General features: G+C 71.3%; 44 protein-coding genes (1 of these 44 running past the window's edge). 21 read left to right on the forward strand and 23 right to left on the reverse strand.

Annotated elements, in window-relative coordinates:
- A protein-coding gene (locus tag ACH4XV_RS10345) for a PrsW family intramembrane metalloprotease (protein ID WP_395788268.1) crosses the window boundary here: on the forward strand, window positions 1–342 show its final stretch. Its footprint begins 831 nt before the window's first position; only the last 342 of its 1,173 coding nucleotides appear in the window; its start codon lies beyond the left edge, outside the window; it ends in the stop codon at window positions 340–342.
- A 246-nt stretch (window positions 343–588) separates the two neighbouring features.
- On the opposite strand, the gene trxA is transcribed toward ACH4XV_RS10345, so the two are convergent.
- Window positions 589–957 (reverse strand): thioredoxin, encoded by a 369-nt coding sequence (gene trxA, locus ACH4XV_RS10350; protein ID WP_268812471.1) that lies wholly within the window; start codon window positions 955–957, stop codon window positions 589–591.
- 310 nt (window positions 958–1,267) lie between these two features.
- On the opposite strand from trxA, the gene ACH4XV_RS10355 reads away from it, so the two are divergent.
- Complete coding sequence (locus ACH4XV_RS10355; RefSeq protein WP_078975104.1) at window positions 1,268–1,528, forward strand: hypothetical protein; 261 nt, start codon at window positions 1,268–1,270, stop codon at window positions 1,526–1,528.
- A gap of 94 nt (window positions 1,529–1,622) precedes the next feature.
- Here ACH4XV_RS10355 and ACH4XV_RS10360 read toward each other — a convergent pair whose 3' ends face one another.
- The 3 genes from ACH4XV_RS10360 to ACH4XV_RS10370 form a co-directional block, all read right to left on the reverse strand.
- Window positions 1,623–2,462 carry a DMT family transporter gene (locus ACH4XV_RS10360; RefSeq protein WP_395788271.1) on the reverse strand — a complete coding sequence of 280 codons (840 nt, stop codon included), beginning with the start codon at window positions 2,460–2,462 and terminating at the stop codon, window positions 1,623–1,625.
- A gap of 69 nt (window positions 2,463–2,531) precedes the next feature.
- Complete coding sequence (locus ACH4XV_RS10365; protein WP_395788273.1) at window positions 2,532–3,344, reverse strand: serine hydrolase domain-containing protein; 813 nt, start codon at window positions 3,342–3,344, stop codon at window positions 2,532–2,534.
- Window positions 3,345–3,459: 115 nt separating this feature from the next.
- Window positions 3,460–3,765: a GNAT family N-acetyltransferase gene (locus tag ACH4XV_RS10370; protein WP_380041563.1), complete on the reverse strand. Its 306-nt coding sequence runs from the start codon at window positions 3,763–3,765 to the stop codon at window positions 3,460–3,462.
- A 221-nt stretch (window positions 3,766–3,986) separates the two neighbouring features.
- On the opposite strand from ACH4XV_RS10370, the gene ACH4XV_RS10375 reads away from it, so the two are divergent.
- Window positions 3,987–4,808, forward strand: a complete 822-nt coding sequence (locus ACH4XV_RS10375; RefSeq protein WP_395788275.1) for an SDR family NAD(P)-dependent oxidoreductase — start codon at window positions 3,987–3,989, stop codon at window positions 4,806–4,808.
- A 274-nt stretch (window positions 4,809–5,082) separates the two neighbouring features.
- The gene (locus ACH4XV_RS10380) at window positions 5,083–5,718 is read left to right on the forward strand and encodes a restriction endonuclease (protein ID WP_395788277.1); all 636 of its coding nucleotides are present in this window, start codon (window positions 5,083–5,085) and stop codon (window positions 5,716–5,718) included.
- Window positions 5,719–5,899: 181 nt separating this feature from the next.
- Here the strand turns inward: ACH4XV_RS10380 and ACH4XV_RS10385 are convergent, their stop codons facing one another.
- Window positions 5,900–6,115, reverse strand: a complete 216-nt coding sequence (locus ACH4XV_RS10385; RefSeq protein ID WP_395788279.1) for a zinc ribbon domain-containing protein — start codon at window positions 6,113–6,115, stop codon at window positions 5,900–5,902.
- A gap of 188 nt (window positions 6,116–6,303) precedes the next feature.
- Between ACH4XV_RS10385 and ACH4XV_RS10390 the strand changes: the two genes are divergently transcribed.
- Window positions 6,304–6,441, forward strand: a complete 138-nt coding sequence (locus ACH4XV_RS10390; protein ID WP_395788281.1) for a hypothetical protein — start codon at window positions 6,304–6,306, stop codon at window positions 6,439–6,441.
- A gap of 15 nt (window positions 6,442–6,456) precedes the next feature.
- Here ACH4XV_RS10390 and ACH4XV_RS10395 read toward each other — a convergent pair whose 3' ends face one another.
- Both ACH4XV_RS10395 and ACH4XV_RS10400 read right to left on the reverse strand, forming a co-directional pair.
- Window positions 6,457–6,780, reverse strand: coding sequence for an antibiotic biosynthesis monooxygenase family protein (locus ACH4XV_RS10395; RefSeq protein WP_395788283.1), 324 nt, complete (start codon window positions 6,778–6,780; stop codon window positions 6,457–6,459).
- A 257-nt stretch (window positions 6,781–7,037) separates the two neighbouring features.
- Window positions 7,038–9,233 (reverse strand): collagenase, encoded by a 2,196-nt coding sequence (locus ACH4XV_RS10400; protein ID WP_395788285.1) that lies wholly within the window; start codon window positions 9,231–9,233, stop codon window positions 7,038–7,040.
- Window positions 9,234–9,711: 478 nt separating this feature from the next.
- Between ACH4XV_RS10400 and ACH4XV_RS10405 the strand changes: the two genes are divergently transcribed.
- Both ACH4XV_RS10405 and ACH4XV_RS10410 read left to right on the forward strand, forming a co-directional pair.
- Window positions 9,712–11,229 carry an aldehyde dehydrogenase family protein gene (locus ACH4XV_RS10405; protein WP_395788287.1) on the forward strand — a complete coding sequence of 506 codons (1,518 nt, stop codon included), beginning with the start codon at window positions 9,712–9,714 and terminating at the stop codon, window positions 11,227–11,229.
- A 44-nt stretch (window positions 11,230–11,273) separates the two neighbouring features.
- A complete protein-coding gene (locus ACH4XV_RS10410) occupies window positions 11,274–11,678 on the forward strand; it encodes a DUF779 domain-containing protein (protein ID WP_395788289.1) in 405 nt (134 codons plus the stop codon).
- A gap of 747 nt (window positions 11,679–12,425) precedes the next feature.
- On the opposite strand, the gene ACH4XV_RS10415 is transcribed toward ACH4XV_RS10410, so the two are convergent.
- Together ACH4XV_RS10415 and ACH4XV_RS10420 are read right to left on the reverse strand one after the other, a co-directional pair.
- Complete coding sequence (locus ACH4XV_RS10415) at window positions 12,426–13,679, reverse strand: prenyltransferase/squalene oxidase repeat-containing protein (protein ID WP_395788291.1); 1,254 nt, start codon at window positions 13,677–13,679, stop codon at window positions 12,426–12,428.
- 165 nt (window positions 13,680–13,844) lie between these two features.
- The gene (locus ACH4XV_RS10420; RefSeq protein WP_395788293.1) at window positions 13,845–14,954 is read right to left on the reverse strand and encodes an MBL fold metallo-hydrolase; all 1,110 of its coding nucleotides are present in this window, start codon (window positions 14,952–14,954) and stop codon (window positions 13,845–13,847) included.
- A 318-nt stretch (window positions 14,955–15,272) separates the two neighbouring features.
- Here ACH4XV_RS10420 and ACH4XV_RS10425 point away from each other — a divergent pair, with 318 nt between their 5' ends.
- Complete coding sequence (locus tag ACH4XV_RS10425) at window positions 15,273–16,736, forward strand: aldehyde dehydrogenase (RefSeq protein ID WP_379995797.1); 1,464 nt, start codon at window positions 15,273–15,275, stop codon at window positions 16,734–16,736.
- Window positions 16,737–16,796: 60 nt separating this feature from the next.
- Window positions 16,797–17,027 (forward strand): ferredoxin, encoded by a 231-nt coding sequence (locus ACH4XV_RS10430; protein WP_395788295.1) that lies wholly within the window; start codon window positions 16,797–16,799, stop codon window positions 17,025–17,027.
- A gap of 72 nt (window positions 17,028–17,099) precedes the next feature.
- Here the strand turns inward: ACH4XV_RS10430 and ACH4XV_RS10435 are convergent, their stop codons facing one another.
- The gene (locus ACH4XV_RS10435; RefSeq protein ID WP_379995801.1) at window positions 17,100–17,705 is read right to left on the reverse strand and encodes a TetR family transcriptional regulator; all 606 of its coding nucleotides are present in this window, start codon (window positions 17,703–17,705) and stop codon (window positions 17,100–17,102) included.
- A 173-nt stretch (window positions 17,706–17,878) separates the two neighbouring features.
- On the opposite strand from ACH4XV_RS10435, the gene ACH4XV_RS10440 reads away from it, so the two are divergent.
- From ACH4XV_RS10440 to ACH4XV_RS10455, 4 genes are all read left to right on the forward strand, one after another.
- The gene (locus ACH4XV_RS10440) at window positions 17,879–19,312 is read left to right on the forward strand and encodes a glycosyltransferase family 4 protein (RefSeq protein ID WP_395788298.1); all 1,434 of its coding nucleotides are present in this window, start codon (window positions 17,879–17,881) and stop codon (window positions 19,310–19,312) included.
- 65 nt (window positions 19,313–19,377) lie between these two features.
- On the forward strand, window positions 19,378–20,178 hold the full coding sequence (locus ACH4XV_RS10445; RefSeq protein WP_395788300.1) for a class I SAM-dependent methyltransferase: 801 nt from the start codon (window positions 19,378–19,380) through the stop codon (window positions 20,176–20,178).
- Window positions 20,175–21,299, forward strand: a complete 1,125-nt coding sequence (locus ACH4XV_RS10450; protein ID WP_395788302.1) for a prenyltransferase — start codon at window positions 20,175–20,177, stop codon at window positions 21,297–21,299. The genes ACH4XV_RS10445 and ACH4XV_RS10450 overlap by 4 nt, the downstream gene beginning before the upstream one ends.
- Window positions 21,300–21,576: 277 nt before the next feature.
- A complete protein-coding gene (locus ACH4XV_RS10455; protein WP_395788304.1) occupies window positions 21,577–23,418 on the forward strand; it encodes a serine/threonine-protein kinase in 1,842 nt (613 codons plus the stop codon).
- 34 nt (window positions 23,419–23,452) lie between these two features.
- On the opposite strand, the gene ACH4XV_RS10460 is transcribed toward ACH4XV_RS10455, so the two are convergent.
- From ACH4XV_RS10460 to ACH4XV_RS10490, 7 genes are all read right to left on the reverse strand, one after another.
- Entirely contained in the window at window positions 23,453–24,466 is a 1,014-nt protein-coding gene (locus ACH4XV_RS10460; protein WP_395788306.1) for an LLM class F420-dependent oxidoreductase, read from the reverse strand.
- Window positions 24,467–24,721: 255 nt separating this feature from the next.
- A complete protein-coding gene (locus ACH4XV_RS10465) occupies window positions 24,722–25,606 on the reverse strand; it encodes a hypothetical protein (protein WP_395788308.1) in 885 nt (294 codons plus the stop codon).
- A gap of 180 nt (window positions 25,607–25,786) precedes the next feature.
- Complete coding sequence (locus ACH4XV_RS10470; RefSeq protein ID WP_395788310.1) at window positions 25,787–26,839, reverse strand: hypothetical protein; 1,053 nt, start codon at window positions 26,837–26,839, stop codon at window positions 25,787–25,789.
- 126 nt (window positions 26,840–26,965) lie between these two features.
- A complete protein-coding gene (locus ACH4XV_RS10475; protein ID WP_395788312.1) occupies window positions 26,966–28,075 on the reverse strand; it encodes a hypothetical protein in 1,110 nt (369 codons plus the stop codon).
- A 242-nt stretch (window positions 28,076–28,317) separates the two neighbouring features.
- Window positions 28,318–29,313: an N-acetylmuramoyl-L-alanine amidase gene (locus tag ACH4XV_RS10480; protein ID WP_395788680.1), complete on the reverse strand. Its 996-nt coding sequence runs from the start codon at window positions 29,311–29,313 to the stop codon at window positions 28,318–28,320.
- Between the two features lie 103 nt (window positions 29,314–29,416).
- A complete protein-coding gene (locus ACH4XV_RS10485; RefSeq protein ID WP_395788314.1) occupies window positions 29,417–30,754 on the reverse strand; it encodes a hypothetical protein in 1,338 nt (445 codons plus the stop codon).
- Between the two features lie 203 nt (window positions 30,755–30,957).
- The gene (locus ACH4XV_RS10490) at window positions 30,958–31,596 is read right to left on the reverse strand and encodes a class I SAM-dependent methyltransferase (RefSeq protein WP_395788316.1); all 639 of its coding nucleotides are present in this window, start codon (window positions 31,594–31,596) and stop codon (window positions 30,958–30,960) included.
- Between the two features lie 195 nt (window positions 31,597–31,791).
- Here ACH4XV_RS10490 and ACH4XV_RS10495 point away from each other — a divergent pair, with 195 nt between their 5' ends.
- A complete protein-coding gene (locus ACH4XV_RS10495) occupies window positions 31,792–33,996 on the forward strand; it encodes an acyl-CoA dehydrogenase (protein ID WP_395788318.1) in 2,205 nt (734 codons plus the stop codon).
- A gap of 156 nt (window positions 33,997–34,152) precedes the next feature.
- Window positions 34,153–35,355 (forward strand): lipid-transfer protein, encoded by a 1,203-nt coding sequence (locus ACH4XV_RS10500; protein ID WP_078975061.1) that lies wholly within the window; start codon window positions 34,153–34,155, stop codon window positions 35,353–35,355.
- Window positions 35,356–35,428: 73 nt separating this feature from the next.
- Here the strand turns inward: ACH4XV_RS10500 and ACH4XV_RS10505 are convergent, their stop codons facing one another.
- Window positions 35,429–36,850, reverse strand: a complete 1,422-nt coding sequence (locus tag ACH4XV_RS10505; protein WP_395788320.1) for an NYN domain-containing protein — start codon at window positions 36,848–36,850, stop codon at window positions 35,429–35,431.
- A gap of 205 nt (window positions 36,851–37,055) precedes the next feature.
- On the opposite strand from ACH4XV_RS10505, the gene ACH4XV_RS10510 reads away from it, so the two are divergent.
- Together ACH4XV_RS10510 and ACH4XV_RS10515 are read left to right on the forward strand one after the other, a co-directional pair.
- Entirely contained in the window at window positions 37,056–38,747 is a 1,692-nt protein-coding gene (locus ACH4XV_RS10510; RefSeq protein WP_395788322.1) for a long-chain-fatty-acid--CoA ligase, read from the forward strand.
- A gap of 2,888 nt (window positions 38,748–41,635) precedes the next feature.
- Window positions 41,636–42,292: a LysE family translocator gene (locus ACH4XV_RS10515; RefSeq protein ID WP_395788324.1), complete on the forward strand. Its 657-nt coding sequence runs from the start codon at window positions 41,636–41,638 to the stop codon at window positions 42,290–42,292.
- An 87-nt stretch (window positions 42,293–42,379) separates the two neighbouring features.
- On the opposite strand, the gene merB is transcribed toward ACH4XV_RS10515, so the two are convergent.
- From merB to ACH4XV_RS10535, 4 genes are all read right to left on the reverse strand, one after another.
- Window positions 42,380–43,030, reverse strand: coding sequence for an organomercurial lyase (gene merB, locus ACH4XV_RS10520; protein ID WP_379995833.1), 651 nt, complete (start codon window positions 43,028–43,030; stop codon window positions 42,380–42,382).
- Window positions 43,027–44,007 (reverse strand): EamA family transporter RarD, encoded by a 981-nt coding sequence (gene rarD / locus ACH4XV_RS10525; RefSeq protein WP_395788326.1) that lies wholly within the window; start codon window positions 44,005–44,007, stop codon window positions 43,027–43,029. The genes merB and rarD overlap by 4 nt, the downstream gene beginning before the upstream one ends.
- A 93-nt stretch (window positions 44,008–44,100) precedes the next feature.
- Window positions 44,101–45,057 (reverse strand): SDR family NAD(P)-dependent oxidoreductase, encoded by a 957-nt coding sequence (locus ACH4XV_RS10530; RefSeq protein WP_395788328.1) that lies wholly within the window; start codon window positions 45,055–45,057, stop codon window positions 44,101–44,103.
- A gap of 5 nt (window positions 45,058–45,062) precedes the next feature.
- Window positions 45,063–45,317, reverse strand: a complete 255-nt coding sequence (locus ACH4XV_RS10535; RefSeq protein WP_395788330.1) for a hypothetical protein — start codon at window positions 45,315–45,317, stop codon at window positions 45,063–45,065.
- Between the two features lie 188 nt (window positions 45,318–45,505).
- Between ACH4XV_RS10535 and ACH4XV_RS10540 the strand changes: the two genes are divergently transcribed.
- The 3 genes from ACH4XV_RS10540 to ACH4XV_RS10550 all read left to right on the forward strand — a co-directional run bounded on the left by ACH4XV_RS10540 (window position 45,506) and on the right by ACH4XV_RS10550 (window position 47,395).
- The gene (locus ACH4XV_RS10540; RefSeq protein WP_380031725.1) at window positions 45,506–46,150 is read left to right on the forward strand and encodes a TetR/AcrR family transcriptional regulator; all 645 of its coding nucleotides are present in this window, start codon (window positions 45,506–45,508) and stop codon (window positions 46,148–46,150) included.
- Between the two features lie 127 nt (window positions 46,151–46,277).
- The gene (locus ACH4XV_RS10545; RefSeq protein ID WP_380031723.1) at window positions 46,278–47,291 is read left to right on the forward strand and encodes a DUF5753 domain-containing protein; all 1,014 of its coding nucleotides are present in this window, start codon (window positions 46,278–46,280) and stop codon (window positions 47,289–47,291) included.
- Window positions 47,270–47,395 carry a DUF397 domain-containing protein gene (locus ACH4XV_RS10550; protein WP_380031765.1) on the forward strand — a complete coding sequence of 42 codons (126 nt, stop codon included), beginning with the start codon at window positions 47,270–47,272 and terminating at the stop codon, window positions 47,393–47,395. Before ACH4XV_RS10545 ends, ACH4XV_RS10550 begins: the two co-directional genes overlap by 22 nt.
- Here ACH4XV_RS10550 and ACH4XV_RS10555 read toward each other — a convergent pair.
- Window positions 47,385–47,621, reverse strand: coding sequence for a hypothetical protein (locus ACH4XV_RS10555; protein WP_395788332.1), 237 nt, complete (start codon window positions 47,619–47,621; stop codon window positions 47,385–47,387). The genes ACH4XV_RS10550 and ACH4XV_RS10555 overlap by 11 nt on opposite strands.
- A gap of 1,059 nt (window positions 47,622–48,680) precedes the next feature.
- Between ACH4XV_RS10555 and ACH4XV_RS10560 the strand changes: the two genes are divergently transcribed.
- Window positions 48,681–50,246: an ABC transporter substrate-binding protein gene (locus ACH4XV_RS10560; protein ID WP_395788334.1), complete on the forward strand. Its 1,566-nt coding sequence runs from the start codon at window positions 48,681–48,683 to the stop codon at window positions 50,244–50,246.
- Window positions 50,247–50,441: the final 195 nt, after the last annotated feature.

Consider the following 50,441-nt stretch of genomic DNA (forward strand, 5'->3'; position numbering starts at 1 on the left):
CGGCACTATCTGGCCAGATTTCGCGAGGTGGCCGCCGAGGAGGCCGCGACCGGCGCGATCCGGCCCGTGGAGGCTGAGTTGTTGCCGCGGCGGTACAGCCGTCGGCAGGTGCGGGGCGGACCTCGGCCCCGGCCGGTCCGGGTGCTGATCGGCGAGATCGAGGAGGCCCAACTGGCACTGGTGGCGGGGCGGATCCCGCGCGCGGATCCGAGCGAGCCGGTCCGCTCCGCGCGGCTGCGGGAGGAGATCGCGACGCTGCGGGCGCACCTGCGGGCGCGGCCGGCGGTGGGGCCCGAGTGGCCGACGGCGGCGGAGGGTGGGCCGGCGGCGCCTGGGGCGTGAACGCGCGAAAGCCCGTCGGTGTGATCCGACGGGCTTCCGTGTCGCCTGCTCCAGGTAACCGGAGTTACCGAACCGAGAGGGGCCCATCCACTTCTCGCGGATCCTGATTGCGCGGTGCGCGGCCCTACTTCGACCGCTTCTCCGCGTCTATCCGTGCGGGCCCCTCTCGTTCCTTCAAGTAGACCTCTGCCGCGTCGAAGGTGCAAACGGCATGGATCGGGATGAATGGCCCGATCTCGCGGTCGGTCAGCCCGCGGCGATCTTGCGCTTGACCTCGTCCATGTCCAACCCCTGCGCCTGCTTGATCAGATCGACCAGAGCGGCCTCGGGCAGCGCGCCCGGCTGCGAGAAGACCACGACGCCGTCGCGGACGAGCATCACGGTCGGGATCGACTGGATCGAGAACGCCTGCGCGAGATCGGTCTCCGCCTCGGTGTCCACCTTCGCGAAGACGACGTCGGGTGTGGCCTCCGAGACCTTCTCGAAGGTCGGCGCGAACGACCGGCAGGGCCCGCACCAGGCCGCCCAGAAATCCAGGACGGTCAGGCCGTCGCCGGATACGACCTCTTCGAAGTTCTCCTTGGTCAGTGCGACCGTGGCCATGCGTCCTCCCAAACGTTCGTGCCCCGTGCTGCGTGTACGTGCCTGTCAACAGGCGCGGGGTCGCGGGCATTCCTGGGCTCGCCCCGGGGACCCGACCACTCGCGGGCGCACGGCATCCACCGGGCGTGTTCGGGCGGTACCTACCCCGGTCGACCGGGCGCACACGCCCGGGCCGGCGGGGTGCACGACCGAGAGCGGCGGGCCGTACGACTCCGGGTCTTCGCACTGCATACGCCCCGTGACCCCAGCAGTCACACCGGCACCATAGGCTTGTTCGAACCGGCGCAGACCGCCGGTTCACGTGCAGCCGAGGAGTCCCGCCATGCGCTACACCCGCCGCAGCGTCGTCAATCTCGCCCCGGCCGAACCCGGGTGGGACGTCGAGGTGACCAGGTCCGGTGAAGAGCCCGTCCTGTGCCCCGTCATCGGCTGGGCCATCGTCGTGCAAGACACCAGCGCCGAGGGGCTTACCGAGACCGCGATCGAGCCCGCGTTCGTCTACGACGGCGCGGTGTACACCCCCGCCGAACTGGCGCACTCGATCGGTGAGCTGGACTACCAGATCATCGAACCGGAGGAGTGAGCGGACCGGTCGGGGCGTCCCGGTGGGTGACGTTCGGATCATGTGCTCTCGGGGAGTCGGCTCCCGTCGCGACGGCGACGGGGGCCGACCGCGTTTACCCGGGCCGGTCGGGTTCCCCCTCGGCGAAGCGGGAGAGGGCGATCGCGCCCGCGACGGCGAACACGAAACCGGTCAGCGCGAGCGGGCCGTAGGGGCCCGGGCGGCTGTGGTCGCCGAGGAAGACGATGCCCACGCCCGCCGGGAGTACGGTCTCGCCGACCACGAGCGCGGCGGCGACCGAGGTGACCGCGCCGCCCTGCAACGCGATCGTGTACAGCAGAAAGGTCAGCGCGGCGCCGATCACCAGCGCGTAGACGGTCGGGGAGCCGAGCAGGTCCGGGAAGGACAGGTCGGTCAGCACCCTGGTGGCCAGCGCGATCAGGCCGAAGCCGAGTCCGGAGAGCAGGCCGAGCAGGCGCGAGCGCCACGGTTCGGCGAGCCGGGCGGCGGCCCATCCGGCCAGGCCGAGCAGCGCGACGCAGACGAGCAGCGACCAGTGGAAGGCGGCGCGGGTGTGGGCCGGGCCCTCGTGCCCCGCGGAGACGCCGAGCAGCGCCAGGCCCGCGCAGACGGCGGCGACCGCGCCCCACTCCGGGCCGCGCAGCCGGGCGCCCAGGACCGGTACGGCCAGCACCGCGGTGACCGCGAGGTTGGCCGACTGGGCGGCCTCGACGGCGAAGATCGGCAACTCGCGCAGCGCCACGAACTGGCAGGCGTACCCGGCCAGATCGAGTCCGGTGCCGAGCACGAACGGCCACTGGCGCAGGGCCCGGGTCAGCACCCGGGGATCGAGTCCGGACGCGCCGGCGGTCCGCCGCGCGCCCAGGGCCTGCAGAACGGTTCCGACGCCGTAGCAGAGGGCGGCGGCGAGCGCCGCGAGTACGGAGAACACCACGGGTCGACGGTATGCGCCGCGCCGGCCGGTGCGGCGCAGGACGAGCCGGGTGAAGGGGTGCGCTTTGGCTCAGCGCAGCTCGGCGACCACCGCGTCGTTCAGGATCGGCCAGACCTCGGCGGCCCAGGGGCCGAACTCGCGGTCGGTCAGGCAGACGCAGGCCGCGTCCAGCTCCGGGTCCACCCACAGGAAGGTGCCGCACGCGCCGAAGTGGCCATATGTGGCGGGCGAGTTGGTGGTTCCGGTCCAGTGCGGCGACTTGGTGCCGCGGATCTCGAAGCCCAGGCCCCAGTCGTTGGGCCGCCGGGTGCCGTAGCCCGGCAGTACGCCGTCCAGGCCGGGGAAGGCCACGGTGGTGGCCGCGCGTACGGTCTCCGGCGCGAGCAGGCGCGGGGCGAGCAGTTCGGCCGCGAACCGGGTCAGGTCGCGCACGGTGGACACGCCGCCGGCGGCCGGGGAGTCGCCGATCGTGGTCTCGGTCATGCCCAGGGGCGCGAAGACCGCCTGCCGCACGTACTCCCCGAACGGGATGTCGCACGCCTTCTCGATGGTGGCGCCGAGCAGGTTGAAGCCGGTGTTCGAGTAGATGCGCTTGCGGCCGGGGCCGGCGAGCACCCGGTCCTCGTCGAAGGCCAGGCCCGACGTGTGCGCTTGGAGGTGGCGGATCGTGGATCCGGGCGGCCCGGCCGGGTCGTCCGGCTCGATCGCCCCCTCCTCGATCGCGGCGAGCGCGGCGTACGCGGTGAGCAACTTGGTCACCGAGGCGAGCCGGAACGGCTCGTCCACCGGACCGTGCTCGCTCTTGACCACTCCATCGCGGGTGACCACGGCCGCCGCGGCCTTCCCGACGGGCCAGGTGTCGATCATGCGCAGGCTGTTCACGGGAGTCGAGCCTACGGCGAGGCCCTGCGTACGCCCAACCGAGGGAGGGGGTCGCGCGACGGGGTGGGCGGTTCGGGTGGGTACGGGACCGGGACCGGGCCGTCGGGGCGTGGCGTCAGTCGGTGACCTTGCTCGGCGGGGCGTCGTAGACGAGGTCGAAGTAGTCCGGGTGCTTGCCGATCCACGCCTTGACGAACGGGCACAGCGGCAGCACCTTGTGCTCGCCGGCGCGGACCAGGTCGAGCGCGCCGCGGACGAGGGTGCCGCCCACGCCCTTGCCCTCGAAGCTCGGGTCCACCTCGGTGTGGGTGAACACGATCAGGGTGTCGGTGGTCATGTACTCGGCGAAGCCCGCCAGGGCGCCGTCGACCCGGGCCTCGAAGCGGTGCTGCGCGGGGACGTCCTCGACCTTGATGTCCATGTGATCCCTTCGTCGTGGTGCGTGCCGACGGGGTCGGGCGCACCGGTGGTGTTCGTTGCCCCCATCCTGCCTGGTCTCGATCCCCGGGCTCGATCGGCGGGGCCGAAGCCGGGGGTGTGGCGAAGATCGTCCGGGTCGGGTTCGGCGTTGACCTCGTGGCCGACCTGGGGGAGCATGCGCAGATCTGACGCATCGTCATATCCGCCGAGGAGGCACCACCCATGCTCGACCCCGAACCCCTCGCCGGCCAGGTCGCGATCGTCACCGGAGGCGGTGCGGGCATCGGCGGCGGGGTCTCCCGGCTGCTGGCCCGCGCGGGCGCGCTCGTGGTGCTCAACGACATCGACGCGGACTGGGCCGAGCAGGCGCGTACGGACATCGAGGCGGCCGGCGGGCGGGTGGAGGTGGTCCTCGGCGACATCCGGGAGTCGGCGACGGTGGAGCGGCTGCGCGACGCGGCGCTCGCGGCGGGCGGCGCGGACGTCCTGGTGAACAACGTGGGCGACTACCGGCCCTCGACCACCTTCCTGCGCAGTACGGAGGAGGAGTGGCGGGCGCTGCACGCGATCAACTTCGAACACGTGCTGCGGGTCACGCACGCGGTGTTGCCGTCGATGGTCGAGCGGGGCCGGGGGAGCATCGTGAACGTGTCGACGGTCGAGGCGCTGCGCGGCATCCCGGGGTGCCCGGTCTACTCCGCGTACAACGCCGCGATCATCGCGTTCACCAAGTCGCTCGCGGTCGACGTGGCACGCAAGGGGGTTCGGGTCAACGCGATCGCCCCGGACATGGCGAACACGCCGCAGACGACATACGAGGCCAAATTGCGCGATCGCGACCCGGCGTTGATCGGTTCGTGGGTCCCGTTGGCGCGATTCGGCGAACCCGATGACTACGCGAAGGTTGTGCTCTTCCTGGCCAGTGCCGCATCGTCGTATGTGACGGGTCATCTGATCCCGGTGGACGGCGGGACCACGGCGGCCAGTGGGTGGTACGGCAAGGCCGACGGTCGAGGTTGGACCAACCTGCCGGACGGCGCGTGAGGGCACCTCCGTAGGGTGTCCCGTTGTCGTGCGGTCGCGGTCCGGTCGGATGGTTCGGGTGCGGTCCGGGTGTGGTCCGGGTCTCGTCCGGTTGTGGCGGGAGTCGGGAACCGGGTGACGGTTCCCGATCGTCGGGATGGCGACAGGACAGCGACGGTGCGGCCGAAGTTCGGTCGAGCCGCTCGGATCAGGGCAGTTCGGCTCGAAACGAGTTCGGGACAACGTGAACGACACGGGTACGACCGGCCGATGCGTCACCGGGGGGACGACGGACATGGCACGTACGACGGTGAGGGCCTACCTCAATCTGGCCATCCTGGTCGCCGGGCTCGAACTCCTCGCCATCGGTGTCTGGTTCGTCCTCGAAGGTGTTCGGGTGAACCAGTCCGACAGCATGATGGTGGTGTACATCTGCGCGGCGGCGGGGCTGGCCTCGGTGATCTGGCTGGCGGGATACCGGCCCAGGGCCGACGAGTCGATCGAGTATCGCGACGACCGCGCGCTGCGCGACGCGCAGGCGCGCCTGGACCGGATGGACCCGGCCCGGCTCGCGGAGCACGTGGCCGAACTGTGCGAGCGCGACGGCCTGGCCGAGGTGGAGACGGTGCGGGTGGTCGAGGACGCGTACGCGGTGGACGTCCACGCCAGGCGCGGCGACGGGACACCGGCGGTGCTGCGGTGTCGCAGCGCGGACGGCCCGGGCCCGGTGGCGGGCGGCGTGGTCCAGGACTTCGTCTCCGCCCTCGACGCCGCGGAACGCCCCGGCCCGCTCCTGCTGGCCACCACGGCCGGCTGCTTCTCCGCCAAGGCCGAAGCCCTGGCCGCCGACGCCGGCATCACCCTCCTCGACCGCTCGGCCCTGGCCCACTGGGAATGCGACAAGGAAACCCCGAAGCCTCTGGCCGCGTAGCCCCGATCCGGCTCGGCCGGGCCGAAACGACATCGATTCCTGTTCTCCACCAGGACGGCCGCTTCGGCATCATCGCCGACCTCGCGGGGCGGGCCGCGCAGTGGGTCACCCAACCCGGGAGCGCCGACCGCTGAGCACCGGGACCCGTCGGTGGTGGGCTGCGAGCGTCGAACGGATCGGGTCAGGCGCAGCAGCCGCCGCCGCAGCAGCCGCCTCCTGCGCCGCCTCCGGTGGGGCGGGGGGCGGAGGCGGCGCCGGTAACCGCGACCGTGGAGAGCAGCTTCGTGGTGTCGGCGTGGCCGGCCGGGCACGTGGCCGGGTCGTTGGAGGCGGCCATCGGGCGGTTGACCTCGAAGGTCACGTCGCAGGCGCGGCAGCGGTAGTCGTAGCGTGGCATGGGGCAAGGTTAGTGCCGGGTCGGGCGATGTTCGCCTTGCTCCCCGAGTTTCCCGCGATTCCCGCGATTCCTGCGTTTCCCGATCGGATCTCGTCGTCGTTCCGTGCGATGAGTGCCTCGGTCGTGAAGACACGACCGGCGCCGGGGGGATCGCAGGGCACCTCTCCCAGGCGCACCCGGGCGGAGCCGTGGGCGCCGCGCTGTGCGCCCACGCACTCACCGTCGGCCAAGTCACCCGAATCGGCACGACCCGCGCGCTCGCCGTGACCCCCGCAGGCCGCCAGGCGCTCGACGACCACGTGGGCGTACGGGCGGTCGACCTATAACCAACCCCGGACGGGTCAGCCCTTCGGCCCGGTGCTCTGGATCACCTCGAAGGACCACAGAGCCGAATCGGTCGAGGCCGGCTTGGGGCGCTCGGCACCGTCGGCACCGCCACCATGCGCGGCCCGCATGGTCCCGGCCATCCACGCCTGAAAGTCCTCCTCGCTGCGCCAGCGCGTGTACACGAGGTACTTGTCGGTCCCCTCGACCGGCCGCAACAACTCGAACCACTCGAACCCGTCCTGCGAGTCCACCATCCCGGCACGCGACGCAAACCGCTGCTCCAGGGTCTCCCGCATCTCGGCGGGCACAGTCAACGCATTGATCTTCACCACAGACATGACCCCAGTCTGCCCGACCCCGGCCCGACCGACCGGGTGCCTCCCGCGCTCAGGGTTTGCCGGTCACACAAGATCACCGCGAAGCGACTATCGGCAGCGGGATCTTCGTCGTCTACCAGGTGACTTCACAGGGCGAACTCCTCGTCACCGTGGTGACCATCGCTGCGCCACAGCCGGCACGCGGGTCACGTCCGGGAACTGTGACGGCCCCCGGCGCGGGGTGGGCAGCGCTCGGGGGCCGTCGTTTGGAGGGGCGGTCAGGGGCGGAGGGGGCCTTCGCAGGTGTAGGTGGAGGTGGCTGCCTGGGCGTTGGGCCAGGGGGTTGGTTCGGTGAAGTGGCAGTTCATGTCGGCCAGGTTGTTCAGGGCGGCGCCGGCCCGGGTCAGGATGAAGTAGTCGATCGTGGTGGCCATGGCGGTGTGCATCTCGCCGGGGGCGGTGGAGGGGATGTTGGCGGTGATTGCGCCCTTGCAGGTGAAGCGGGGGTACTGGTCGTAGTACGCCGTGCATGAGGTCGGGTTGTTGGATGTGGACTGGTGGAAGACCTGGCGGATGTATTCCGGGCTTGTTGCGGCGAGTTGGGCCGTGGGGGTGTACTTCGCCACCGGGATGGTCAACGCGTCGACGCCGGCGATCTGTTGGTCCAGGTAGGTGTCGAACTCGGCCTGATAGGTCGGGGCGCTCATGCGGTCGAGGAAGGCGTCGAAGCCCGCGACGTCGTTGGTGCGCAAGTGGCTGTACATCTGGGCGAGTTCGTCCGGGTGGTCGCGGCCGAGCATGGAGAAGAACGAGCCGGCGTAGGCGTAGTAGCGGAAGAAGTAGCCGGCGTCGTCGTATTTGAAGTGCAGGGTTTCGCGGACCGACGGGCGGCTGCCGTACTGCTGCACGTCGGAGATGATCTTCGTGACCAGTGACTTGCGCAGCTTCACGCCCTGGTCACGGGTCGAACCCGCCATGTACTCGGCCATGCCCTCGTCGAACGCGGTGGTTCGGTTGTCCGCGTACCACGGGCCGTGGCCGAACGAACCGGGCACCGCGTAGCGGCCGTTGAGGTAGTGCGTGTATTCGTGCCGGAACAGCTCCTCCAACTGGAGCTTGGAGTCACGCGGCACGACCCGCTGGTAGGTGTAGAAGGTGGCGCCGTCCTCGATGTACAGGCCGCCGTTGTTGGTGGCGTAGCCGTACAGGAACGGCTGGTAGGTGTGGTAGTCGGCCATGCTCGCGTAGAGCCGCACGGTCAGTTTGTGGTTCGGGTCGCCGGCCAGCGGCCGGTCGGTGCCGAGGGTGCGGAAGAACTGCTCCTTGACCTGCTTGGACGCGTAGTACAGCTGCTCGACCGTGGCCCGGTCGAGTGAGGTGTGCACCTCGATGTCGCCCAGGTCGTAGGTGTACGTGTTCGGGAAGACCTGCGCCTCGACGTCGGCCCGACACACCCCCGCCGCATGGCAACCGCCGTACGTCTCCAGCCAGTGCGCGACCTCGCTCCACGGCACCGAGAAGCGGCCGTACCAGCCCTCGGTGTCGGCGAGCAGGGTGCCCAGGCCCGTCACGGTCTCTGCGGTCAGGCTCGGGATGCGGCCGAGCCGGCCGTACTCGAACACGGCGTTGCGCAGCAGCCCGGCACTGGTCGGCACGTTCAGGTGGCGGTAGCCGACGAACGCCTTCAGCCCGGCGCGGTAGGCCGGGTCGGCCGCGACGGCGGACTGGTAGCCCGCGTCGCCGTTGGCGATGCCGTGGTACGCGAAGTTCTGGGCGGCCAGTGCCGCTTCCCTGCGGGTGGGGCTCTGCCACGCGTCGGTGCCGCCGTCCATGTCGCGTAGGACCCGGGCGGCCAGCGGCAGTTGGTGTTCGCGGACGCCGTCGACGTCGACGCTGATCAGGATCTCGCGCAGCAGCGCGCCCGAGGTGGGCGTGACGTCGAACGCGTGCGTCGCGGCGCGGAACGCGTCGGCCGCCGAGCTGATCGCGGCCACCGTCGCGGGGCCGCGCAGGTCGATCGCGGGGTTGTCCCAGTCGAGGTAGAGCGCGGCGTGCGTGAAGTACCAGAGTTCGTACAGGTGCGAGGCGTTGCCGCCGTCGTAGGCCGGGGCGAGCGCGGTGATCCGGGCCAGCACCGCCTGGAGGTGAGCCGGTGTCAACACCCGGCCCAGCTCCGGGGTGTAGGTCCACAGGAAGCCGCGCAGACAGTCGGGCCCGACGTCGGCGCGGGTCAGGAAGTCGGCCAGCGCCTGCGGGGACAACGCGGCGAACTCGGCGAGCGTACAGCCGGGCACCGGCGCGGCATCGGTCCGAAGTCGCGGCCCGAGCGGGACGTCGGTCGCCGCGGGACCCCGGCCGGTGGGCGCGCCGTTGCCGCCGTCGAGCGGACCCGGACCCCGGTCGGGGCCGAGGGGGAGCGGCGAACCGACCCGGTCGACCTCGTCGCCCGGGTCGGCCGCCGGCTGCGTGTTCACGTGCCCGACCCGGGAGTTCGTGTTCGGGGAGGGGCCGGCCGAGGCCGTCGGCGTGATTGCGATCGGCAACACACCGACGACCAGCGCCAAGAGGGGAACGCTTGTGGCAAACCACGTTCTACGGCGTGCGTGAGTGCTCATGTACGGCCCTTCGGGCGCAGGTGGGCCACGATCGGCGGCCCACATCGAGAACACGACGCGAGTACAATGGCACATGTCACAGGTGACATCCAGATGAAGTATCCGGTGATTGTGGCCAACTCGCTGTCCGGTGGCGGGAGTTGCCGGGGGATTCCCGGGAAGTCCCGTGCATGCCGCTGGTCGGCGTCGATGACAACGCGGCTTTTCTTCCCGGACCCGGTGACCATCGGCGGCCGAGCGACTACCGTCGGCCGCAGGCGGCCCGGCCCGCTTTCCGAGGCCGGTGGGGTCGCCGGTCCGTCATGCCCACTGCACGGCAAGGGAAGCGGAGGCTCGCGTGGTCTACAGTCAGCCCGGCCAACCGGACAGTATCGTCACGTTCGAACCGCGATACGACAACTACATCGGCGGCAAATGGGTGCCGCCCGTGCAGGGTCGGTACATGGACGACATCACCCCCGTGACCGGTCAGCCGTTCTGCGAGGTGGCCCGCTCCACCGCCGAGGACGTCGAACTCGCCTTGGACGCCGCACACGCCGCGGCCGATGCCTGGGGCCGGACCAGCGTCACCGAACGCTCGCTGCTCCTGCTCAAGATCGCCGACCGCATCGAGCAGAACCTCGAACGCCTCGCGGTCACCGAGACGTGGGAGAACGGCAAGCCGGTCCGCGAGACGCTGGCCGCGGATCTCCCGCTGGCCGTCGACCACTTCCGCTACTTCGCGGGTGTGATCCGGGCCCAGGAGGGGTCCATCTCGCAGCTCGACGAGGACACCGTCGCGTACCACTTCCACGAACCGCTCGGCGTGGTCGCGCAGATCATCCCGTGGAACTTTCCCATCTTGATGGCCACGTGGAAGCTCGCCCCCGCGCTGGCGGCCGGGAACTGTGTCGTGCTCAAGCCGGCCGAGCAGACGCCCGTGAGCATCCTGGTCCTGATCGAGCTGATCGCCGACCTGCTGCCGCCCGGCGTGGTCAACGTGATCAACGGCTTCGGCTTCGAGGCGGGCAAGCCGCTGGCGAGCAGCAGCCGGGTGGCCAAGGTCGCGTTTACCGGCGAGACCACCACCGGGCGACTGATCCTGCAGTACGCCTCGCAGAACATCATCCCCGTGACGGTCGAACTCGGCGGGAAGAGCCCGAACATCTTCTTCGCCGACGTGGCGGACGAGGACGACGACTTCTTCGACAAGGCCGTCGAGGGCTTCGTGATGTTCGCGCTGAACCAGGGCGAGGTCTGTACGTGTCCGTCCCGGGCGCTGATCCACGAGTCGCTCTACGACCGGTTCATGGAACGGGCGTTGACGCGCACCCGGGCGATCGTGCAGGGCAATCCGCTCGATCCGGCGACGATGGTCGGTGCGCAGGCTTCCAACGATCAGTTGGAGAAGATCCTGTCGTATCTGGACATCGGTCGGCAGGAGGGTGCCGAGGTTTTGATCGGTGGTGCGCGCAAGACGGTCGAGGGTTTCGAGGACGGGTACTACGTCGAGCCGACGATCTTCAAGGGCACCAACGACATGCGGATCTTCCAGGAGGAGATCTTCGGTCCGGTGGTGTCGGTGACCACGTTCCGGGACGACGCCGAGGCGTTGCGGATCGCCAACGACACGCTGTACGGGCTGGGCGCGGGGGTGTGGACGCGGGATGCGACGCGGGCCTATCGGTTCGGGCGGGAGATCAAGGCAGGGCGGGTGTGGACCAACTGCTATCACGCCTATCCGGCGCATGCGGCCTTTGGTGGGTACAAGGCCTCGGGGCTGGGGCGGGAGACGCATCGGATGATGTTGGGGCACTACCAGAACACCAAGAATCTGCTGGTGAGTTACTCGGCGAAGAAGCTCGGGTTCTTCTGAGTCGCGGCGGCGGTCGTGGCGGTCGCGGCGGAGGAGGTGCGGTGATGTCGGACGCGGAGGGTGGGGCGGTCGAGCGGGTCGCGATCACCGGGGCCGCAGCCGAGCTGGTGGGGGAACTGGCGGCGGAGCATGGGCCGTTGTTGTTTCACCAGTCCGGTGGGTGTTGTGACGGGTCGTCGCCGATGTGTTACCCGCGGGGGGAGTTCCTGGTCGGCGATGCGGATGTGTTGCTCGGATGGGTCGCCGGGCAGCCGTTTTACATGTCGGCGGCGCAGTTCGAGTATTGGCGGCACACCCATCTGACCGTGGACGTGGTTCGTGGGCGCGGTGGCGGGTTCTCGGTCGAGGCGCCCACGGGATGGCGGTTCCTGATTCGGTCTCGGGTCTTCAGCGATGAGGAGGCGCGGGTCGCGGGGGCGGAGGTGGTGTTGCCGGGCCTTCGGCATTGACGGGTGTTGTCGCTGAGGTGGCCTCGAACGCGCGGGCCGGGCGCGGCCGGGTTGCCTGGCCTTGGTCGGGGTGGCCTCAAGCGCGCGGGCCGGGCCGGGTTGCCTGGCCTTCGGCCGAGGCGGCCTCAAGCGCCGGCCGGGCTACTTGGCCTCAAGCGCCGGCCGGGCTGAGTGGCTTGGTCAGGCTGTGATGGGCTCATGGGCAGGTTGGGCGGGGTTGCCCGGCCTTTGGCCGAGGCGGCCTCAAGCGCCGGCCGGGCTACTTGGCCTCGGACGCCGGCCGGGCTGAGTGGCTTGGTCGGGTTGCTTGCCCCGGCCGCTTGAGTGGCCCTGGCCGGGCGGCTTGGCTCCCTGTTGGGTTGAGTGGCCCCCGGCCGGGCTGAGAGGCGCCCGATTCGGCTGAGTAGCCCGGTTGGGTGCTTGGGGTTCCAGCTGGGTTGAGTGGCCGGGTCGGGCCGTTTGGGTCCCCGCCGGCTTGAGTGGTTCTGGCCGGATTGCTTGGGTTCCAGCTGGGTTGAGTGGCCCTGGTCGGGTGGAGGGATGCCCGGCTGGGTTGAGTGGCGCGGTTGGGTGTGGGCTCCCGGCCGGGCTGGGTGGTCCTGGCTGGGCGGAGGGGTGTCCGGTCGGGGCCCGCTGGGCTGGGGTGGCTCGGGTGGGGTTGCTTGGGTGGGCTGGGTGGCGCTCCGGTCGGGGTGGGCAGCCGGAGGGAGTTGGTGTTGGCGTGCTGGTGAGTGGGGTGGGGCTTGGTCAGTCTTCTCGGCGGGTTCGGCGCATGCCGATGATCAGTGTGGCGGCCAGGAGGACTGCGATTACTGCGGCGAGGGTGTCGCGGAGGGTGTGGTCTTCCGGGCCGTTGATCAGGTTGCTCTGGTTGGCCATGTCGGCGGTGGGGGTCGGGGCCGGGCCGGTGTCTCGGAGGAGGCTTGGTAGGTCCAGGCCGCCGAATGTGGTTACGGTACGGCCCGTGGAGACGGCCGCCAGGATCAGGGAGGCCAGGCGGACCGGGTCGTTGCCGGCCATCGTCTTGGCGCCCGCCGCGAGCCAGTCGGCCGCCGCGCCCGCCTCTGCGGGGTGGCCCGTCGCGGCCAGGGCCTGGACGGCGGTCGTGGTGGCCGCGAAGTCGGTGGGGCCGCCGAGGTGGTTGCCGCCGGCCTTGAGCTTGGCGGCCAGCCACGCGGCGCCGGCCTGCGCGGCGGCCTGCCGGTTCGGCTCGGCCCCGGGACAGGTCAGCGGCGTGATCGCGATCGACGGGGCGGCCACGGCCGGCTGGGTGCCGTAGCCCAGGGCCAGCACGGCGCGCGCGGTCAGCAGCGGGTCGACCGGCGCACCCGGCCCACCGGCGAACGCCCCCCGGTCCGCGGCAGGTGCGTCGCACCGCAGCTGGGCCGCCCCGAGCGCGTCCGTCGGGGTGCGCCCCTGCGGCGTACGCAGCAGTTCCGGCGACGTGCCGGCCGTGACGATCGCGCTCGTCGCGGCGGCCGTCGCGGTCACGTCACCGACCGCGTTCGGCCCTGGCACACTCGCGAACGAGCCGTCGGCGAGCTGCTTCGACCGCAGCCAGTCCACCCCTCGCGCCACCCGGGTGTCATACGTCCGCAGCGCCCGCAACGCCTCGATCGCGGTCGCCGTCGCCACGGTGTCCTCCCGCGCGCCATCGCACGACACGGCCGGATCGGCCCGATACGCGGTGAACCCGCCGTCGGCGCACTGCTGCCCGAGCAGCCACTCGACCGCGCTCGGCGCCGGCTGCGTGTCGGTCGAGGCCAACGCCGTGATCGCCAACGACTGCCGGTACACGCCGTCCGTGGTCGGGTCGGTCTTCCCGTACAGCGCGAGCGGCACCGGACCGCCCTGGGCCTTGGCCGTCGTGGTGTACCCGACCGCGGACACCGGCGTCGGCGTGTCGGCCGAGGCCACGCCCCCCGTCCAAGCCGAGCACAACAGCGCCGTCGTGAGCACGGAGGCCGCCGCGGCGCGCCTGCGGCGTCGGGGGGAGGGCATGCATGGCCTTTCGTGAACGCCGATCGGAGCGAAGCGGATCCGATCGGATCGGACCTCGGTTCGGACCGCGGCACCGACCGCGGACCGGACTCGCCGACAGGCCCTTCGACAGGCCCGCCGCAAGTCCCGGCCAACCCTACCCGGGTGCCCCCTCGGCCCCGGGAGTCACAGGGCCGTATACCGCACCGGGTCGCCCTGCGCCTCGGCCGCGGCGCGGCCCCGTTTGACCAGGTGGCGCAGGTGCGCGGCGGCCTCACTGAGCGCCAACTGCCGGTTCTGCGCGCCCAACCGCGCCCACGGGCGGTTCCAGTCCATGCCCTCGGCGATCTGCCACAGGGTCAGCGAGCGCTCGCGCAGCCGCGCGTGCAGCGCCGCGAGCCGTACCTCGTGCAAGCGGGCCACCTCGGCCGCCCGGCCCGCCGCGTCCGTGAAGACGTGCTCGTGGGCGGGCAGTACGCCGGTGATCGGCAGCCGCGCGACACGTGTCAGCGAGGCGAGGAAGTCGCCGAGCGGATCGGCCTCCTCGGCGTCGTCGTAGAGCCCGATGTGCGGGGTGATCGACGGCAGCAGGTGATCGCCCGAGAGCAGCCGCCCGTCGCCGTCCTCCAGGTGCAGGCAGACATGGCCGGGAGTGTGTCCTGGCGTCCACACGGTACGCACCGCCCGCCCCGGCGCGGGCGCGAGTTCGCCGTGCACCAACTCCCGGTCGGGCACCGCGTAGCGCAGGCGCGGCCTCGTGCCGTCGTTCGCGCTCCGGGTCCGCAGCGCGGTCAGCGCGTCGATGGCCTCCTGCGGCGCGCCCGCGAGGGTCAGCACCTCCAGGTGGTGCCGCAACCAGGCCGCGCGCGGGGCGGCGTTGATCTGCTCGACCTGTTGCGCGTCGGCCGCGTGCAGCGCGATCCACGCGCCGGAGACCTCGCGCACCTTCTCCGACAACCCGTGGTGATCCGGGTGGGCGTGGGTGACCAGAACGCCGTGTACGTCCTCGATCGAGGTCCCGACCTCGACCAGGCCGTCGACGAGGGCGCGGTAGGAGATCGGGTCGTCCCAGCCCGCGTCGACCAGGACCGGCCCGGCGTCGGTTTCGAGCACGTAGACGAGCGTGCAGCCGAGCGGATTGTTCGGGATCGGAACCGGAACGGTCCACACACCGTTGCCCAGATCGGCGACGGTGGGCGCATCGGCGCCGGCGGCGGGCGACGAAGCTCCCACCGCCGACCCGGCGGCATCGGCATTCGGCACGGGAGGAATGGGGCGATCGGACGCGGTGGTCATGGGCGGCCTCCTTCTCGACGGTTCTCGAAGCGGCGCCCAACGGCCGCCGGATGGGAATCCGGCTCCGATGATCACCATAGAACACGTTCTCTCATACACCACCGGGCCGGTGATTTGAGGGGTCGTCAGATCGAGATCCGGCACGTACGATCCTTACCTGTCAGCCAGTGAGACTCCAGTCTCATTCGAGCCGTGAATCCGTTGTTCCCTCATCGGCGAACTGGTATCTGTTCTAGTCGGAGTTCCGCTCAACGTCCGCAAGCCCCACCCGCAAGCCCCTGTACCGCGCGCAGCGTGTGCGCACCGAGGAGGACCGTGATGACGGATATCGTGGAGCACAGCCAACTGGTCATCGGCGGACAGCTGGTCGACCCGCTGGGCACGGACACGATCGAGGTCGTCTCGCCGCACACCGAAGAGGTCATCGCGCGCGTTCCCCACGCGTCGACCGCCGACGTGGACGCCGCGGTCGCCGCCGCGCGCAAGGCCTTCGAAGAGGGCCCGTGGCCGCGGATGTCCCTGGACGAGCGCATCACCATCCTGGAGAAGATCCGCGACGGCTTCATGACGCGGTCGCAGGAACTCGCCGAGGTGGTCGCCTCGCAGAACGGCTCGCCGGTCGGTTGGGGCCTGTTCGCGCAGGCCATCGGCGCCGGGATGATCTACGACACCGTCGCCAAGATCGCCCGCGAGTACCGGTGGGAGGAGAAGCGCACCGGCCTGCTCAACCCGCTGCTCGTGCGCCGCGAGCCGGTCGGCGTGGTGGCCGCCGTGGTGCCGTGGAACGTCCCGCAGTTCGTCACCGCCGCCAAGCTCGCGCCGGCCATCGCGTCCGGCTGTACCGTCGTGCTCAAGCCGTCGCCCGAGACGCCGCTCGACTCGTACATCCTGGCCGAGATCTGCCGGGACGCGGGCCTGCCCGACGGCGTGCTGAGCATCGTCGCCGCGGACCGCGAGGTCAGCGAGTACCTGGTCGGCCACCCCGGCATCGACAAGGTCGCGTTCACCGGCTCGGTCGGCGCGGGCAAGCGGATCATGGAGGTCGCCGCGCGCAACCTCACCCGGGTCACCCTGGAGCTGGGCGGCAAGTCGGCGGCGATCATCCTGCCTGACGCCGACCTGGAGCACACCGCGACCACGCTGCTGCCGAACTCGTACATGAACAACGGCCAGGCGTGCGTGGCGCAGACCCGGATCCTGGCCCCGCGCGCCCGCTACGACGAGATCGCCGAGCGCTTCGCCGCGTGGGTCGGCGAACTCAAGGTCGGCGACCCGATGGCCGCCGACACCCAGGTCGGCCCGCTGGTGGCCAAGCGCCAGCAGCAGCGCTCGTTCGACTACATCCGCATCGGCCAGGAGGAGGGCGCCAAGATCCTCGCCGGCGGCGGTCGTCCCGAGGCGCAGGAGAAGGGCTGGTACGTCGAACCCACCCTGTTCGGCGACGTGGACAACTCGATGCGGATCGCCCAGGAGGAGATCTTCGGCCCGGTCGTGGCGCTGATCGCCTACGACGACGAGGAGCAGGCGATCGCCCTCGCGAACGATTCGGACTTCGGCCTGTCGGGCAGCGTCTGGACGACGGACATCGAGAAGGGGATCGACGTGGCCCGGCGGATCCGGACCGGTACGTACTCGGTGAACACGTTCGGCCTGGACTTCTTCGGCCCGTTCGGCGGCTACAAGAACTCGGGCATCGGCCGTGAGTTCGGGATCGAGGGGCTCGACGCGTACACCGAGGCCAAGTCCATCGCGCTGCCCGCGGGTTACGACGCGCAGATCTGACCGTCGCGGCCGCGGGTCGCGTGCGGGCGGACGCAGGAGTCGAGCGAAAGAGGAGTACTGATGGGTGATCGCTGGCGGGTCGAGGTCGACCGGAGCGTATGCATCGGGTCGGGCATGTGCATCGGCAGCGCGCCGAACGACTTCAAGCTGGACGCGGGTCGGCAGTCGCACCCGACGACGGGGGAGACGGACGCCTCGGACGCGATCCTGGAGGCGGCCGAGAGCTGCCCGGTCGAGGCCATCTCGATCGTGGACGCGGCCTCCGGCGCGACCGTGTTCCCCCCGGACTAGGTCCTGGCGCGAGTGCTCCGGCCGGGCCGAAGCGGGCCCGGCCGGGTGCCCTCGCGGGAGGGGCGGGGAGCCTCAGTCCTCCGGGATCAGCCGGCAGACGGTTTCGATGTCGGTGCGGACCTGAGCGATCGAGGCGCGGCCGTTGAGCCAGGCGATCAGGGACGAGTGCCACGTGTGGGTGATCACCCGGATCACCGCCAACTCCTCCGTGGTCGGTTCGCTCGGCGGCTCGTCGCCGCTGATCGCCTCCAGGATCATCGAGGTGGTCTCCCGGCTGACCGTGTCCACCTCGGCGCCGACCGAGCGGTCGGCGAACTGGAGCGCCCGCATCATCGCCTCGGTCAGGTGCGGCTCGCGCTGCATCCCCTTGAACGCCCGGAGCAGGGTGTCCACCACCCGCTCACGCGCGCCGACGCTCTTCGGCGGGCGGCGGCGCAGCTGGCTGTGCAGCTGATCCAGCTGGTCGTACATGGTGGCCACCAGCAGATGCACCTTGGACGGGAAGTAGCGGTACAGCGTGCCGAGCGCCACCTCGGACAGCTCCGCGACCTCGCGCATCTGTACCGATTCGTAACCGCCTCGGGCGGCCAGTTGTGTGGTCGCGCGCAGGATGCGGCGGCGGCGTGCCTCCTGGCGCTCGGTCAGCGGCGCCCGGTCGGCCTTCGTATACGTCGTCATGTCAGCCTCTCGATGCGCGGCGGTCCGCCGGGCGGTGTGTTACGGGTCACGCGGTGCACGTCGCAGTGGGTACCCGGCGGTATCTTGGCTGCTCTCCGACGGGCACATACTGAAACCTGTTCTAGATTACGCGACTACTATGCTCCGACGAGGGCAGCGATAGGGGGCCATTCGTGACACGGGAGACCGCATCCGCTGTGAACGCCCAGGTGGGCCCGGCGCGGACCTCCCCGGAGCGACCCCTGCGAATCGCCCTGCTGGCGTATCGGGGCGACCCGTACTGCGGCGGACAGGGAGTTTACGTCCGCCACCTCTCCCGCGAACTCACCAGGCTCGGACACGAGGTCGAGGTGATCTCCGGCCCGCCGTACGCGGTCGTGGACGAGGGCGTGAAGCTGACCACGCTGCCCAGCCTGGACCTGTATCGCGAACCGGATCCGTTCCGGATGCCCAAGCTGCGTGAATATCGCGACTGGATCGACGTGCTCGAGGTCGGCGGCATGCTGACCGCGGGCTTTCCCGAGCCGCTGACCTTCTCGCTGCGTGCGTGGCGCCACCTCGCGGCCCGGCGCGGCGAGTTCGACGTCGTGCACGACAACCAGACGCTGGGCTACGGGCAACTCGCGCTGCCCCGGCTCGGGTTCCCGCTGGTCACCACGATCCACCACCCGATCACCGTGGACCGCGCGCTGGAGATCGGCGAGGCCACGACGTTGCGGCGCAAGGCCACGCTGCACCGCTGGTACGGGTTCACCACCATGCAGAAGCGGGTCTCCGCGCGGCTGACCGAGGTGGTCACCGTATCCGGCTCGTCCAAGGCCGAGATCGTCGACCACCTGGGCGTCTCGCCCAGTCGGGTCACCGTGGTGCCGGTGGGCGCCGACACCGACCGGTTCGCGCCGGATCCCTCGGTGGCCAAGGTGCCCGGACGGATCGTGACCACGGCGAGCGCGGATGTGCCGCTCAAGGGCCTGATCCACCTGGTCGAGGCGCTGGCCAAGCTGCGCGTCGAGCACGACCGGGTCGAACTCGTGGTGGTCGGTCGGCCCAAGGGCGACGGTCCCGTGTTGCGCGCGATCGAGCGGCTGGGGCTGGGCTCGGCGATCCGCTTCGTGTCCGAACTCACCGACGACGAGCTGGTCGACCTGATCCGCAGCGCCGAGATCGCCTGCGTGCCGTCGCTCTACGAGGGCTTCTCGCTGCCCGCCGCCGAGGCGATGGCGTGCGGCACGGCGCTGGTGGCGAGTACGGGCGGGGCGATCCCGGAGGTCGCCGGGCCGGACGGGGTGACCTGCCTGGCGGTGCCGCCGGGCGACCCGGAGGCACTGCGCGCGGCCCTGGGCCGACTGCTCGACGACCCCGAACTGCGGGCCCGGCTGGCCGAGGCGGGCCGCGCCCGGGTGCTCGAACGGTTCACCTGGCGCAATACGGCGGTGCGTACCGTGGAGCGGTATCGGGCCGCGCTCGCGGCCGGCCCGACCGTGCCGAGCACGGCCGGTGCGGGGCGACGCGGGTTGACCGAGAGAGCGAGCGACGTGCTGCTCGGCCGGTCGCCGTTCGGGCGGGTGTCGTCCGCGAAGCCCGCCGTCGGATCCCGAAACAGCTGACCCCAGCCCATCCTCGCCGGGCGCCCCCGCAACCGGTTCGCGCACTACGAGACGGAGTCGCCGACTTGCTCACCGTGGATTTCTCCCGCTTTCCGCTGGCCCCCGGGGATCGGGTCCTGGACATGGGTTGTGGCGGTGGCCGGCACGCCTTCGAGGCATACCGGCGCGGCGCCGACGTGGTCGCGCTGGATCAGAACGCGAAGGACATCGCCGAGGTCGACGCGATGTTCGCCTCGATGCGGGCGGCCGGCGAGGTCCCGGCCGGGGCGCGCGCCGAGGCGATGGTCGGTGACGCGCTGGCGCTGCCCTTCCCGGACGCGAGCTTCGACCGGGTGATCATCTCCGAGGTGCTGGAGCACATCCCGGACGACAAGGGCGTGCTGGGCGAGCTGTTCCGGGTGCTCAAGCCGGGCGGGCTGGCCGCGATGACGGTGCCGCGCTACGGGCCGGAGAAGATCTGCTGGGCGCTGTCCGACGCGTATCACGAGGTCGAGGGCGGGCACATCCGGATCTACAAGGGCGACGAGTTCGCGGCCCGGATCCGAGAGTCGGGACTGCGGCCGTACGGGACGCACCACACGCACGCGCTGCACTCGCCGTACTGGTGGATCAAGTGCGCTGTCGGCGTGGACAACGACAAGGCGCTGCCGGTCCGGGCGTGGCACAAGCTCCTGGTCTGGGACATCATGAAGCGCCCGCTGGCCACGCGGCTCGCGGAGAAGGCGCTGGATCCGCTGATCGGGAAGAGCCTGGTGGTCTACGCGACCAAGCCGCGGCCGACGGGGGAGACGGACACCGGAGCCGGGGTCGCGGGGGCCGCACGGGCCGCCGGTCCCGACGGGACGCTCGACGGGGCGGGCGCATGAGCCTCGCCCGGCCCGGATCCGAGCCGGCGCTCGAACTGCTGGCGCTGGAAGGCGTGCTGACCGTCGATCAGGTCGCCGCGACGATCGACGGCATCGCCGCGGTACAGCGGCCCGACGGGTCGATCCCGTGGTTCGTCGGCGGACACCTCGACCCGTGGGACCACACCGAGGCCGCGATGGCGCTCGACGTGGCCGGCCGGCACGACGAGGCCGAGCGGGCCTATCGCTGGCTGGCGAGCCGCCAGGAGCCCGACGGCTCGTGGTACGCGGCGTACGTGGACGGCGAGGTGACCGACCGCAACAAGGAGGCCAACTTCACCGCCTACCTCGCGGTCGGCCTGTGGCACCACCATCTGCTGACCGGGGACGAGGAGTTCCTGGTCCGGATGTGGCCGAAGCTGCGCGCGGCGATGGGCTTCATCCTCGAACTCCAGGCCCCCGGCGGCGAGATCCGCTGGAAGCGGGACGAACACGGCGTGCCGGTGCCGGACGCGCTGCTCACCGGGTCGGCGAGCATGTACCAGGCGCTGCGCTGCGCGCTGGCCATCGCGGAACACCTCGGCGAGCCGCAGCCCGACTGGGAGTTGGCGGCGGGTCGACTGGGCCACGCGGTGCTCTCGCACCCGGAGCGGTTCCTGGACAAGAGCCGCTACTCGATGGACTGGTACTACCCGATCCTGGGCACCGCGCTGCGCGGGCCGGCCGCGGACGAGCGGATCAAGGACGGGTGGGACACCTTCGTGGTACCGGACCTGGGCGTGCGGTGCGTCTCGGACCGGCCGTGGGTGACCGGCGCGGAGAGTTGTGAACTGGCCATCGCGCTGTGGGCGTTGGGCGAGAGCGACCGGGCGGTGGAGATCGTCTCGTGGATCCAGCGGCTGCGCCACGAGGACGGCCTGTACTGGACCGGCTACGTCTTCGAGGACGACGCGATCTGGCCGGTGGAACGCACGGCCTGGACGGCGGGCGCGATGATCCTGGCCACGGCGGCACTCGGCGGCGAACCGGCAACGACGGCGGTCTTCGGCGGCACCCCCACGGCCTACGAGGGCGACGGCCTGCCGGTGGGCTTGGACCCGGCACAGGTGCGGTGCGGGTCGGATATCTGCGTGAGGGGCTGAGGGGCGGGCGGGAGGGCGTCCCGCCCGGCTTGCCTTGCGACTCCGGCGCCTTGCCCCGCTCACCCTGCGACTTCGGCGCACCGCCCCGACCCCGGCCTCCCGCCTCGCTCACCTCGCGAGTCCGGCGCCCCGCCCTGCTCGGCCCGCCCCCGCCCGCCGCGATTGCGGGCTCGATGCCGGTTCGCCGTTCGTCTGCGTGTGGCCGTGGTCTTGGGGGGTGGGGGACGGCAATAGGGTTTGGGCAGGGGGATTGGGTTGTTTGGGTGGCGAGGTGGGTATGGCGGCTGGGTTGGAGCCTGGGGATCGAATAGGGCCCTACACGGTGGTGGGGCTGCTGGGGGTCGGTAGTCCCGGCTGGGTGTATCTGGCGCGGACCGGTGCCGGGCGGCCGATGGCCGTGCGGATGTTGTACGGCGAGCAGCAGGGGATCAAGCGCGCGCAGAAGGTGCGCGGGCCCGGTGTGATCGAGGTGATCGGCAGCGGCGGGGCGGCCCGCAATCCGTGGGTGGCCTCGGTGTACGTGCCGGCGCCTTCGCTCGCCGACCTGGTGATCTCGTGTGGGCCGCTGACGCCCGACGCGGTGCGCTGGCTCGCGGCCGGGATCGCCGAGGGGCTGGTGACGATCCATCAGGCGTCGCTGGTCCACGGTGACCTGCGGCCCGCGCAGATCGTGGTGGCCTCCGACGGGCCGAGGGTGACCGGATTCGGGATCACCGGCGCGGGCCCGGATGCTCCGCTCGCCGCGCCCGGCTACCTCGCGCCCGAGCAGGCGCGAGGGGAGGAGCCGGTGCCGGCCTCCGACATCTACGCGCTCGGCGGGCTGCTGTGTTTCGCGGCGACCGGACATCCTCCGCACTCCGGTGTGGGGGAGGCGGCGATTCGGCGGAGCGTGGCGACCGGTGAGCCCGAACTGGCCGATGTACCGGCCGAGGTCGCCGACCTGATCCGGTCCTGCCTGGTGCGTGATCCCAAGGCCCGGCCCACGGCGCGGGAGCTGCTGGACGGGGCGGCCGGGGCGGTGACGGCTCGGGAGGGGGCCTACGGGGCTGCCTCGTGGCTCCCGGGCGCCGCCCTGGAGTTGATCGACGCATACCATCGCCGCGGTCGCCTGGTCGGCGACCCGCCGACCGTGCCCCTCGCGGACCGCCTCGGACCGGCCAAGCCGGTCGACAAGGACGAGCCGGACGAGCCCGTCGACTCGGCCGTGGCCGATGCCGGGTCGATCCCGGACCCGGCGGAACCGCGACGATCGGACGAGGCCGGATCGGACCCGAAGGCCGCCGCATCGACCCCGGCGAAGCCGGCCGATCCCGATCCCGATCCCGATCCCGCACCCCAACCCGCACCCGCACCCGACGGCACCGGCGCCCCCGAGACCACCGAGACGATGCAACTCGCCAAGATCGTCCAGGCGATGGTGCCGCGCATCGACGACAGCGACGATCGGCAGGACCCCTACGACCTGCCCGAGCCGGCCGAGGTGCACGAGGGTGGCGGGGCCAGTTGGGTACTGGTGGCCGCGCTCGTGGTGATCGCGCTCGTGGGCGGGGTGCTGGCCGGGGTCGCCTACGAGCGGGGCCGCGAGGACCGGGAGCGCGGAGCGATGGACCCCGCCGGGGTGCCGACCGCCGGCGCCTCCGGCGATCCGGTCGCGGCGTTCGTGGCCTCGGTACAGGTCGGCGCCTGCGTGGACTTCGCCGGCGACGGCTCGCCGACCTGGCGGCCCGCCGGGCCGCGCACGCTGCCCTGTGAGGATCCGGCGGCGCGGCAGCGGGTGCTGGCCCGCACCTCGGCCGCCGGCGGCACGGCGGACTGCATGAGCACCGACGGGCGCAGCCGGTGGCCGATCGCGCCCGGGCAGCCCGCGCTGTGCCTGGAGCGGATCTTCCGACCCGGCGAGTGTGTGCCGGCGGAGGTGCGCGACGGGCGCCAGTGGGCCTTCCTGGCCGCGCTCGTACCGTGCCAGGGCGCCTTCCAACGCGACGGCCAGGGCCGGTTGCGCATCGACGAGATCCATCCGATGCCCTCGTCCGCCGGCCCCACCTGCCCGGCCCGGTCCCCGGTCTACTATCCGCTGCCCTCCCGGGGACAGGAACTGTGCATGTCGACGGTGACCTAGACCGGGGACGCCGCCCGGCCCGCGCGGCCTCGGGTCAGGACGCGAGGTCGGCCAGCAGGCGCAGGGCCTCCGGGTCCCGCGTGGTGACGATCATGTCGGTGACGTGCGGGTCGGCGGCCCACGCGGCGAAACGTTCGCGGATCCGGTCCGCCGGGCCGACGAGCGCGATCTCGTCGACGAAGGCGCTCGGTACCGCGGCGATCGCCTCGTCGCGCCTGCCGGCCGCGAACAACTCCTGGATCCGGTCCGCCTCCTCGGCATAGCCGAACCGGCGCATCAGGTCCGCGTGGAAGTTCTTGTTCTTCGCGCCCATCCCGCCGACGTAGAAGCCCATCGCCGCCTTGATCGGGAACATCGCCCGCTCGACGTCGTCGCCGAGTGCCACCTGCACCATCGGCGCGATCCGAAAGCCCGCCGGCTTGTCCCGCAGCGCATCCGCGTACACCTCGGGACGGGTCGGCGCCCAGTGCAGCGGCAGCCAACCGTCCGCGATTCGTGTCGTCAGATGTACGTTCTTCGGCCCCTCGGCGCCGAGGAAGATCGGCAGGTCCGCGCGCAGCGGGTGGGTGATCGACTTGAGCGGCTTGCCGAGCCCGCTGCCGTCCTCGCCCGCATACGGGTGCTGCGCGTAGCGGCCCTCGGCCACCACCGGCCCCTCGCGGCGCAGCACCTGGCGGATCACGTCCACGTATTCGCGGGTGAAGGTCAGCGGGCTCTTGGGGAACGGCCGCCCGTACCAGCCCTCGACCACCTGCGGCCCGGAGAGCCCGAGGCCGAGGATCATCCGCCCGCCGGACAGGTGGTCCAGGGTCAACGCGTGCATCGCGGTCGCGGTGGGGGTGCGGGCGGTCATCTGGGTGACGGCGGTACCCAGGGCGATCCGCGAGGTGTTGGCCGCGATCCAGGTCAGCGGGGTGAACACGTCCGAGCCCCACGACTCGGCGGTCCAGACCGAGTCGAAGCCGAGGCGTTCGGCCTCGCGCGCCGTCTCGACGAAGTCGGCGGACGGGCCTCGGCCCCAGTATCCGAACGTCAGACCCAGCCTCATGGCGGTACCTCCATGTTTGCCCACGTTTGCCCGAAGTCGTACGGAATCGCGCGGCGTGGCGTGCCGCGGCGCGGTGAATCGCCTCCGCAGACTAGAACACGTTTTACTTTTCGGGGAGGCCGCCTCCCCCGGGCGACCCGGACAGGGCCTAGCCGCCCCCGGACAGGCGAAAGGGCGCCGTCCGAAGTGGACGACGCCCCTGCCTGTATCTGTTCGCGGGGTCTCGGTATTACCGGTTCCTCGGGAGCACCGGTGTCACGAGCGCTGGATGCCCATCGTGTTCTGGAGCACGCCGCGCACGTTGTCGACCTCGACGAGCAGGCCGTTCGGGTGCTCGGCCACCGCCAGGTACCAGACGCCCGTGTTCAGCACGCCCTTCTCCTGGTTGGTGTGCTCGTCCAGCATCGGGCGCGAGTCCGGCACCGAGAACCAGAAGGGCTGGAACGGCGCACCGCCCGGGGCGGGCTGCTGCCCACCGCCGGGGCCCTGCGGGCCCGGGGCGCCGAAGCCGCCCTGCGGTCCCTGGGGACCCTGCGGCGCCGGGCCGCCGAAGCCGCCCTGCTGCGGGGCGCCGCCGTACGGCTGCTGACCCTGGGGGCCCTGCGGGCCGCCGTAGGGCGCGCCGCCGAACTGCTGCTGACCCTGCGGGGCGCCGTACTGGCCGGGCTGACCCGCGCCCGCGCCCGGACCGCCCGCGCCGAGCAGCGGCGCCTGGAGGGCCGGCACCACGCTGGTGGCGATCAGGGCGCCGCTGAGCACGAGGACCAGCAACACGATGAGGATGCCGCCGGCCTTCATCTCCAGGCCGTCGGAGGCGCGGCCGATCGACCACAGGGCGTTGATCGGCGAGACCACCGCGAGCGGCAGGGCCCACTGACGAGCGGTCAGGCCGAGGATCTGCTTGTCCCGCAGCTGCGGAAGCAGCCCGCCGAGGATGAACAGCGCACCCGCGATGATCGGGGTCAGCACGCACGCGAAGATGACCGGTGCCATGGTGCCCGACCAGGCGCTCCAAGAGCCGTCGAAGCCCCGGGGAACCTCGCCCTTGACACCGATGTAGTCGAAGAACGAGAAAATGAAGATGAGCACGGCGGCGACCCCGATGACCGCGTCGCCACGCGAGAGCTTTCTGACGTCCACTGAATACTCCTCCCGAGGGGGATGGGCGCCGACAGCGTACGGGGGCGACCCAAGTCGTGCCACCGACATCGCCCCCGCGCGTCCTCGGTGCATTGGTCCGGGGACACTGTGCCAGACGGGGGAACGATCTGTACCCCGACCCCATACGACACACCGTATGGGGGCATTTTCCGCGGATGTCTATTCGCCGCGCTGAATACCCGTCAGGTCGGTCAACACGCCCTGAACGCCGTCGATATCGATGACGATGCCGCCGTCGCGCACGCCCACCGCGAGGTACCAGACCCCGGGGTGCAGCGTGGCCGGAGCGTCGCCGGAGACGTCGAGCGGCCGCAGCGTGCGCGGTTCGGGCACGGCCAGCCAGTACTGTTCGAACGTGCCCGGATCGCCGGAATCCGCCGCCGAGTCCCGGGCGTCCCCGCCCGTGGCGGCCGGCACCCGGTCGGCGCCGATCGACGGATTCGCCGCCGAATCGTCCGACTTGAGCAGCAGCACCGGAGGTTGCACCGCGGGCGGCTGCATCGCCGGGGGCTGCATCGGCGGGGTCTGCGGCGGGGGAGTGTTGCCCGACGGGCCGTACACGGGCGGCGCGACCGGAGGCGGCACCGGGAAGCCGCCGGTTCCGGGCGGACCGGGCGGATAGCCGCCGGGCGCGCCGGGGAAGCCGCCGCCGGGGTAGCCGGGCCAGCCGGCCTCGCGCGGGCGCACCAGCGGCACGTTCAGCCCGCCGATCCGGTCCACGGTGAGCAGCAATACGGCCTGCAACACGGCGAACCCGGCCAGCCCCCACGCGCCATAGCCGTGCGCGGCGTCCACGGTCGCCTGCGAGTCGCCGCCCGCGCGGGCGATCCGCTGCGCGGTGCGGGCCAGCTTGTCGTAGCCGCCGTCCGCGCCCAGCACGGCCCACACCGCGCTCCACGCCGACGCCACGCCGAGCACGACGCCCCACTGCCGCAGGGCGACCCCGGCGAACTGGATCTCGGTCGGCGGCGAGCCGGGACGGAAGGTGTACCGGCCGATCAGCAGCAGCACCAGCGAGATCGAGGACAGCAGCACGACGGCGGGCGCGAGCGGTGTGAAGTCGCCGATCCACGCCGAGTAGTGGGTGGTGCCCTCGGTCAGATCTCTGCCCTTGGCGGTCACCGTGTACCAGGGGAGAAACGAGAAGACCAGAACTCCGATCGCCGCCACCGCGACGATCAGATCACCTCGGGTGACGCCTTTGCGTGGCATCGTGCTCCTCCCTGACGGGGCTTTCGTACTGCGTGGACATGCGCGTGTCGCGACGGACCGCAGCCGTCGCGCCGCGGCCCGGTGCCGGTACGGTCGCCCGCACCGGCACCGCGGCCTGACATACCGTCATTCTCCGCGTTGGATTCCGGAGACGTCGCTCAGGACCCCGCGGACGCCGTCGGCCTCGACCAGGACGCCGCCCGGGTGGGGGGCGACGGCGAGGTACCACTGGCCGGTCCGCAGCGTGGCCACCGGCTCCTTGGACAGGCCCTCGGTGGGGGCCAGCGGTCGGGCCTCGGGCACGGCGAACCAGAACTGGGCGAACTCCGGCGGCTGCGGGCCGGTCTCGGCGGCGGCCGGCTGTGCGCCGGTGCCGGACTCGACGGCGCCCGGTGCGGCGGCGCCCGGAGCGGCGGGTGCGCCCGGCGCGGTGGTGCCGGGCGCGGCCTCGGGAACGGCGGCGGTCGACCCGGAGGGGGTCGGCGGCGGCATGTGCGCGGGGACACCGGCCATCGGCGCGGCGGCGGTGCCCACCCCCGTCGCCGGGTAGCCGGGCGGCGCGGGATAGCCGCCGGTGGCGTTCGGCAGCGGGTAGCCCGTGTTCGGGTCGATCGCCATCGGCAGGCCGGTGTTCGGGTCCAGCGGGGCCGGATAGCCGCCGGTGGCGTTCGGCGGGTAGCCCCACGGCTGCTGCGGGACCGGGCTGAACAGCGGTGACGCCAGGCTGGGGATGCGGTCGCCGATGATCAGGAACAGCGCCGCGACCAGTCCGGCCACCATCATCAGCCAGGCGAAGACGGTGGGTCCGGAATCGACCGTGAAGCGGGACGGGGCCGAGCCCTCGACGAGGTCGCCGATCATGCCGCCCGCCCCGAACGGGGCGAAGAAACCGCTGATCGCGCCGGAGACGCCGAACGCGATCGCCCACTGGCGCGGGGCCAGACCCAGGGCCGGCTTGTCCGGCTGCGCGGTGAACCGGCCGATGACCATGAGCAGCACGGCCAGCAGCGGCACCAGGACGACGGCCGGCATCAGCGGGTAGAAGTCGACCGTCCAGGCGTTCCAACTCTTGGACTCGCTGCGGCCGCCGCCGAGCAGGTCCCCGTCGTCGCTGATGTTGCTGCTGCCGTGGGAGGTGGCGCTGACTTCGTAGTATTTGAAGAACGAGAAGATGAAGATCAGGACGATCGCGAGAATGACGATCGCATCGCCCCTCGTGATCCCTTTCCGGTTCAACGTTGCTCCTTTGGCGATACGGAGGGGGACGTGACGCCGACGGCGCGGGGTGCGCCGAACGACGTGCGGTGCGTGGGCGGCTCGCGCCGGGCCCGATCGTGCGGCTCGCGGTGGTCCGTGTCCCGACCGGGAACCGTCCGGCGGTGCCCGGCACGCGTGGACGTCGCGAACCCGGGAGCGTCACCGCCGCGCACGTGCGTCGGGACGATCGCAACGACCCTAGGGGACGGGGGACTCGTGGCTCACGTCCCCTTCAACAGATAGGCCGTGATCCCGGTCGCGATCCCGGACGCGGCGCGCTCGCGCCAGCTCGGGTCGGTGAACTGCGCGGCGTCCGACGCGTTGCGCATGTTGCCGCATTCGATGAACACCTTGGGTCGGGTGGACAGGTTCAGCCCGCCGAGATCGGTACGGGTGACCAGCCCGTCGTCGGTGCCCAGGTAGGTGGCGGGCGAGGTGCCGGTGGCCGCCCGGAACGCCTTGGCGAGCAGGCCGCCGAGGGTGCGCGAGGGCGCCAGGATCGGCGTGGTGTCCACGTTCTTGTCCTTGATCGAGGCGGGCAGGATGACGTGGAAGCCGCGCCCGCCGGCCGGACCGCCGTCGGCGTGGATGGACACCACCGCGTCCGCCTTGGCCGTGTTGCCCCGCGCCGCGCGTTCGTCGACGCACGGCCCCCACGCCTCGCTCTCCCACGTGTACACCACGGTGGCGCCCTGGGCCTCCAGCAGGCGCTTCGCGCGGTGTGCCACGTCGAGGGTGAACTCGGCCTCGGTGTAGCCCTGGTCGGTCTCGGTGCCGGTGGTGTCGCACTCCTTGGTCAGCCCGCCTGCGTACACCTGCTTGTTGATCTCGCGGGAATGGCCGCCGTTGCCCGGATTGTGGCCCGGGTCGAGCATCACCACCCGCCCTGACAGCGGGAGTCCGCCGCCGCCGGCGCGGGGCGGGGGCGGGACGACGGCGGTCGCGGGGGTCTCCGCCGCGGCGGCGGGCGGTGGTTCGCCGGTCGAGGTGGTCGCGTTCGGGGCGGGCGCGCCGTCGGCCGGTGCGGCGTGGGGCGTACTCGGCGGGTCGCTGGCCGCGGTCGCCGACCGCGTGTGGGCGGCCTCGGTGCGCGCCGCGTCGTGCCCGCTCGGCCAGGCCACCGCGATGGTGCCGGCGCCGGCGGCGGCCAGCGCCAGGGCGGCCACGGTCAGGGTGATCCGTCGACGGCGGCGCAGGCGGTCGTGCGCCGTCTCGATCCGGGCCTCCTGCGCGGGCGCGTGGCCGAACGGGTCGGCGGCGGGCGGGTGATGGCGGTAGCGGGGAGCCGGGTCGTCGGGACGGCCGCGATCGTCGCGGCGGTCAGAGGTCAAGTTCACTCCTGGACGTGAGGCCGTAGCGCGAGGCGACGGCGTTCCAGGTCGTCACGAACGACTTCTTCGCGGTGGACGCCTCGGAACTGATCGCGGCTCCCTCGTCGTAGAGCGCCCGGGTGCCCGGACAGCCCGAGTCGGCCGCGGACTGCGCCCACGCGGCGAACGATCGGTCGGCGCGTGCGGAGGCGGTCCACGCGGTGCGCAACGTCGGTGCGGCGGCCTGGAGTTCGGGGGCGGCGTCGAAGAGCATCGTGTCCAACTGGGTGACCAGCTGGTCGCGTTGCGCGGCGGCGTCGAGCAGCGCGGAGCGGGACGCGGCCAGTGACGAGCAGGAGCCGATGTTGTTCACCGCGTCGATCACCGACTGCCGGGACGAACCGCTGCGGGAGAGGAGGGTGTCCAACGCGGCGGCCTGCGTGCGGCCGTCCGGTGTGGGGCTCGCGGGCGGCGGGGTGGTGATCGTGGTCGTGGTCTGTTGGGTCGGCGGCGGGGTCGACGGGACGCCGGGGGGTTGGGCGCCCGCCGCGTTGCCGGAGGGGGAGGGCGAGCCGGCGGTGGATTCCACGCTCGGTGAGCCGTGGGCGGCCGGTTTCTTGTCGTCCTCCGCCCACGGCTTCAGGGCGACCAGGGTGCCGACGGCGGCGATCAGGACGACGGCGGCCACGATGAGTACGAGCGTGCGCTCGAACGAGGGGCCGGGCGGGGTGGGCGAGATCGGGCCGGGGGCCGGCGGGGTGGCGCCGCGGTACCAGTCCGGGGCGGCGGGGACGTCGCGGGCCGGCGGCACGCCGTGGTCGGGCCGGTCGCCCGGGATGCCGTGGACGGGGGTGTGCCCGGGGTCCTGGCGGTACCAGTCCGCGGTCGGCGCCGACGGGTTCGGGGGCATGGGCGCAGGCGGCGCGGGCACCGGCGGCGGGGGGACGGCGGGCGGCTGGGCGGACACCCGGGGCGGGGTGGACACCGGGGGCGGGGCGGAAACCGGCCACCCCGGGGGCGGCGGGCCGGCGGGCATGCCGCGGGCCGCCGCCGGGTTGTCGACGGTGTCCTGCTCGTCGGGCGACACGGGTGGTGCGAGCGGTGAGGGTGGTGTGGGCGGCGGCGTGGCGGGCCGTGCCGGCGGCGTGGCGGCCGGCAGGTGGGCGGTGGGCTCGTGATGCGGACGCGGAGGCGCGCCCGGGTTCACGGCGGTCGGTTCCGCGGTGATCCGGCGGCGCACCCAGCCGCCCACGCCGCCGTTGGCCGTCCGGTCCCAGACCGTCTCGAACCGCTCGCCCTCCGCCGCGGGTTCGCCGGGCCCGTCGTCGTGCTGATGCTGATCGGACATGACCATCCCCCCGCGTCCTTCCGGATGGGCATTGTCCCAGCAAACGCGACCCGCGCGGGACCGGATCGGATTGCTTTCGGGAATCGAATCAGGCTCGATTCGATCTTGACGCCGAACGACGGGGCGGAGGACGCACGGGTCAGCTCCGGAGCACCCCTGTTGCCCCCGGCTCGCTTCCCGTGACCGCCCGCGCGTCGCTCCGGTCAGATTCCGGCCGCCACGCGGCGCAGCACCCGGAGCGAGCCTCGGCCCGGGAGTTCCTCGAACGCGCCGGAGGCGAGTGCGCGTCGGTAGACCCGGTACGGTGCCTGGCCGCCGTCGGCCGGGTTCGGGAACACGTCGTGGATCAGCAGCAGTCCGCCGACCGCGACGTGCGGCGCCCAGCCCTCGTAGTCGCCCTGCGCGTGCTCGTCGGTGTGCCCGCCGTCGATGAACACCAGGCCCACCGGGGTGTTCCACAGCGGGGCGATCGTGCGGCTGTGTCCGACCAGGGCCACCACGTACGGTTCGAGCCCGCTGCGATACAGCGTGCGGCGGAACGTCGGCAGCGTGTCCATCACGCCCAGTTCGGCGTCGACCAGATTCGGGTCGTGGTACTCCCACCCGGGCTGTTGCTCCTCGGAGCCGCGGTGGTGGTCGAGCGTGACCACCACCGTGCCCGCGTCGCGCGCGACCGCGGCGAGCAGGATCGTCGACCGCCCGCAGTACGTGCCCAGTTCGACCAGCGGGCCGACCCGGGCCGCCAGGACCGCCGCGGCGTACAGCGCGTCGCCCTCGTCGGCCGGCATGAATCCGGTGGCGGCCTCGAACGCGGCCCGCACGGCGGGGTCGATGGTGCTCATGTCGGGATCTCCTGGGTCGGACCACGCGGGCCGGGTCGGTACACCGCCGGGCCGCCGTCGGCCGGCCGGACCCCATGCTGCCGCAGCCGCCCCCGCGCCACCGTGTCGGGGGCCACATCGGGGTCCCCAACAATTGAAACGGGTTCTACTATCGCAAGTACTGGACCCAGTCACGGAAGTCATGGAAGGCGCGATATGGCCATCGGCATCACGGAGGAGCACCGCTCCCTGGCGGAATCGGTACGCGGATGGGTGCAACGTGTTGCACCCATCCAGGAGGTGCGCCGGGTGCTCGAGGCGGACGGCGAGGAGCGCCCCGGACACTGGCCGGCCCTCGCCGAGCAGGGCTTGCTCGGGATGCATGTCGCCGAGGAGTTCGGCGGCGCCGGCTACGGCCTGGTCGAGACCGCGGTGGCCCTCGAACAGGCCGGCCTCGGCATGCTCCCCGGCCCGTTCCTGCCCACCGTCCTGGCCTCGGCGCTGCTACAGGCCGACGGCGGCGACGCGGCGAAGGAACTGCTGCCCGGCCTGGTCGACGGCACACTGATCGGCGCGGTCGCGACCGGCCCCGGCACCGTGACGGCCGCCGAGGAGGCGGGCGGGCTGCGGGTGAGCGGAGTGGCCACGCCGATCCTGGGCGGCGCGCTCGCCGACGTGCTGGTGCTGGCGGCCCGCCGAGCCGACGGCGCGGTGGTGTACGTCGCGGTGGACGCGCCGGACGTCGACGTCCGGGCGCTCAAGAGCGTGGACCCGACCCGGCGCAGCGCCGAGGTGACGGTGGACACCGTGGTCCCGGCCACGCGGGTGCTGGCCGGCGTGGATGAGGCCCTGGCCCGCGACCTGGCGGCCGTAGTGATGTCCGCCGAGGCCTGCGGCGTGGCCGCGTGGGCGCTCGACACGGCGACCGAGTACGCCAAGGTGCGCGAGCAGTTCGGCCGCCCCATCGGGCAGTTCCAGGCGATCAAGCACCTGTGCGCGGACATGCTGGTCCGGGTCGAACAGTCGCGCGCGGTCACGTGGGACGCGGCGCGCGCGTACGACGCGGGCTCGGACGCGCCGACCCGGTCGCTGACCGCCGCGATCGCCGCCACGTATGCGATCGAGGCGGCCTTCACCACGACCAAGGACTGCGTACAGATCCTCGGCGGCATCGGCTTCACCTGGGAGCACGACGCGCACATCTACCTGCGCCGGGGGCTGACCCTGCGCCAGTACGCGGGGCCCGCCGCGCAGTGGCGGCTGCGGGTGACCGAGCTGGCGAGCGCCGGCGCGCGCCGGGACCTGGTCCTGGACCTGCCCGAGGAGGCGGAGCGGCTGCGCGACACCGCGCGGGCGATCCTGGCCGAGGTGGCCGGCGAGTCCGGGGCCGAACAGCGCGCGCGGCTCGCCCCGTTGGGCTACGCGGCGCCATACCTGCCCAAGCCGTACGGCATCGGGGCCGGACCGGTCGAGCAGTTGGTGATCCAGCAGGAGATGAAGGCACTCGGCGTGCGGCTGCCGGACATCACCATGGGCAACTGGGTGATCCCGTCGCTGATCGCCTACGGGACGCAGGCCCAGCAGGAGCGGTTCGCGCCGCCGACGCTGCGCGGCGAGATCCAGTGGTGCCAGCTGTTCTCCGAGCCCGGCGCGGGCTCCGACCTGGCCGCGATTTCCACGCGCGCTACCCGGACCGAGGGCGGCTGGCTGATCAACGGCCAGAAGGTGTGGACCTCGCGGGCCCGCGAGTCGCAGTGGGGCATCCTGCTCGCGCGCACCTCGCCGGACAAGCCCAAGCACGAGGGCCTGACGTACTTCATCGTGGACATGGCCTCGGCGGGCCTGGACATCCGTCCGCTCAAGGAGATCAGCGGCCTGGCGATGTTCAACGAGATCTTCCTCGAAGACCTCTTCGTCCCGGACGAGATGGTCGTCGGCGAGGTCGACGGCGGCTGGCAGGTGGCCCGCAACACGCTCGGCAACGAGCGGGTGCACATGGGCGCGGGCAGCTCGTTCGGCGCGGGCATCGCGAATCTGGTCGCGGCGGTGAACGGCCCGGCGGGCGAGTTCGTGGACGGCGGCTTCCGGGAGCGCCTGGGCGCGCTGGTGGCCGAGGCGTCCTCGCTGGCGCTGATCGAGCTGCGCACCACGCTGGCCCGGCTGTCCGGCCTGGAGCCGGGCGCCGGCGCCTCGGTACGCAAGCTCGTCGGCACCCCGCACCAGCAGCGCGAGTCCGAGCTGAGCCTCGAACTGCTCGGCCCGCTGGGCGCGGTGGACGAGGGGGACGGCCAGAAGGCGGCGTTCGGCTTCCTGATGAGCCGCTGCCTGACCATCGCGGGCGGCACCACGCAGGTCCAGCTCAACGTGGTCGGCGAGCGCATCCTCGGGCTGCCCAGGGATCCGCAGCCGAGCGAGAAGTAGGTCCTGCCGTTCGCCGGGCCGTTGCGGGTTCCGCTCTCGTTTCCGGTTTTCGGCTTCCGGTTTCGTTGCCGTCTTCGCTTCGGTTTCCGTTCTCGTTCCTCTTTCCCTTCCGCTTCCCCTTCCCGATCCTGATCCGTTTCCGTAGGAGTTGGCGACATGGCACAAAAGGCGTTCATCGTCGGCGTCGGCATGACCAAATTCGAGAAGCCGGAGAGCCGCGACTGGCAGTACTGGGACATGGTCAAGGAGGCCGGCGGCAAGGCCCTCGCGGACGCGGGCGTCGGCTACGACAAGGTGGAGCAGGCCCCGGTCGGCTACTGCTTCCAGGCGTCCACAGCCGGTCAGCGCGCGGTGTACGAGCTGGGCCTGAGCGGCATCCCGGTCTACAACGTGAACAACAACTGCGCGACCGGCTCCAGCGCGCTGATGATGGCCCGTCAGTTCGTCGCCGGCGGGCTGAACGACTGTGTGCTCGCGATCGGCTTCGAGAAGATGAAGCGCGGCTCGCTCGGCGGGGGCGGCGAGGGCGACTTCTCCACGTCGCCGGTGGCCCGGCACTACAAGATCATGGGCGACGCCCACGGGTTCTCGATGACCGCGCCGCCGACCGCGCAGATCTTCGGCAACGCGGCGCGCGAGCACATGGCCCGCTACGGCACCACCGCCGAGCAGATCGCGCACGTGGGGGTCAAGAACCACCGGCACTCGGTGAACAACCCGTACGCGCAGTTCCAGGTCGAGTACTCGCTCGACGAGGTGCTGGCCGCCAAGGAGATCCACTCGCCGCTCACCCGGCTGCAGTGTTCGCCCACCTCCGACGGCGCCGCCGCGGCGGTCGTGGTCAGCGAGCGCTTCGTGCGCGAACACGGCCTGGAGGAGCAGGCGATCGAGATCCTGGCCCAGTCGATGACCACCGACACCGAGGAGAGCTTCGCCTCGAACAGCTGCATCGACGTGGTCGGCAAGCCGATGTCGGCGGCGGCCGGGCGGCAGGTCTTCGAGCAGTCCGGCCTGGGGATCGAGGACGTCGACGTGATCGAGCTGCACGACTGCTTCTCGATCAACGAGATCCTCACCTACGAGGCGCTGGGCATGTGCGGCGAGGGCGAGGGCGGCAAGCTGGTCGCCGAGGGCGCCACCACGTACGGCGGGCGCTGGGTGGTCAACCCCTCGGGCGGGCTGATCTCCAAGGGCCACCCGCTGGGCGCCACCGGCTTGGCCCAGGCCGCCGAGATCAGCTGGCAGCTGCGCGGCTTGGCGGACGCGCGCCAGGTCGCCGACGCCAAGGTCGGGCTCACCCACAACATCGGGCTCGGCGGCGCCGCGGTGGTCGGGTTGTACCGGCGCGGGCAGTTCTAGCGCGGGCGGCCCCGGTGCGGGCCGCCACTTCGGTCTGGCGGGTGCGCCCTCGGGGTCGCACCCGCCGGACCGGCTATGCGCTGTCGGCGCCGGGGACGGTGGAGAGGTCGGCGGTGGGATCGGCGGCCGCGTGGTCGGCCCCCGCGTGATGCGCGGCCGCGTGGTTCGCGGGCGCGTGGTTGGTGGTAGCGGTACCGAGCAGCCATTCGGCCAGGAGGGCGCGCTCGGTGTCGTTGAGGTAGAGGCGGGCGTTGGCGCACAGCGTCTCGACGTTGCGCAGGAAGGCGACGGCGAGGTCGTCGGCGGAGGCGACCGGGTGTGCGGTGGAGGACCAGTAGCCGGAGTAGACCAGGCCCGTGGTGACGAACGCGATCGCTTTGCGGGCGATGGTCTGCATCCGCTCGGCACAGCGGTCGCGGACCGCGCCCGAGGTCTGGTTGCCCTGGAAGCCGTTCTCGCTGACCTCGGCGTGCAACTCGGCGAAGAGCACGTGGTATTCCTCCGGGGACAGCCGTGGTGCGCCGGTGACCGTGGCCACCCGGTCGATCAGGTCGCGGACCGGCTCGCGCAGGTGGTCCATCCGACCCTGGCCGTTGGGACGAGCCGAGGGCGGCTGATGTCGGGTGCGGTCGTAGATGTACCCGGGTGGGACCCGACTGATCGACAACTTCTCGTCGGTGCCCTGCTCCAGCATCAGTTCGAGCAGTGAGGAGAACGTGGCCGCGCCGCCCCAGCGGGTGCGGGTGACCTGCTCGCGACCGACCTGTTGCAGCACCGAGTGGGCGAGGGTGGCGAGCACGATCGGCTCCTCGGAGCCGTCGAGTTGCTCGCGTACGTGCGCCATCACCTGCTCGCGCACCCCCTCGTCGGCCGGCGCCACGTCGATCTCGTCGCGCAGCGCCCGCTCGATGAACTCCTGGTCGCTGATCACCACGTCGCCCGCGGCGACATACGCCTGGGCGGCCGGACCGCTGGCGATCACCATCGTGCGCCGGTCGTGGCTGCGCAGCCGCAGCAGGACCGGAGTGAAGTCCGCGTCGGCGCTCATGATGATCACCTCGTCGAACCTGGTCGAGTGCTGGAGCGTGTCGAGTACGTCCATCACCATGTGGATGTCGGCACTGTTCTTGCCCCGGCCCGTCAGCGGCGGGCAGTCGATCACGCGAAAGGCCGACCGCGTGAAGAACGCCCGGTAACGGTCGTGCATCACCGGGTTGAGGTAGCAGTTGCGGACGAGCAACGATCGGCGCAGGCCGCGCTCGGTCGCCTCGTTCTCCAACCACTCCAACCACTGGGACGGTTTGCGAGCGAAAATCTCCGCGGACGCGCGGTCCGTCTCCCGCAGCCCGCTGTAAATATTGTCAAAGTCAAGGAAAAGTGCGCTGCGAATTCTGCCTGGTATGCCCGAATCCATACTCATGTCCATGCCTGCCTCCCCCGATGCGTACGGCTTCAATCTGTCCGACGCGTCACGTGCGGGCAAGCGAGGCCACATTCGGTGTGGTTCCGGTCCGGTATCGATCTTGGCCGTCTTCCGATCCGCGCGCACGCGGGTTAGGTTGCGCGAAGCAGAAGCTTGATCGTGCCATGTAGGCGTGTCGTCGGTTTGTCCACCCGGGCATCCATCCACCCATTCATCCGTCAGCCTGTTCGTCCGTCTGTCCGTTCGTTTTGTCTGTCTGTCCGTCAGGAGTCCTGTCGTGTCTGGACGTTGGAGCACCACACTCGACGCACTGCTACGCGAGCGGGCCGGGGATCACAGCGCCGGTCTGCGCGACGAGGACCGGGCGTGGACCTGGGCCGAGGTGGTCGCGGAATCCGCGAGTCGAGCCGCCCTGCTGCGGGCGCTGCGGGTCGAGGGTCGACCGTGGCACATCGGGGTGATGCTGGAGAACGTGCCCGAGTTTCCGCTGCTGCTCGGCGCCGCGGCGCTGTCCGGCGCGGTGATCGTGGGGCTGAACCCGACCCGGGTCGGGACCGAGTTGGCCCGCGACATCGACCACACCGACTGCTCGCTCGTCCTGACCGACGCGGCGCATCTGGAGCAGCTGCGCACCGCCGCGCCGGACTTCCCGGCGGACCGGCTGCTGTGCGTGGACGATCCGGCCTGGGCGCGGGCGTTGGCGCCGTACGCGGGGGTCGAGCCGCCGGTCGAGCGGCCGGGGGTCGAGGACACGTTCATGTTGATCCTGACGTCCGGGACGACCGGGCACCCCAAGGCGGTGATCTGCTCGCAGGGCAAGATCGCCGGGCAGGGGGCGAGCGTGGTGGCCATGGAGCGGTTGGACGGGGCGGACGTGGCCTACTGCGCGATGCCGCTGTTCCACTCCAACGCCGTGGTCACGTGCTGGGCGCCGGCGCTGGCGGCCGGGGCCGAACTGGTGCTGCGGCGGCGGTTCTCCGCATCGGGATTCCTGCCGGACGTGCGGCGGTTCGGGGTCACCTACGCCAACTACGTGGGCAAGCCGCTGTCGTACATCCTGGCCACACCCGAGCGCCCCGACGACGCGGACAACCCGCTGACGCGCGTGTTCGGCAACGAGGGCGGGCCGCAGGACGTCGAGCGCTTCGCCCGACGCTTCGGCTGCACGGTGCGCGACGGGTTCGGCTCGACCGAGGGCGGGTTGTCGTTCAGCCCGGTTCCGGACATGCCGCCGGGCGCGCTGGGCCGGCCGAACGGCGACATCCGGATCCTGAACCCGGACACGCGCGAGCAATGCCCACCGGCCACCTTCGACGCGGCGGGCCGGATGACCAACCCCGAGGCGGCGGTCGGCGAACTGGTCAACGTCGGCGGCGCGGGCACCTTCGAGGGCTACTACAACAACACGGCGGCGACCGCGCAACGCATGCGCGACGGCTGGTACTGGAGCGGCGACCTCGCCTACCGCACCGAGGACGGCCTGATCTACTTCGCCGGCCGCACGGGGGAGTGGCTGCGCGTCGGCGGGGAGAACTTCGGCGCGACGCCGGTCGCCCGAATCCTGTCCCGGCACCCGGACGTGGCGGTGGCGACGGTGTACGGCGTCCCCGACGAGGCGGCGGGCGACCAGGCGATGGCGGCCCTGGTCCTGCGCGAAGGCGCCACCTTCGACCCGGCGGCCTTCGCGGACTGGCTGACGGCCCAACCGGACCTGTCCCGCGCCTGGCACCCGCGCTACATCCGGATCGCCGAAGTACTCCCACAGACCAGCACGAACAAGATCCTCACCAGAGTCCTGACCCGCCAAGCCTGGCACACGGCCCCCGACCCCGTCTGGTGGCGCGACCCCCGAAGCGACACAACCGCCCCATACCGCCCCTTCACCGAATCCGACCGCAAGACCCTGGAATCAGCCTTCACCGCCCGAGGCCGCGCCCACATCCTGTCCCTGATATCGAGAGAGGCCTGACACCCCGAGGCGGCCCGCAGGCGGCCGACGCGGGTCGTGAAGTGGTCCGCCGCCGGCGTGCGGGACTCCAATCCCCGAAGCCCCCGACGAGGCGGCCACGCTGCCCACCGAAGTCCGGCCGGCAACGCCGGGGAGCGCAGGCGCTGAGGCCGAATCCGCCGAGGAGCGCTGGTGAGTGGACCGGCCACCCCCAGCCCCCACGTCGCGCTTCGGTTGCGGATGGCCGGTCCGGGCCCGCTCCGAGCCGCCGACGGGCCGCCGCCGGCGCGCGGGGCTCCGACGCTCCGGCTTCCGGCGAGGCGGGCGTGTTGCTCACCGAAAACCGGCCGGCAGCGACGGAGCGGGTCGGTGGTCGGGCCGGGCTCTCCGGGGGTCTTCCCGGCCGGTCGGGCCCTTCCGGTGGGCGCTGCGCTGTTGGTTGCGGATGGCTGGTGCGGGGCGGGTCCGAGCCGCCGATGGGCCGCCGCCGGCGTGCGGGGCTCCGATACTCCGGCTTCTGGCGAGGCGGGCGTGTTGCTCACCGAAAACGGGCCGGCAGCGGCGGGGAGGGAGGGCGCTCGGGTCGAGTCCGCCGAGGAACCCTCCCGCGTGGGCCGGTCGTTCCGGCGGGCGTCGCGCCTGGGGTCGCGGGTGGCCGGTCCGGGGCCGGTCCGAGTCGGTGATGGGCCGCCGCCGGCGTGCGGGGCTCCAAGACTTGAGACTCTCGACGAGGCTGGTGTGTTGCTCACCGAAAACCGGCCGGCAGCGAGGGAGCGGGAGGGCGGTCAAGTCGGGCCCCCGAGGAACCTTCCTGGGTGGGTTGGGCGTTCCCGGCGGCCGTCGCGCTGTTGGTTCCGGGTGGCCGGTCCGGGGCCGGTCCGAGTCGGTGGTGGGCCGCCGCCGGCGCGCGGGGCTCCAAGACCCCGGGCTCCCGGCGAGTCGAGCGTGTAGCTCGGCAAAGACCGGCCGGCAGCGGCGGGGAGGGAGGGCGCTCGGGTCGAGTCCGCCGAGGAGCCTTCCCGAGCGGGTCGGTCGTTCCCGGCGGGCGTTGCGCCTTGGGTTGCGTGGCTGGTGCGGGGCTGGTCCGAGCCGGTGGTGGGCCGCCGCCGGCGTGCGGGGCTTCGAGACTCTGGGGCCCTGACCAGCCGGGTGCATTGCTTGGCGAAAACCGGCTGGCAGCGGCGGGAGGGTGGGCGGTCGGGTCGAGTCTGGCGGGGCTGCCTTCCTGAGTGGGTTGGGTCGCTTCGGGGTGCGGTGAGTGTGTGGGTGGCGAAGGTTCACGAACTCGGATCGCGTGGTGGGTTGTTGCCCCGGTGTAAGAGAAAACCGCAGGTCGGGACAGGCGGGGGCTGCTTGGGGTGCATCAGGATCCGGTTTTGGCCCCTCTGCCGGGCACTTTTGGTCTTCTGGGCGGTCTCTGTGGGGTCACAGTGTCCGAAGCCGGTTCCGATGGGGCGGATTCGGTGTCCACGCTGGCGTTGAAGGGGCTGGAGCACACGAAACCGGCACTCGGCGCCCGACTTTCCGCGCCAACCCCGCAAAACCGCAGGTCACCGAGGCTCAAAGCGCACAACCATCCTGCCGAGATCCGGTTTTGAACCCCAACCCCTCCCCAGCGCCCCCAAAATGCCCTGACCCGCTCGGGAAGGCTCCTCGGCGGACTCGACCCGAGCGCCCTCCCTCCCCGCCGCTGCCGGCCGGTCTTTGCCGAGCTACACGCTCGACTCGCCGGGAGCCCGGGGTCTTGGAGCCCCGCGCGCCGGCGGCGGCCCACCACCGACTCGGACCGGCCCCGGACCGGCCACCCGCGACCCCAGGCGCGACGCCCGCCGGAACGCCCGGCCCACTCGGGAAGGCTCCTCGGCGGACTCGACCCGAGCGCCCTCCCTCCCCGCCGCTGCCCGCCGGTTTTCGGTGAGCAACACGCCCGTCGCGCCGGGAGCCCGGGGTCTTGGAGCCCCGCACGCCGGCGGCGGCCCATCTCCGACTCGGACCGGCCCCGGACCGGCCACCCGGAACCAACAGCGCAACGGGCGCCGGGAACGCCCGACCCACTCGGGAAGGCTCCCCGGCGGACTCGACCCGAGTGCCCCCCGCCGCTGCCAGCCGGTTTTCGGTGAGCAACACCCTCGTCTCGTCGGGAGTCCGAGGCTTGGAGCCCCGTACGCTGGCGGCGGCCCACGTCCGGCTCAGACAAGCCCCGGACCGGTCACCCGCAACCCGAGGCGCGACGCCGGCCGGGAACGCCCGGCCCACTCGGGAAGGCCTCGGGAGAACCCGACACGAGTACCCTCCCGCTCCGCCGCTGCCGGCCGGTTTTCGCCGACCAAGGTCCACGCCTCGTCGGAAGCCCCAGGTCTTGGAGCCCCGCACGCCGGCGGCGGCCCATCACCGACTCGGACCAGCCCTGTACCGGCGCCCCGCGACCGTAAGCGCGACGCGCGTCGGGACCGGCCGGGCCCACTCGGGAAGCCCCGCCGGGGAGCCCGACCCGACTGCTGCGTTGACCGGGCCCGGGTATCACGACGGCATGTGACGGTGCCCGTACCGGTTGGGCTCGGTGTCCGGTGTGCGCGCGCTCGCCGGCTGCTGCCCGTGGTTGCTGCGTTCTTGTCGATTCCGTTGTGTTGGTGCCGGGCTGTGTTCCTGGCCAGTTCCGGTGTCGGGGTGGGGGATCGGCCTGGATCGCCGAGGCGTGGGGCCTCGCCGACCGGCGGCCGAGATTGTTCAGCGAGTCCTCGGCTTCTCGGCTGCGGGTGCCGAGATGGGCGGTTTGTGGCCCTTGCCGAGCCGCGTGGCGCCGCCCCGGGGCGCCTTGCGGACCTGGCGGCTCCGATTGGTGAGCGGACGACTCGGCTCACGCCCTGTCGTGACTATGCGTCAGCTTCCGGTGCCGGCAGCATGCCTTCATGGATGCCCTCTCACACCTTGCTTCGTTTGCCCTGGTTGCGGGGCTGTTGACGGTTGTGCCGGGACCGGATACCGCGATTGTGTTGCGGGCGGCGCTGGTTCGGGGTAATCGGCACGGGTTCGCGACCGCGCTCGGCATAGGGGCCGGGACCTTGGTTTGGGGTGCGGCTGCGGCAGCCGGTGTCTCTGCGGTGCTGACCACATCTCAGGTTGCGTACACGAGTTTGCGCGTTGTCGGTGCCTGCTACCTGCTTTGGCTTGGTTATGGATTGCTGCGGGCTGCGTGGGTGAATCGCTATACCGAGGTGGACGTCGACGCCGAGGCCGCCTCGGCAGACGGTGGCAAGGCCGCCTCCGGGTTGTGGTCGGCGTGGGGGCGCGGCGTGCTCACTTCGTTGACCAATCCGAAGGTCGGCGTTTTCTATATGGCAATGATCCCGCAGTTCATTCCTTCCGGTGCCCCGCATCTGGCCTTCGGGATACTGCTTGCCCTCGTCCACGACATCGAGGGCATGGTGTGGTTCGCGGCGATCATCCTCGGCGCGAACAGCCTGCGCGCGAGGCTGCGGCGGCCGCGCTTTCGGCGTGCGCTCGATGCGTCGACCGGTACGGTCATCGCCGGCTTCGGTGTCACGCTCGCTGCGGCCGACAACTGACCGTCGGCCGCTCCCCGGTTCCCCGACTGCCCGCCGGCTCTCCGGTTTTCGGTCCTGGCCTCGAGGACGGTCCGGTGTGCGTAGGTGTCACAGGCCCCAGAACCGGCCCTGGAGGCCCACCGAGGTGAAGTATGTGGCTGCCGATGCCGGGTCTCGGCGTTCGTAGCCTCGGTGCATGCGGCCCTCGTACCAGTGTTCGGCCAGGCGCCACAACTTGGTGAGGTCGAGGACGTAGCCCCGGGTCTGGCCGGTGCGGGCGAGCCAGTGGTCCACGCAGCCCTCGTCGCAGAACAGCCGCTGGTTGCCGCACGCGTGCACCACGTCGTCCCACAACATCGTGATCGGGACCAGGAAGTGCGCCACCTCGTCGCCCTTCGGCGGCTCGTCGATGCCCACGTTCCAGGCGAGTGCCCCCTCGCACCCCGGACATCGGGTCGCGACCAGCACCTCCTCGCCGACCAGGTGCGGCACGGCGAAGGAATCCCACGCGCAGCCGCCCCACCACAGCGTGTGCCGGCCCATCACCGAGAAGCCCAACGGCACCGCGCTGAACGGATGCGCCATCACGATCGCGTCGTCGCGCAGCACGATGTGCCGCTGCTCGTGCAGGGCCCTCAAGCCCGCACGCACGGTCGGCTCCGACACGCCCAGCGTCGCCGCCAACTCCGCGTCGGAGGGCGCCCGCCCGGTGTCGGCGAAGCCCCGGTAGACGGCCAGCCGCAACTGTTCGACGCTCACGAGGCCGCCTCCCGCTCAGGCGCGGCCGAGACCGGCAGATCCCGGGGCTCGACGGTGGCCGGGGCCTCGGCCGCCCGCGCGGTGGGCACAACGGCGACCCGCTCGCGCCTGGACTGGCGGATCGCGTCGAAGGTGAGCACCACGAGAGCGATCCACACCAGACCGAACCCCGCCCACCGGGCGGCCGGCATGGGCTCGTGGTTGACCGCCACCCCGATCCCGAACTGGATGATCGGAGCCAGGTATTGCAGCATGCCGATCGAACTGAGCGGCACCGAGTTGGCCGCCACGGCGAAGCACAGCAGCGGGATCACGGTGATCACGCCCGCGCCCATCAGCATCAGCGCCTGTGGTGCCCCCTCGTGCCCGTACGTGCCCTCGCCGATCCAGGCCAACCAGGTCAGGTAGCCGAGCGCGGGCAGGAACATCACCGCCGTCTCGACTGCCAGCGAGTGGGTCGCGGGGAGGTTCATCCGCTTCTTGACGTAGCCGTAGGTGGCGAACGACGCGGCCAACGTGAGCGCGATCCACGGGACCCGGCCGTAGGCCACGATCAGGACCACCACCGCGGCGACCCCCAGCGCCACCGCGGCCCACTGAATCCTGCGCAGGCGCTCGCCGAGGACCACGACACCGATGCCGATCAGTACCAGCGGCGTGATGAAGTAGCCGAGCGAGGTCTCCACGACCTGGTCATGGTTGACGCCGTAGATGTAGGTGCCCCAGTTGATCGAGATCATCACGGCGGCCACCGTCACGGTGATCAACTTGCCCGGGGTGCGGGCCAATTCGCGGATCCACGACCACTGCCGGAGCACCGCGAGCAGGACCAGCATGCACAGCAGCGACCAGGCCATCCGGTGGGCCAGGATCTCTACCGGGCCCGCAGGCTTCAGATGTGGCCAGAAGAGGGGGAACAGGCCCCACATGACGTAGGCCGCCATGCCCAACAGCAAACCGCGACGTTCTGCACCCATGGTGCCGACCGTACTGGCCGAGTGGCCTGCCGTCAGGAGCCAATTCCGAAGAGGTGGACCAGCAGCCGCCGCGCAGGCGGCCGATCCGAGGCATCAGTCGCCCTCGCGGCTCAGCTCCTCCCACCGGGCCACCTCCTCCCGGCGGGCCCGGTCGAACTCGGCGATCATGTCGTAGGCCGCGCCGCCGAGGATGATCCGACGCGGCGGCTCGGCCATGTCGACGATGCGCAGCAACAGGGCGGCCGCCTTCGCCGGGTCGGCGTCCTTCGACTCCCCCCACATTTCCGCCAGTTCGGCGCGCAGCGGCGCGTACACCTCGTTCTCGGTCGTCATGGTCAGGCCCTGGGTGAACAGCGTGGTCTCGTAGCCACCGGGCTGGACCAGGGTCACCTTCACCCCGAAGCCCGCCGCCTCCATGGCCAGTGCACCGGACATGTTGTCGAGGGCGCCCTTGCTCGCGCTGTAGAGACCGGTGGCGGCGAAGCCCACGGCCGAGCCCATCGAGCTGATCTGCACGATGTGGCCCGAACCCTGTTCGCGGAGATAGGGGAGTACGGCCTGGCTCACCCACAGGGCGCCGAAGAAGTTGACGTCGAAGTGGGCGCGGACCTGGGCCTCCGTCACCTCCTCGACCATGCCGATCAGGCTCGCCCCCGCGTTGTTGACGACGATGTCGATTCGCCCGAAGGCCGCCACGGCACGCGCCACGCCACGGAACACCGCGTCGCGGTCGGTGACGTCGAGGGTCAGGAGCCGCAAACGATCCTCGTGCGCGGCGACCAGGTCGGCCAGTGGGGTGACATCCCGCGCGGCCCCGACGACCCGGTCACCGGCGGCCAGCGCGGCTTCGGCGAAGGCACGGCCCAGGCCACGAGAGGCACCGGTGATGAACCAGACGCGGGGCGCGCGGGGGACGGCGGCAGTGGTTGCTTGGCCGGCTGTGGCTGTGGCGGCAGTAGGCGCGGTGGTCATGTGCGTGCTCTCTTCCAGGTGGCTGGGGTCGGTGGGGTCGGCCTGGGTGGGCGGTGTGGATGTTGTGGTTGTCGTCATCGGGTTCACCTGGGTCGGTAGCCGGACGAGGTCGCCGTGCGACGACCGGTCCGAGGGGGTTGGGGGATGCCGACGCGCCGAGCGCGCCGAAGCTGCGGCCGAGGCGGCACGATCGGCCGGGCGGCGTCGGTGGGACTTGCCGCAGCCTCGGCGGCGGTGAGTCGCGGAGCCGGGGCACCCGTGGTCCGCATGTCGAGGATCGAGAACGCGTCGGTGACGTGTTGGGCGAGGGGTGCGCCGGAGAGCCGGGTGCGGAACATGGGTGACAACTCCTTGATCGTGAGACGAGACGTTGCGTCTCGTTTCCTTTCGCTGAAGCATGCATCTTCGGTGTTGGAATGTCAAGACGAGACGTATCGTCTCGCTCGGACTTCGTGAAGCATGTGTGAATCGACGGGCTCTTGTCAAGACGAGACGTATCGTCTCGTTCATGCGGTACAGTGAGTGCATGACCATTGACGACAGCAGTGACCGCAGCGCGGAGGGTGCGCGTGCCGAGGGAGGGTCCGCCGGCAGGCCGAATCCGTCCCGACGCAGCGAACAGTCCCGTCGGGCGATCCTGACCGCCGCCCGCGAACTCGTCTCCGAACTGGGCTTCGCCAAGCTCTCCATCGAGGCGATCGCCGCGCGGGCGGGCGTCGGCAAGCAGACCATCTACCGCTGGTGGGGCTCGAAGGGCGAGGTCGTCTTCGAGGCATTCCTCGCCCTGAGCGATCCGGGGGAGGGCATTGTGTTGCCCGACTCGGGGGATCTCGAGACGGACCTCAAATACCTGATGCGCGAGACCGTCGCGGAGTTCGCCGACCCCGCCTTCGAAGGCCCGATCCGCGCCCTCAATGCCGAGATCATCAACGACCCCAAGCTGGCCAGGCTCTACCACGAAAAAATGGCCGCCCCCGTGGACGAGGCCAAAAAGGAGCGCCTACGCAGCGCCCAACGCGCCGGCCAGCTCGCTCCCGACCTCGATCTCGACCTGGCTCTGGAACTCCTCTACGCCCCCCTGTACCAACGCTGGCTACTCCGCAGCGGCCCCCTGACCCCCGAATACGCCGACAGCCTGGTCGACTTGACCCTCAGGGGCCTCCGCCCCTGACTCGTCGCGGGCGGTACGCGCATCGATGACCCCGATCGCCACTTTTCGCCAGGGCGAAGAATCGAGATTCGGCCAAATGCGCTGATCAAGGTTGTTACCGTGTCTTGGTGGCCATCTTGGGAGCGTCGTGAAGCGCTCGATCAAGCCCGGCAACCCGGCATTCGTTGCCGCCCGGCACCTGCGAAAGTGGTACTCACAGGAGGCTTTTGCCGAAGCGTACGACCGCGTGGCGCGAGCGGAGGGCATCAAGATCTCCATCTCCGTGCGCCAGGTGCGCCGCTGGGAGTCGGCCAACCCTCCTTGGCCGCACCCCGACGCGCGCCGGGTGTTGACCGCGATGTTCGGACTGTCGCCGGAGGACCTGGGTTTCCGAGCGCCCTACGATTTGGCTGCCGTCGAGCGAGCCGCACTGGCTCCGCGTGATGCGAGTCGCATGGAGCGGGAAGACGATGCGGGTTGGCGCAACCTCCTGGATGACATCCCCGAGCGCCTGGGGCAGCTGATCCGGCTGGAGAAGGACGCGATCTCGCTGTGGTCCTACGAGACGTTGATGATCCCCGGATTGCTTCAGTCGCCTGCGTACGCGTTGTCGGCGGCTCAGATGCGTAATCCCACGATTCCCAGTTCGGCCGCGTACGAAAGGGTGCGCATCCGGATGCAGCGGTCGGAACGGTTGATGCGTTCCGGCCGACCTGCCTCATTCATCGTCTCCGAGGCGGCTCTGCACCAGCCGATCGGCGGACTCGCGGTACTCGCCGACCAGATGGGGCATCTCCTGGCGCTGGCTTCGCAGAACCCTCAGGTGTCGATTCAGATGCTTCCGCTCGACGCGGCCTTCGTGGTGCCGTCGCCGTGCCTGCTTTTGGAGATGTCGCCCGGCCGGGTAGTCGCGTGGCTGGAACAACTGACCGGTTCCGTGCTGGTGGAATCCCCCGATGATGTGATGTCCTTCCGGGCAGTCTTCGAGCGCCTGTCCACGACGGCTCTGCCGACCGTGGCTACGCTCGAACGCATCGACGAGCGGAGACGGGCACTATGCACGGCGGTCGAGGTGGCAGCGCACCAGGCTGGCGCACCTCTTCGTACACGGACACCGACAACTGCGTCGAGGTCGCGGTTCTGGGAGCCGTTGTCGGGGTGAGGGACAGCAAGGTCGTGGACTCCCCGGTGCTCGCCGTGCACCCGGCGGCGTGGGCCGGTCTTGTGGAGCGCGCCGGTGAGCGCGTCGTGACGGCTATCCGCTGACCCGCACGCACTGGTTCCCGGTCGTGGGCGCACGCATGGCGCCGAGCGCCGTGGGCGTCCAGTAGTGCTTGCCCTCGGCGTCCTGGGTGGAGGCCGGCGCGATCCTCATGACGTACGCCTTGATCTCCTCGGGCTTTTCCCGGCAACGGGTCAAGAGGAAGTTGAACGCCCCCCGGTAGGCATCGAGGTCCGGACGCCGGGGCGCGCCCGCATCGGCGTCGCGCATGGCGTTACCCAGGTGGTCACCGTGGCGTAGGGCGCGCCCGGTGCCTGCGTGGTGGGCGCCGCCGCGCGGGTCTGCGGCAACGGCGGCGCGTCGGTCACGAGGACGCCGCCACCCGGCAGCGTCGGCGGGCGGGACTGCGCCGCGGACGAGGTCGCGCCGGGCGCCCCACCGCCCGATGAGCCGGTGGACGACACCGGCCGCGTCCTCCTCGACTTCCGTCCGCGGTGCGGATCTCGGTCGACCTTCCGGCTCGCTGCCCGGCCGCCGACCTGCTTCATGGCGTCGGCGCGGCACGGGTCGCAAGGGGTGCCGATGTGGATTGCGTTGCCGCCGTCGCGTCAGGTGCCCGGGGCCGCCTCGATCGGCGTCCGGGCCGTTCCGCTGGGTGCTCCGGTCGTTCCGCCCGTGCTCGGGCCATTCCGCCTTGCGTCCGGGCCGTCCCGACTGGTGTTCCGCCCATGTGGCGAGCCATCGCGCCCCTCGCCCGGGTCGCCCTACCCATGTGGCGAGCGTCCTGCCTGTGTCCGGGGCGTCCCGCCCGTGCGGCGAGCCCCCGCGCCCGCGCCTGTGTTCGTCCCGCGTCGTCGCTGTGCGGCGCGTAGTTTTCGAGGGCTCGGGGCCGGGGCGATGTGGGTGCCTGTCCCGGGTTGCCGGTGGTGATGCTTGTGTGGGCTCCGGGGGTCGAGCGCCAGGAAGTGGAGGGCCGGTTTCGGGGATCGGGCCGCGTCCGGGATCCGGGTGGGGTATTCGTCGAGGGCTGGGCAGGCCGACGGTGCGGAAGGCGTTCGCCCACAGGCCTTGCCCGGTCCGTGGCAGGGGTGGATTGTGCTCCGGGCACAGGGTCCATGATTGCTGACGGAGCGTCACATCGGGTGGTGGAAATTGGGGATTGGGGGTGCGGTACCGTCACGGACGGTGCCGAATTGTTATTTGACGGCCCGTCAGATTTCTCCTTACCGTGGCCGTACATCCACGTCTGGATCAAGGAAAACGACGCCACCCCGCTCCCGGGACGGCGTGCCTTGTGCTTCCCGAACGCAGGAGCGTCCCGTGCGAACCGTGAACTCCACACCCTTCTCAACCCGCCTGCTGCGCCGATCCGGCGTGGTCGCGGGACTCGTCGGCCTGACGCTCGGCGCCACCGCCTGCGGCGGCGACGACGACGCCGGCAGCGGAGCCTCCGGCTCGATGACGGTGCTCATCACCCAGGAGGCCAAGGGCATCGACCCGGTCATGACCACGGTGTCCTCTCTCACCGGCGGCAACCAGGCCGCGGCCGTGTTCGACATGCTTTTCTGGATCAACCCCAAGACCGGCAAGGCGGAACCGCAGATCGCGGAGAGCGCGACCGCCGCCGAGGGCAACTCGGTGTGGACGATCAAGCTCAAGCCGAACGTGAAGTTCTCCGACGGCACCGCCCTGGACGCCGAGGCGGTCAAGTTCAACTGGGAGCGGCACGCCGATCCCGCGAACCGGTCGGTACAGTTCACCGCCGTCAAGGGGATGAAGTTCGAGGCGGTCGACGGGCTGACCGTCAAGGTCACGCTGCCCGCGCCGAACGCCCACTTCGACCTCGTCGTGGCGCACAACCTCGCGTTCATCGGATCGCCCACGGCGATCCGGTCCGACCCGAAGCTGTTCGCGCAAAAGCCGGTCGGCGCAGGCCCGTTCAAGCTCAAGACGTGGATGCGCGACTCGCAGCTCACGTTGGAGCGCAACAACTCGTACTGGGGCCAGGGCAAGCCCGCGCTCAAGGAATTGATCTTCAAGCCGGTGATGGACCAGAAGCAGCGCCTGGCCGCGCTGTCCTCGGGCCAGGCCCAGCTGATGACCACCGCGCACTTCCCGTCCACCGAACAGGCCCGCAAGGACGGCATGACGGTCACGCTCGACCCCAAGAGCGGTGGCTTCATGACCATGTTCGACACGTCCAAGCCGCCGTTCAACGACCCGCGCGCCCGTCGCGCGTTCGCGTTGATCATGAACCCGGACGACCGCAACCAGACGATCCAGGGCTCGCCGACCCAGACCCTCAAGGGCCTGTTCCAGCCCGCGTCGCCGTTCGCGAACCCGGAGGCCGTGTACGCGACCAACAACCGGGTCGAGGCGCAGAAGCTGCTCGACGAACTGGCCGCCGAGGGCAAGTCGTTGAACTTCACGTACACCACCAACAGCAGCGCCAGCGCGCGACTGACCGCCGAGTACTGGCTCACCCAGATCGGCAACATGAAGAACATCACGATGAAGACCGAATTCCTCGAGGGGGCGGCCTACATCCAGAAGGTGATGATCAACAACGACTTCCAGGCCTCGGAGTTCGTGATCACCTTCGACGAACCGGAGCCGGTGCTCTACAACTTCACCCACTCGAAGGGTCCGGAGAACCGCACCAAGTGGAACAACCCCGCGGTGGACAAGGCGCTCGACGACGCCCGCAACAGTGACGACCCGGCGGTGCGCAAGGCCGCGTACCAGACGGTGCAGGCCGAGATCGTCAAGGACGTCCCGTTCTTCGCCTACGAGAAGTCCTTCGCCGCGGCGGTCCAGGGGAAGAGCGCCAAGATCGACGGCCTGTCGCTGTTCGAGGACGGCCTGATCCTGTTCGACCGGATCGCACTCAAGTAGCCCCGCCCGCGGCGGCCGGGCGCGCGGGCGGCCAGGCGGACGGCGGGATCAGGATCGGATGAGCACGGCGTCGGGGGGGGGCCCGGGGGACCCCCCCCCCCCCCCCCCCCCGGGCCCCCCCCCCCCCCCCCCCCCCCCCCCCCCCCCCCCCCCCCCCCCCCCCCCCCCCCCCCCCCCCCCCCCCCCCCCCCCGTA

The organism is Embleya sp. NPDC020630 (assembly GCF_044334985.1).
Taxonomy (GTDB): domain Bacteria; phylum Actinomycetota; class Actinomycetes; order Streptomycetales; family Streptomycetaceae; genus Embleya.

Excerpts from the sequence above, each read along its gene's own strand:
- ACH4XV_RS10450 (WP_395788302.1), top strand. The coding sequence starts at position 20,175 with ATGAGCCTCGCCCGGCCCGGATCCGAGCCGGCGCTCGAACTGCTGGCG.
- rarD (WP_395788326.1), bottom strand. The coding sequence starts at position 44,007 with ATGGGTGCAGAACGTCGCGGTTTGCTGTTGGGCATGGCGGCCTACGTC.
- ACH4XV_RS10495 (WP_395788318.1), top strand. The coding sequence starts at position 31,792 with ATGGCCATCGGCATCACGGAGGAGCACCGCTCCCTGGCGGAATCGGTA.
- ACH4XV_RS10385 (WP_395788279.1), bottom strand. The coding sequence starts at position 6,115 with ATGCCACGCTACGACTACCGCTGCCGCGCCTGCGACGTGACCTTCGAG.
- ACH4XV_RS10515 (WP_395788324.1), top strand. The coding sequence starts at position 41,636 with ATGGATGCCCTCTCACACCTTGCTTCGTTTGCCCTGGTTGCGGGGCTG.
- ACH4XV_RS10435 (WP_379995801.1), bottom strand. The coding sequence starts at position 17,705 with ATGACGACGTATACGAAGGCCGACCGGGCGCCGCTGACCGAGCGCCAG.
- ACH4XV_RS10375 (WP_395788275.1), top strand. The coding sequence starts at position 3,987 with ATGCTCGACCCCGAACCCCTCGCCGGCCAGGTCGCGATCGTCACCGGA.
- ACH4XV_RS10355 (WP_078975104.1), top strand. The coding sequence starts at position 1,268 with ATGCGCTACACCCGCCGCAGCGTCGTCAATCTCGCCCCGGCCGAACCC.
- ACH4XV_RS10430 (WP_395788295.1), top strand. The coding sequence starts at position 16,797 with ATGGGTGATCGCTGGCGGGTCGAGGTCGACCGGAGCGTATGCATCGGG.
- ACH4XV_RS10540 (WP_380031725.1), top strand. The coding sequence starts at position 45,506 with ATGACCATTGACGACAGCAGTGACCGCAGCGCGGAGGGTGCGCGTGCC.
- ACH4XV_RS10420 (WP_395788293.1), bottom strand. The coding sequence starts at position 14,954 with ATGACCACCGCGTCCGATCGCCCCATTCCTCCCGTGCCGAATGCCGAT.
- ACH4XV_RS10380 (WP_395788277.1), top strand. The coding sequence starts at position 5,083 with ATGGCACGTACGACGGTGAGGGCCTACCTCAATCTGGCCATCCTGGTC.
- ACH4XV_RS10370 (WP_380041563.1), bottom strand. The coding sequence starts at position 3,765 with ATGGACATCAAGGTCGAGGACGTCCCCGCGCAGCACCGCTTCGAGGCC.
- ACH4XV_RS10555 (WP_395788332.1), bottom strand. The coding sequence starts at position 47,621 with ATGCGCGACGCCGATGCGGGCGCGCCCCGGCGTCCGGACCTCGATGCC.
- ACH4XV_RS10425 (WP_379995797.1), top strand. The coding sequence starts at position 15,273 with ATGACGGATATCGTGGAGCACAGCCAACTGGTCATCGGCGGACAGCTG.
- ACH4XV_RS10460 (WP_395788306.1), bottom strand. The coding sequence starts at position 24,466 with ATGAGGCTGGGTCTGACGTTCGGATACTGGGGCCGAGGCCCGTCCGCC.
- ACH4XV_RS10500 (WP_078975061.1), top strand. The coding sequence starts at position 34,153 with ATGGCACAAAAGGCGTTCATCGTCGGCGTCGGCATGACCAAATTCGAG.
- ACH4XV_RS10395 (WP_395788283.1), bottom strand. The coding sequence starts at position 6,780 with ATGTCTGTGGTGAAGATCAATGCGTTGACTGTGCCCGCCGAGATGCGG.
- ACH4XV_RS10485 (WP_395788314.1), bottom strand. The coding sequence starts at position 30,754 with ATGTCCGATCAGCATCAGCACGACGACGGGCCCGGCGAACCCGCGGCG.
- ACH4XV_RS10455 (WP_395788304.1), top strand. The coding sequence starts at position 21,577 with ATGGCGGCTGGGTTGGAGCCTGGGGATCGAATAGGGCCCTACACGGTG.
- ACH4XV_RS10505 (WP_395788320.1), bottom strand. The coding sequence starts at position 36,850 with ATGTGGCCTCGCTTGCCCGCACGTGACGCGTCGGACAGATTGAAGCCG.
- ACH4XV_RS10415 (WP_395788291.1), bottom strand. The coding sequence starts at position 13,679 with ATGCCCTCCCCCCGACGCCGCAGGCGCGCCGCGGCGGCCTCCGTGCTC.
- ACH4XV_RS10490 (WP_395788316.1), bottom strand. The coding sequence starts at position 31,596 with ATGAGCACCATCGACCCCGCCGTGCGGGCCGCGTTCGAGGCCGCCACC.
- ACH4XV_RS10535 (WP_395788330.1), bottom strand. The coding sequence starts at position 45,317 with ATGTTCCGCACCCGGCTCTCCGGCGCACCCCTCGCCCAACACGTCACC.
- ACH4XV_RS10410 (WP_395788289.1), top strand. The coding sequence starts at position 11,274 with ATGTCGGACGCGGAGGGTGGGGCGGTCGAGCGGGTCGCGATCACCGGG.
- ACH4XV_RS10470 (WP_395788310.1), bottom strand. The coding sequence starts at position 26,839 with ATGCCACGCAAAGGCGTCACCCGAGGTGATCTGATCGTCGCGGTGGCG.
- ACH4XV_RS10530 (WP_395788328.1), bottom strand. The coding sequence starts at position 45,057 with ATGACGACAACCACAACATCCACACCGCCCACCCAGGCCGACCCCACC.